Annotated in this window: 46 protein-coding genes (2 of these 46 running past the window's edge); 15 read left to right on the forward strand and 31 right to left on the reverse strand. The window is 68.0% G+C overall.

Annotated elements, in window-relative coordinates:
- The 5 genes in view from MXC99_RS15805 to MXC99_RS15825 are tightly spaced (each overlapping or abutting the next) and all read right to left on the reverse strand, a layout consistent with a single transcriptional unit that may run on beyond the window.
- Positions 1-249 carry the 5' portion of a K+/H+ antiporter subunit F gene (locus tag MXC99_RS15805; RefSeq protein ID WP_247726376.1) on the reverse strand. 21 nt of this gene lie to the left of the window's left edge, so 249 of the gene's 270 nt are visible here — the first part of the coding sequence; the start codon lies at positions 247-249; its stop codon lies off the left edge, out of view.
- Positions 246-773 (reverse strand): Na+/H+ antiporter subunit E, encoded by a 528-nt coding sequence (locus tag MXC99_RS15810; RefSeq protein WP_247726377.1) that lies wholly within the window; start codon positions 771-773, stop codon positions 246-248. The genes MXC99_RS15805 and MXC99_RS15810 overlap by 4 nt, the downstream gene beginning before the upstream one ends.
- Positions 773-2,293, reverse strand: a complete 1,521-nt coding sequence (locus MXC99_RS15815) for a monovalent cation/H+ antiporter subunit D (RefSeq protein ID WP_247726378.1) — start codon at positions 2,291-2,293, stop codon at positions 773-775. The genes MXC99_RS15810 and MXC99_RS15815 overlap by 1 nt, the downstream gene beginning before the upstream one ends.
- Positions 2,290-2,685 (reverse strand): Na+/H+ antiporter subunit C, encoded by a 396-nt coding sequence (locus MXC99_RS15820; protein ID WP_247726379.1) that lies wholly within the window; start codon positions 2,683-2,685, stop codon positions 2,290-2,292. The genes MXC99_RS15815 and MXC99_RS15820 overlap by 4 nt, the downstream gene beginning before the upstream one ends.
- Complete coding sequence (locus MXC99_RS15825; protein WP_247726380.1) at positions 2,686-5,547, reverse strand: monovalent cation/H+ antiporter subunit A; 2,862 nt, start codon at positions 5,545-5,547, stop codon at positions 2,686-2,688.
- 288 nt (positions 5,548-5,835) lie between these two features.
- Here MXC99_RS15825 and MXC99_RS15830 point away from each other — a divergent pair, with 288 nt between their 5' ends.
- The gene (locus MXC99_RS15830) at positions 5,836-6,567 is read left to right on the forward strand and encodes an IclR family transcriptional regulator (protein WP_247726565.1); all 732 of its coding nucleotides are present in this window, start codon (positions 5,836-5,838) and stop codon (positions 6,565-6,567) included.
- 53 nt (positions 6,568-6,620) lie between these two features.
- Here MXC99_RS15830 and MXC99_RS15835 read toward each other — a convergent pair whose 3' ends face one another.
- The 3 genes from MXC99_RS15835 to pbpG form a co-directional block, all read right to left on the reverse strand.
- The gene (locus MXC99_RS15835; protein WP_247726381.1) at positions 6,621-7,226 is read right to left on the reverse strand and encodes an indolepyruvate oxidoreductase subunit beta; all 606 of its coding nucleotides are present in this window, start codon (positions 7,224-7,226) and stop codon (positions 6,621-6,623) included.
- A gap of 10 nt (positions 7,227-7,236) precedes the next feature.
- Positions 7,237-9,105 carry a thiamine pyrophosphate-dependent enzyme gene (locus MXC99_RS15840; RefSeq protein WP_247726382.1) on the reverse strand — a complete coding sequence of 623 codons (1,869 nt, stop codon included), beginning with the start codon at positions 9,103-9,105 and terminating at the stop codon, positions 7,237-7,239.
- A 178-nt stretch (positions 9,106-9,283) separates the two neighbouring features.
- Positions 9,284-10,126 (reverse strand): D-alanyl-D-alanine endopeptidase, encoded by an 843-nt coding sequence (gene pbpG, locus MXC99_RS15845; RefSeq protein WP_348772104.1) that lies wholly within the window; start codon positions 10,124-10,126, stop codon positions 9,284-9,286.
- Here pbpG and MXC99_RS17000 point away from each other — a divergent pair.
- Complete coding sequence (locus MXC99_RS17000) at positions 10,125-10,589, forward strand: hypothetical protein (RefSeq protein ID WP_348772105.1); 465 nt, start codon at positions 10,125-10,127, stop codon at positions 10,587-10,589. The two genes, pbpG and MXC99_RS17000, sit on opposite strands and share 2 nt — an antisense overlap.
- Here the strand turns inward: MXC99_RS17000 and MXC99_RS15850 are convergent.
- Positions 10,543-12,816 carry an NADP-dependent malic enzyme gene (locus MXC99_RS15850; RefSeq protein ID WP_247726384.1) on the reverse strand — a complete coding sequence of 758 codons (2,274 nt, stop codon included), beginning with the start codon at positions 12,814-12,816 and terminating at the stop codon, positions 10,543-10,545. The two genes, MXC99_RS17000 and MXC99_RS15850, sit on opposite strands and share 47 nt — an antisense overlap.
- 401 nt (positions 12,817-13,217) lie before the next feature.
- Here MXC99_RS15850 and MXC99_RS15855 point away from each other — a divergent pair, with 401 nt between their 5' ends.
- Positions 13,218-15,065, forward strand: a complete 1,848-nt coding sequence (locus tag MXC99_RS15855; protein ID WP_247726385.1) for a phosphoenolpyruvate carboxykinase (GTP) — start codon at positions 13,218-13,220, stop codon at positions 15,063-15,065.
- A gap of 91 nt (positions 15,066-15,156) precedes the next feature.
- Here MXC99_RS15855 and MXC99_RS15860 read toward each other — a convergent pair whose 3' ends face one another.
- Positions 15,157-15,957, reverse strand: coding sequence for a lytic transglycosylase domain-containing protein (locus MXC99_RS15860; RefSeq protein ID WP_247726386.1), 801 nt, complete (start codon positions 15,955-15,957; stop codon positions 15,157-15,159).
- Positions 15,958-16,311: 354 nt separating this feature from the next.
- Positions 16,312-16,866 (reverse strand): 1,6-anhydro-N-acetylmuramyl-L-alanine amidase AmpD, encoded by a 555-nt coding sequence (gene ampD / locus MXC99_RS15865; protein ID WP_282100164.1) that lies wholly within the window; start codon positions 16,864-16,866, stop codon positions 16,312-16,314.
- Positions 16,867-17,153: 287 nt separating this feature from the next.
- On the opposite strand from ampD, the gene MXC99_RS15870 reads away from it, so the two are divergent.
- From MXC99_RS15870 to MXC99_RS15890, 5 genes are all read left to right on the forward strand, one after another.
- The gene (locus tag MXC99_RS15870) at positions 17,154-19,904 is read left to right on the forward strand and encodes a molybdopterin-dependent oxidoreductase (protein WP_247726387.1); all 2,751 of its coding nucleotides are present in this window, start codon (positions 17,154-17,156) and stop codon (positions 19,902-19,904) included.
- Between the two features lie 121 nt (positions 19,905-20,025).
- On the forward strand, positions 20,026-20,586 hold the full coding sequence (locus MXC99_RS15875; RefSeq protein WP_247726388.1) for a DUF2889 domain-containing protein: 561 nt from the start codon (positions 20,026-20,028) through the stop codon (positions 20,584-20,586).
- Between the two features lie 458 nt (positions 20,587-21,044).
- Positions 21,045-22,451, forward strand: coding sequence for an MFS transporter (locus tag MXC99_RS15880; protein WP_247726389.1), 1,407 nt, complete (start codon positions 21,045-21,047; stop codon positions 22,449-22,451).
- A gap of 69 nt (positions 22,452-22,520) precedes the next feature.
- Positions 22,521-23,042, forward strand: coding sequence for a MaoC family dehydratase (locus MXC99_RS15885; protein ID WP_247726390.1), 522 nt, complete (start codon positions 22,521-22,523; stop codon positions 23,040-23,042).
- Between the two features lie 88 nt (positions 23,043-23,130).
- Complete coding sequence (locus MXC99_RS15890; protein WP_247726391.1) at positions 23,131-23,559, forward strand: acyl-CoA thioesterase; 429 nt, start codon at positions 23,131-23,133, stop codon at positions 23,557-23,559.
- Positions 23,560-23,631: 72 nt separating this feature from the next.
- On the opposite strand, the gene MXC99_RS15895 is transcribed toward MXC99_RS15890, so the two are convergent.
- Both MXC99_RS15895 and MXC99_RS15900 read right to left on the reverse strand, forming a co-directional pair.
- On the reverse strand, positions 23,632-24,747 hold the full coding sequence (locus MXC99_RS15895; RefSeq protein WP_348772106.1) for an S-(hydroxymethyl)glutathione dehydrogenase/class III alcohol dehydrogenase: 1,116 nt from the start codon (positions 24,745-24,747) through the stop codon (positions 23,632-23,634).
- Between the two features lie 157 nt (positions 24,748-24,904).
- Positions 24,905-25,579, reverse strand: coding sequence for an SDR family oxidoreductase (locus MXC99_RS15900; protein ID WP_247726392.1), 675 nt, complete (start codon positions 25,577-25,579; stop codon positions 24,905-24,907).
- A 172-nt stretch (positions 25,580-25,751) separates the two neighbouring features.
- On the opposite strand from MXC99_RS15900, the gene fdhE reads away from it, so the two are divergent.
- Positions 25,752-26,660, forward strand: coding sequence for a formate dehydrogenase accessory protein FdhE (gene fdhE, locus MXC99_RS15905; protein ID WP_247726393.1), 909 nt, complete (start codon positions 25,752-25,754; stop codon positions 26,658-26,660).
- Between the two features lie 57 nt (positions 26,661-26,717).
- Here fdhE and MXC99_RS15910 read toward each other — a convergent pair whose 3' ends face one another.
- From MXC99_RS15910 to glmU, 3 genes are all read right to left on the reverse strand, one after another.
- Positions 26,718-28,232 carry a bifunctional diguanylate cyclase/phosphodiesterase gene (locus MXC99_RS15910; RefSeq protein ID WP_247726394.1) on the reverse strand — a complete coding sequence of 505 codons (1,515 nt, stop codon included), beginning with the start codon at positions 28,230-28,232 and terminating at the stop codon, positions 26,718-26,720.
- 96 nt (positions 28,233-28,328) lie between these two features.
- A complete protein-coding gene (glmS, locus tag MXC99_RS15915) occupies positions 28,329-30,167 on the reverse strand; it encodes a glutamine--fructose-6-phosphate transaminase (isomerizing) (RefSeq protein WP_247726395.1) in 1,839 nt (612 codons plus the stop codon).
- A gap of 103 nt (positions 30,168-30,270) precedes the next feature.
- On the reverse strand, positions 30,271-31,632 hold the full coding sequence (gene glmU / locus MXC99_RS15920; protein ID WP_247726396.1) for a bifunctional UDP-N-acetylglucosamine diphosphorylase/glucosamine-1-phosphate N-acetyltransferase GlmU: 1,362 nt from the start codon (positions 31,630-31,632) through the stop codon (positions 30,271-30,273).
- Between the two features lie 369 nt (positions 31,633-32,001).
- Here glmU and MXC99_RS15925 point away from each other — a divergent pair, with 369 nt between their 5' ends.
- Positions 32,002-32,451, forward strand: a complete 450-nt coding sequence (locus MXC99_RS15925; RefSeq protein ID WP_247726397.1) for a MaoC family dehydratase — start codon at positions 32,002-32,004, stop codon at positions 32,449-32,451.
- Between the two features lie 39 nt (positions 32,452-32,490).
- Here the strand turns inward: MXC99_RS15925 and MXC99_RS15930 are convergent, their stop codons facing one another.
- Both MXC99_RS15930 and fabI read right to left on the reverse strand, forming a co-directional pair.
- The gene (locus tag MXC99_RS15930; protein WP_247726398.1) at positions 32,491-33,087 is read right to left on the reverse strand and encodes a hypothetical protein; all 597 of its coding nucleotides are present in this window, start codon (positions 33,085-33,087) and stop codon (positions 32,491-32,493) included.
- A gap of 8 nt (positions 33,088-33,095) precedes the next feature.
- Entirely contained in the window at positions 33,096-33,875 is a 780-nt protein-coding gene (gene fabI, locus MXC99_RS15935; RefSeq protein ID WP_247726399.1) for an enoyl-ACP reductase FabI, read from the reverse strand.
- Between the two features lie 181 nt (positions 33,876-34,056).
- Here fabI and MXC99_RS15940 point away from each other — a divergent pair, with 181 nt between their 5' ends.
- The 4 genes from MXC99_RS15940 to ggt all read left to right on the forward strand — a co-directional run bounded on the left by MXC99_RS15940 (position 34,057) and on the right by ggt (position 39,083).
- On the forward strand, positions 34,057-34,563 hold the full coding sequence (locus MXC99_RS15940) for an HAD domain-containing protein (RefSeq protein ID WP_247726400.1): 507 nt from the start codon (positions 34,057-34,059) through the stop codon (positions 34,561-34,563).
- Positions 34,564-34,617: 54 nt separating this feature from the next.
- Positions 34,618-36,036 (forward strand): bifunctional enoyl-CoA hydratase/phosphate acetyltransferase, encoded by a 1,419-nt coding sequence (locus MXC99_RS15945; RefSeq protein WP_432654260.1) that lies wholly within the window; start codon positions 34,618-34,620, stop codon positions 36,034-36,036.
- Positions 36,033-37,238 carry an acetate/propionate family kinase gene (locus MXC99_RS15950; RefSeq protein WP_247726401.1) on the forward strand — a complete coding sequence of 402 codons (1,206 nt, stop codon included), beginning with the start codon at positions 36,033-36,035 and terminating at the stop codon, positions 37,236-37,238. Before MXC99_RS15945 ends, MXC99_RS15950 begins: the two co-directional genes overlap by 4 nt.
- Positions 37,239-37,343: 105 nt before the next feature.
- Positions 37,344-39,083, forward strand: coding sequence for a gamma-glutamyltransferase (ggt, locus tag MXC99_RS15955; RefSeq protein ID WP_247726402.1), 1,740 nt, complete (start codon positions 37,344-37,346; stop codon positions 39,081-39,083).
- A gap of 61 nt (positions 39,084-39,144) precedes the next feature.
- Here the strand turns inward: ggt and MXC99_RS15960 are convergent, their stop codons facing one another.
- The 13 genes from MXC99_RS15960 to MXC99_RS16020 all read right to left on the reverse strand — a co-directional run bounded on the left by MXC99_RS15960 (position 39,145) and on the right by MXC99_RS16020 (position 57,410).
- Positions 39,145-41,085 (reverse strand): LTA synthase family protein, encoded by a 1,941-nt coding sequence (locus MXC99_RS15960; RefSeq protein WP_247726403.1) that lies wholly within the window; start codon positions 41,083-41,085, stop codon positions 39,145-39,147.
- Between the two features lie 144 nt (positions 41,086-41,229).
- On the reverse strand, positions 41,230-41,667 hold the full coding sequence (aroQ, locus tag MXC99_RS15965; RefSeq protein ID WP_247726404.1) for a type II 3-dehydroquinate dehydratase: 438 nt from the start codon (positions 41,665-41,667) through the stop codon (positions 41,230-41,232).
- 77 nt (positions 41,668-41,744) lie between these two features.
- Complete coding sequence (locus MXC99_RS15970) at positions 41,745-42,707, reverse strand: AEC family transporter (protein ID WP_247726405.1); 963 nt, start codon at positions 42,705-42,707, stop codon at positions 41,745-41,747.
- A 207-nt stretch (positions 42,708-42,914) separates the two neighbouring features.
- Positions 42,915-44,378: a glutamate synthase subunit beta gene (locus tag MXC99_RS15975; protein ID WP_247726406.1), complete on the reverse strand. Its 1,464-nt coding sequence runs from the start codon at positions 44,376-44,378 to the stop codon at positions 42,915-42,917.
- The gene (locus MXC99_RS15980; protein ID WP_247726407.1) at positions 44,379-49,076 is read right to left on the reverse strand and encodes a glutamate synthase-related protein; all 4,698 of its coding nucleotides are present in this window, start codon (positions 49,074-49,076) and stop codon (positions 44,379-44,381) included. It abuts the gene before it with no gap.
- 361 nt (positions 49,077-49,437) lie between these two features.
- On the reverse strand, positions 49,438-50,562 hold the full coding sequence (locus tag MXC99_RS15985; RefSeq protein ID WP_247726408.1) for a deoxyguanosinetriphosphate triphosphohydrolase: 1,125 nt from the start codon (positions 50,560-50,562) through the stop codon (positions 49,438-49,440).
- A 106-nt stretch (positions 50,563-50,668) separates the two neighbouring features.
- On the reverse strand, positions 50,669-51,751 hold the full coding sequence (gene aroB, locus MXC99_RS15990) for a 3-dehydroquinate synthase (protein ID WP_247726409.1): 1,083 nt from the start codon (positions 51,749-51,751) through the stop codon (positions 50,669-50,671).
- Entirely contained in the window at positions 51,739-52,269 is a 531-nt protein-coding gene (locus tag MXC99_RS15995; RefSeq protein WP_247726410.1) for a shikimate kinase, read from the reverse strand. Before MXC99_RS15995 ends, aroB begins: the two co-directional genes overlap by 13 nt.
- Before the next feature lie 84 nt (positions 52,270-52,353).
- Positions 52,354-54,522 carry a type IV pilus secretin PilQ family protein gene (pilQ, locus tag MXC99_RS16000; protein ID WP_247726411.1) on the reverse strand — a complete coding sequence of 723 codons (2,169 nt, stop codon included), beginning with the start codon at positions 54,520-54,522 and terminating at the stop codon, positions 52,354-52,356.
- Complete coding sequence (locus MXC99_RS16005; RefSeq protein ID WP_247726412.1) at positions 54,519-55,037, reverse strand: pilus assembly protein PilP; 519 nt, start codon at positions 55,035-55,037, stop codon at positions 54,519-54,521. Before MXC99_RS16005 ends, pilQ begins: the two co-directional genes overlap by 4 nt.
- Entirely contained in the window at positions 55,034-55,750 is a 717-nt protein-coding gene (locus MXC99_RS16010; RefSeq protein WP_247726413.1) for a type 4a pilus biogenesis protein PilO, read from the reverse strand. The genes MXC99_RS16005 and MXC99_RS16010 overlap by 4 nt, the downstream gene beginning before the upstream one ends.
- Entirely contained in the window at positions 55,747-56,337 is a 591-nt protein-coding gene (locus MXC99_RS16015) for a PilN domain-containing protein (protein WP_247726414.1), read from the reverse strand. Before MXC99_RS16015 ends, MXC99_RS16010 begins: the two co-directional genes overlap by 4 nt.
- The gene (locus MXC99_RS16020) at positions 56,334-57,410 is read right to left on the reverse strand and encodes a pilus assembly protein PilM (protein WP_247726415.1); all 1,077 of its coding nucleotides are present in this window, start codon (positions 57,408-57,410) and stop codon (positions 56,334-56,336) included. Before MXC99_RS16020 ends, MXC99_RS16015 begins: the two co-directional genes overlap by 4 nt.
- A gap of 177 nt (positions 57,411-57,587) precedes the next feature.
- On the opposite strand from MXC99_RS16020, the gene MXC99_RS16025 reads away from it, so the two are divergent.
- Positions 57,588-57,671: the beginning of a penicillin-binding protein 1A gene (locus MXC99_RS16025; protein ID WP_247726416.1), read on the forward strand. It continues 2,355 nt past the right edge of the window; the window shows 84 of its 2,439 coding nt (coding positions 1-84); it begins with the start codon at positions 57,588-57,590; the stop codon falls past the right edge of the window.

Here is a 57,671-nt window from a genome sequence, read left to right on the forward strand (position 1 = left end):
CAGGATGAAGCGGCAGTAGGCGACGGTGGAAATGAAGCCGAACATCGCGAACAGCAGCGCGGCCTCGAAGAACATCGTGGTGCGCTGCTCGATGCCGAACAGGATGATCAGGGCGATGGCGTTGATCACCATGGTGTCGACCGCCAGCACCCGATCCATCACCGAGGGGCCACGCAGCAGGCGCCACAGGTTCAGCAGCAGGGCCAGCGAGACGGCGAAGAAGCCGAAGTCGAGGGCAGGCTCGATCATGGGAAAATCTCCTTCAGGCGGGCCTCGTAGCGCTCTTTCATCTGGCGCACCGCGTCCTCCGCGTCGGGCGCGTCGAGGCAGTGCACGAGCAGGCTGCGGCCATCGGCGGAAAGGTCGCAGGACACCGTGCCCGGCGTCATCGTGATCGTTCCGGCGAGCATCGTGATCGCCTCGGGCGAGCGCAGTTCCAGCGGCAGCGTCACCCAGCGCACGCGCAGCCGGTCGTTGCGGCGGAACAGGATCAGGCGCGCAACCTGGAGGTTGGCGACGATCACGTCCCACAGCACCAGCGCGGAGTAGGACAGCACCTTGCGGTAGGCGCGCACCGGCGGGCGCCCGGGCCAGAAGTCGCTGGTGGCGATCGGGATCAGCAGGCCCAGGCCGAGGCCCACCAGCAGCCCGCCGACGCTGAAACTATTCAGCAGCAGCATCCACAGCACCACCAGCACCAGCGTCAGCAGCGGGTGCGGCAGCCAGCGCGTAGTCAGGCTGCGCCGGCCCCCGGCGGCAGGGTTGCGGGCCATCAGTGCGTTCCTCCCGCGGTGCCGAGCACCGCCTCGATATAGCCCGCCGGAGCGTAGAGCTGCGCCGCGGTGAGCTCCAGCCAGCGATGCAGCGGGCCGGCGAACACGGTCAGCGCCACCAGCCCGGCGAGCAGGCCGCCGACCGCGACGAAGGGCAGCGCCGGCGCCGCGCGGTAGGCCGGCGCCGGCGCCTCGAGCGCGCTGCACTTCCAGAACAGCAGGCTGCCGGCGCGCGAAAAGCCGACGATGGCGATCAGCGAGGTGCCCAGGATCAGGCTCCAGAACCAGCCCGCCTGGGCGGCGGCGCGCGCACCGTCGAGGATCAGCAGCTTGCCGATGAAGCCCGACAGCGGCGGCATTCCGGTGATGCCGATGGCGGCGACGAAGAACAGGCCGGCGAGCAGCCCCCCCTGCGCCAGCCGCGGGGCGAGGTCGAAGCGGTCGCGGTGCACGCCGCGGCGCTCGGCGACGAGGTCGGCGATCAGGAACAGGGCCGCGGCGGCGAGGGTGGAATGGAGCAGGTAGTAGAGCGCCGCGGCGGTCGCCTGCACGGTGAACAGCGCCACCGTCGCCAGCAGCATGCCCATCGAGGCGATCACCGCGAAGCTCGCCATCTGCCCCAGGCTGCGCGCCGCGAGCACGCCGAGCATGCCCAGCACCAGGGTCAGCAGCCCGGCCGGCAGCAGCCAGGGGGCGGCCAGCCAGGCCGCGCCGCCGGCCTCGGCGCCGAAGGCGAGGATGTACAGGCGCAGGATCGAATAGGCGCCGACCTTGGTCATGATCGCGAACAGCGCCGCCACCGGTCCCGGCGCGTTGGCATAGGTGCCGGGGAGCCAGAAGTGCAGCGGCACCAGCGCCGCCTTGAGCGCGAACACCAGCAGCAGCAGCACCGCCCCGGTGTGGAGCAAGGCCTGGTCGGCGGCGGCGACCTGCGGCACCTTGCGCGCCAGGTCGGCCATGTTGAGGGTGCCGGTGACGCTGTAGATGAGGCCGACGGCGATCAGGAACACCGAGGAACCGATCAGGTTCACCACCACGTACTGCACCCCGGCCTTCACCCGCAGCCCGCCGCCGCCATGCACCATCAGGCCGTAGGAGGCGATCAGCAGGACTTCGAAGAACACGAACAGGTTGAAGAAGTCGCCGGTCAGGAAGGCGCCGTTGAGGCCCATCAGCTGGAACTGGAGCAGCGGATGGAAGTGCCGCCCGCGCTCGTCCCAGCCATTGACCGCGTACACCAGCACCGCCAGCCCGAGCACCGCGGTCAGCACCAGCATCAGCGCCGCCAGGCGATCGAGCGCGAGCACGATGCCGAACGGCGCCGGCCAGGCGCCGAGTGCATAGACGCGCACTTCGCCATCGGCCGACATCGCCAGCAGGACGAGGCCGACCGCGAGCAGCAGCACGCCCGAGGCGAGGGCGAAGATGCGCGCCAGCAGCACGTCGTGGCGGACGGCGATGACGAGCACGGCGCCGACCACCGCCGGCAGCAGGGTGGGCAGGATCAGCCAGTGGTTCATCGCCGCTCTCCGCCCGCGGCCCGGCGCGGGCGCTGCTTCCAGTCGTCGACGCGGGCTTCGGGGTCGGCGTCGCCGGGCAGATCGACGTGGTCGTTGCCGGTTTCGAGGTAGGCGCGCAGCGCCATCACCACGATCACCGCGGTCATGCCGAAGGAGATCACGATCGCGGTCAGCACCAGCGCCTGCGGCAGCGGGTCGACGTAGGCGGTCGCCGCGGCGCCGATCACCGGCGGCCGATTGACCGCCAGCCGGCCGGTGGCGAAGAGGAAGAGGTTGACCGCGTAGGTCAGCAGCGACAGGCCGAGCACCACCGGGAAGGTGCGCGCGCGCAGCACCAGGTAGAGGCCGGCGGCGGTCATCGCGCCGATCGCGGTGGCGACGAGAAATTCCATTCAGTTCTGCTCCTGGGGCGGGACCGCGCTCGGGTCGATGTCCATCGGCGCCTTGTTCACCGGCAGGTGGCCGGCGCGCCGGCCCATCCGCGACAGGTTGGCGAGGGCGAGCATGACCGCCCCGACCACGGTCAGGAACACCCCGGTATCGAAGGCCATCGCGCTCGCGAGCTCGAACTCGCCGACCAGCGGCAGGTGGAAATGGCCGAAGGTGGAGGTCAGGAAGGGCTGGTCGAGCACCATCGCGCCGATGCCGGTGAGGGCGGCGATCAGCACCCCGGCGCCGATCAGGGCGTGGTAATCGACCTTGACCCGCTGCGCCGCCCAGCCGAAGCCGCTCGCCATGTACTGCATGATCAGCGCGATCGACACCACGAGCGCGGCGATGAAGCCGCCGCCGGGCTGGTTGTGGCCGCGCAGGAAGATGTAAGCCCCGACCAGCAGCGCCAGCGGCAGCATCACCCGGGTCGCCACCACCATGATCATCGGGTGGCGGTCGACCGACACCGGCAGATCCGGCGTCCACGCGCTCAGCCGGCGCCCGACGCGGCCGTGCAGGGCGCCGTCGAGGAGCGCGTAGATGGCGAGCGCGGCGATGCCGAGGACGGTGATCTCGCCGAAGGTGTCGAAGCCGCGGAAGTCGACCAGGATCACGTTCACGACGTTGGTGCCGCCTCCGCCCGAAACCGCGTTCTCCAGGTAATAGCCGGACAGCGAGCTGCCGTCGCGGGTCAGCATCGCCCAGCTCGCCAGCGCCATCCCCAGGCCGGCGGCACCGGCCAGCACGCCGTCGCGCAGATGGCGCAGCGGCTGGCGCTGGGCGCTGGAGCTGAGCGGCCCTTCCTTGGGCAGGAAATACAGCGCGAGCAGGATCAGGATCACGGTGGCGACTTCGACCGAAATCTGGGTCAGGGCGAGATCGGGCGCGGACAGGTAGAGGAAGGCGACGCAGACGATGAGGCCGACCGCCCCCACCGCCACCACCGCGAGCAGGCGCTTGCGATAGAGCAGGAGGGCGAGCGCGCAGCCGCCCAGCAGCAGCACCCAGGCGACCACCGCGACCGGCACCGCGGGCAGCAGCGCGCGCGTGCCGGCGCCATGGGGCGCGGCGGAAAAGGCGGCAAAGCCGGCGGCGGTCACCGCCCCGACCAGGAAGGCCACCGAGCGCTGCTGGGAACCGTTATGGACGCCGTGGATCAGCCGCCGGCAGCCCGCCACCGCGGCGGCGAGCACGCCATCGAAGATCGCCTTGGCCTCGGGATGGGCCCCCGCCTGCCACCGCGCGCGCAGCCGCGGATAGGCGGCGAGGGCACCGCCGCCGACGGCCAGCGCGATCGCCGACAGGCCCAGTGCCGGGGTGAAGCCGTGCCACAGCGCGAGCCGGTAGTCGGGCGCCGCGCCGCCGGTCACCGCGCCCGACACCACCGCCACCAGCGGTCCGGCGAGGGTCTCGGGGAACAGCCCGATCAGCACCACCAGCACCACCAGCAGCGCCGGCGGCAGCCACATCCCGACCGGGGGGTCGTGCGGCGGGTGCGGGTAGTCGTCGCGCCGGGGGCCGAAGAAGACGTGCACGATGTAGCGCAAGGAATAGGCCACCGAGAAGCAGGCCGCGAGCGTGGCCAGCGCCGCCACCACCCAGCCGTTGCCCAGCCACGCGGTCGCGGCCGCCTCGTGCAGCATCATTTCCTTGGAGAGGAAGCCGTTCAGCGGCGGCAGGCCGGCCATCGACGCCGCCGCCACCAGCGCCAGCGTCGCGCTCACCGGCATCAGCTGGAGCAGGCCGCCGAGGCGCCGGATGTCGCGGGTGCCGGTCTCGTGGTCGACGATCCCCGCGTTCATGAACAGCGCGGCCTTGAAGGTGGCGTGGTTGAGGATGTGGAACACCCCGGCGACCGCCGCGAGCGGCGTGCCGAAGCCGAACAGCATCGTCACCAGGCCGAGATGGCTGACCGTGGAGTAGGCCAGCAGCCCCTTCAGGTCGTCCTTGAACAAGGCGATGAAGGCGCCGATCAGCATGGTCAGCAGGCCGGTGGTGGCGACGAGGTAGAACCATTCCGCGGTGCCGGCGAGCACCGGCCACATCCGCGCGAGCAGGAACAGGCCGGCCTTCACCATGGTCGCTGAATGGAGGTAGGCCGACACCGGGGTGGGCGCCGCCATCGCGTGCGGCAGCCAGAAATGGAAAGGGAACTGGGCGCTCTTGGTGAAGCAGCCGCCGAGGATCAGGAGCAGCGCCGGCAGGTACAGTGGCGAAGCCTGGATCGCCTCCTTCTGCTGCAGGATGTCGGTGAGGTCATAGGAGCCGGCGATCTCACCCAGCAGCAGCATTCCAGCGATCATCGCCAGGCCGCCGGCGCCGGTCACGGTCAGCGCCATGCGCGCGCCCTGGCGGCCTTCGGGGAGGTGCTTCCAGTAGCCGATCAGGAGAAAGGACGACAGGCTGGTGAGCTCCCAGAACACCAGCAGCAGCAGGATGTTGTCCGACAGCACGATCCCCACCATCGCCCCCTGGAACAACAGCAGGTAGCTGTAGAACGTCCCCATCGGGTCGTCCTTGGCGAGGTAGAAGCGGGCATAGACGATGATCAGCAGGCCGATGCCCAGGATCAGCCCGGCGAAGAAGAAGCCCAGCCCGTCGAGGAAGAAGTTCGCCTGCAGGCCGAGCGCGGGCAGCCAGTTCCAGCCCGCACGCACGACTTCGCCGCGGAACACCGCCGGCGCGTGCGAGAGCAGCAGGGCGAAGGCGAGCAAGCTGAACGTGAATGCGGAGAGCACGCAGGCGTTGCGCCCGGCACGGATCATCAGCGCCGGGAGCAGCGCGCCGATCAGGGGCAACAGCACGATCAGGACAAGGCTCATCGATCAGTCCGCCGGCGCCGGGCGGCGCCGATAGGTTGGATGGCGGGCGACGGCCACGCCCGCCCGGGCGAAAAGGACAGACTGCGGCCGCGAAGATTCGGCAGAGTATATCGTCGTCAGCGCCGCACTCACTACACGGCAATGCATTTCACTAGGCGAAATCGACCCGGGCGGTTACCATCCTGGTTCACCACCACCCGAGTCAGCGCCACCGCCGTGCCCACGCCGAAGAACGATCCCGCCCCGCCTGCCAGCGAAGCCAAGAACCCGATCCAGGTCATCGACCGGATGATGAAGCTGCTCGAGGTGCTGGCCCAGCATGCCGACCCCGTGCCCTTGAAGCAGCTCGCGCTCGAGACCGGGCTGCATCCTTCCACCGCGCACCGCATCCTGGGGGCGATGACCCAGAGCGGCTTCGTCGAGCGTTCGGACGCCGGAGTCTATCGGCTCGGCATCCGCCTGCTCGAACTGGGCAGCCTGGTGAAGTCGCGCATTTCGCTGCGCGAGACGGCGATGCCGCTGATGCTCAGGCTGCACGCGGCGACCGGCGAGAGCGTCAACCTGGGGATCCGCGACGGCGACGAGATCGTCTATGTCGAGCGCACCTCGAGCGGACGCTCTTCGGTGCGCGTGGTGCACATCGTCGGCGCGCGCGCACCGCTGCACACCACCGCCACCGGCAAGCTGTTCCTGGTCGAGGACGGGCTCGAGCGCATCCGCGACTATGCCCGCCGCACCGGCCTGCCCGCGTCCACGGCGGCCTCGATCACATCCCTGCCCGCGCTGGAAAAGGAGCTCGACCGCGTCCGCCGCCATGGCGTCGCCTTCGACCTTGATGAAGTGGAACCGGGAGTGCGCTGCATCGGCGCCGGCATCCACGACGATTCCGGCGCGCTGGTCGCCGGCCTGTCGCTGTCGACCCCGTCGGAGCGCTTCAACCCGGAGTGGGCGCCCCTCGTGCGCGAGACTGCGGACGAGATTTCCCGCGCCCTGGGCTACGTACCGCCGCGCGCCGGCTGAGCCGGCGCCGCGGCGCGGGCGGAGAGGCGGCTTCGCGCGCCGGAGCTGCGGCCTCAGGCGGCGGCGCCGATCCCGGCAACCGCGGCGCGGCCGAGCTCGAAGGCCTGGCGGTTGAGGTCGACGAGCGCCGGCTTGCGCACGCCGAAGCGCGCCAGCACCGCGTTGCGCAGCACGTCGGCGGGAAAGGGCAGGCGGTCGGACATCGCCCCCAGCATCACGGTGTTGCCCAGGCGGATGTTGCCCAGCTGGAACGCGAGCGCGCTGGCATCGAAGTCGTACACTTCGACTCCCAGAGCGCGCATTTCGGCGATCGGATCAGCCGGGTAGTCGTAGAGGCCGATGGTGACGACCGGCGGCACGAACCGCCCCTGGTTGACCAGGGCGACGCCGCCCGGCTTCAACATGTGGGACCAGCGCAAGGCTTCGGCGGCCTCGAAGCCGACCAGCAGGTCGGCCTCTCCGGGCACGATCTGCGGCGACAGCACCTGCGGGCCGAAGCGCAGGTGCGAAGTCACCACGCCGCCGCGCTGGCTCATGCCCGCGACTTCGGTCTTCTTGACGTCGAAACCGAGCGACAGCGCCGCCTCGGCGAGGATTTCGGTGGCGGTCATCACGCCCTGGCCGCCGATGCCGCAAACCGCGATGTTGGTGATGGTCATGGTCGGTTCCTCAGATCTTCGCGTGCAGGAATTTCACCGGATGCTCGGGCGCGGCATGGACGATCGCCTCCGGCGCGCAGGGCTGCACGCACAGGCCGCAACCGGTACATGCCGAAGTCTCGATGCGGGTGAAGGCGAGTTCGACTTCCTTGCCGGAGGGCTTCACTTCCTTCGCCCGGCGGGTGACGTGGATCGCCGGACAGCCGACGTCGAGGCAGTTGCCGCAGCCGGTGCACTGGTCAGCGATGACCTTGTAGGGCTGGGCCGGCTGGTAGTCGTCGATGAGCACGCACGGGCGGTTGGTGATGATCACCGAGGGCTCGCGGACCTTGGTCTCCTCGCGCAGCGTCTTGAACAGCACCGGCAGCTGGTAGGGGTCGAGCACATGGATGCGCTCCTTGTTCACCCCCAGGGCTTCGCACAGCTTGGCGAAGTCGATGCGCGGCACCGTCTCGCCGTGGATGTCGCGGCCGGTGCCCGGGTTGTCCTGGCCGCCGGTCATGCCGACCGCGCGGTTGTCGAGCAGCAGGACGGTGACGTTGCCCCGGTTCCAGGTGATGTCGAGCAGGCCCTGCATGCCCATGTGCATGAAGGTCGAGTCGCCGATCACGGCGACCACGGACTTCTTCGCGTCGGCTTCGCCGCGGCCCTTGTCCATGCCCAACGCCACCCCCATCGACGCTCCCATCGAGATGCAGGTGTCGAGCGCATTCCAGGGCTGGCCGGCCCCCAGGGTGTAGCAGCCGATGTCGCCCGAGATGGTGATGTTGCGCAGCTGGGCGAGGGTGTAGTAGATGCCCAGGTGCGGACAGGCGACGCACATCGTCGGCGGGCGCGGGAACACCTGCTGCGGCGCCAGGTGTGCCTTCGCCGGCACGGGTTCGCCGAGCAGGCGGGCGACCGCCGGTTTGAGCACGTCGGGCGAAAGTTCGCCGACCCGGGGCAGCGTGTCCTTGCCGGAACAGGCGATGCCCGCGGCGCGCAGCTCGTTTTCGACCAGCGCCTCGGTCTCTTCGACGACGAGGAGCTGGTCCACGCCGGCGGCCAGTTCGCGCACGCGCTCGAGCGGCAGCGGATAGGACTGGCCGAGCTTGAACACCGGTGCGGCGGGGAAGGCTTCGCGCACGTGCATGAACGCCGGCCCGGAAACGACGAAGCCGATGCGGTGGTCCTCACCCGGCAGCAGCGCGTTGAACGCGCTCTCCATGCTCGCGGCACGCAGCGCCTCTTCGCGCTCATGCATCCGCGCCACGCGCGGCTTGGCGTTGCCGGGCACCATCACCCAGCGCTGGGGGTCCTTGACGAAGCCGCCCGGTTCGTGGGTTTCGCGCTCGCCCGGCATCACCCGCCCCTTGACGTGGCAGATGCGGGTGGTCAGGCGCAGGATCGCGGGGCAGCGAAAGCGCTCCGACACCGCGAACGCCGCGCGCGTCATGTCGTACGACTCCTGCGCATCGGCCGGCTCGAACAGCGGCAGATGGGCGAAACGCGCCCAGAAGCGCGAATCCTGCTCGTTCTGCGACGAGGACATGCCGACGTCGTCGGCCACGGCAATCACCAGGCCACCTTCGGTGCCGGTGACGGTCATCGTCATCAGCGCATCGGCGGCGACGTTGAGACCGACGTGCTTCATCGCGCAGAACGCGCGCGCACCCACCATGGAGGCGCCGAGCGCCACTTCGAGCGAGACCTTCTCGTTGATCGACCACTCAGTGTACAGGTCCGGATAGCGCGCGAGCACTTCCAGGATCTCAGTCGACGGCGTCCCCGGATAGGCGGCGGCGACGCGGCAGCCGGCGTCGCGCACGGCGAGCGCGACGGCGTCGTTACCGGACAGGAACAAGCGGCTCGGAGCCGGTTCGGGGAGGGCTGCACCCATGGAAGCTTCCTCTCGTCAGTCGTTTCGTAAATCGAGCCCGCGAGTCTAGTCGGCACGTCCGTGCCCCCGATTGATCTTGGTCAACCGGGGGCACGGACGTGCCGGCTGGCGGGGTCCCTGAAGCGAGGAGGAAGTGGCGGGCCGCAGCCCCGGCGCCCGTCCTGCGCGCCGGCACGGGCTAGCCGCCGGAGACGTGTGGCGCCGACGCCAGGCGCTGGGGCAGCATGTGCTCGAGCCACTTGCGCACACGCTTGGCATCGGCGGTGCGGGTATAGCGCCCGGCCGAGTCCATCAGCACCATCACCACCGGCTGCTGGTGCAGCCAGGTCTGCATGACCAGGCAGCGGCCGGCCTCGGAAATGTAGCCGGTCTTCGAGACGCTGATCGCCCATTCCGGGCTCTTCACCAGCGCGTTCGTATTGCCGAAGCGCATCGAATGCCCGCGCACGTCGACGTAGCGCTCGGGGGCGGTGGAAAACTCGCGGATCAGGGCGTAGGACGAAGCCGCGGACACCAGCCGGGCAAGGTCGCGCGGACTGGAGACGTTGGCCGGGTTGAGTCCGGTGCTGTCGCTGAAGCGGGTGCTCCACAGCCCGAGCAGGCGGGCCTTGACGTTCATCGCTTCGATGAAGGCGCGCTCACCACCCGGGTAGTTGCGTGCCAGCGCGGACGCGGCGCGGTTTTCCGACGACATCAGCGCCAGGTTCAGCATTTCCTCGCGCGTCAGCGCGGTGCCGAGCGACAGTCGCGAGCCGGTGCCCTTCAGGTGGTCGATGTCCTCGGCGGTAACGGTCAGACGCTCGGACAGGCTCTGCCCGGCATCGAGCACCACCATCGCGGTCATCAGCTTGGTGATCGAGGCGATCGGCAACACGGCGCCGGCATTGCGCTCGAGCAGCACCTCGCCGGTGTTCTGGTTGACGACGTAGAAGGCGCTCGAGCCCAGTGCCGGCAGCGCGTCGGTTGCGTCGCCGGCAGCGCTTTCCGGATCCACGGCCGCAGCCGCCGGAGCCGCGATCATGGTTTTCTTCGCTGCGACCCGCACGGCCGCGGACTTCGTCGCCGCGGATTTCGTCGCCTTCGCCCTGGACTTCTTCTTGGTCACGGCGCGCTTCGGCGCCGGCTTGGCCGCATTCGATTTGGCGCTTTTTTTTGCAACAACCTGCTTGCTCGTCGGCGCACTGCTGGCGCCGGTCGATGCGGCATCGACCGCCCCGGTCTGGAGCGCGAACAGCGCTGCGAACGCAGCGCCGAGAATTCTGAGCCTCATGGTCGGCAGCCCGGTGAAGGATTGCGAAATGTTTGTATTTAAAAATAAGCAGATACAAATTTATTTTCAAGTATTTTCGAAATCTGCCGGGAAATTCTCCCACATTCCGCTCCACCCTGCTCCGGCGCACATCGAAAATACTTCGATATGCGCCGGGCGCAGAGGGCTCAGCCGGCCTGCCCGGCCTCCACCACCGTCAATGCGGTCATGTTGATGATGCGGCGCACCGTGGCCGAGGGCGTGAGGATATGCACCGGCTTCGACGCCCCGAGCAGGATCGGACCGACCGTCATGCCCTCGCCGGCGGCGTTCTTGAGCAGGTTGAAGGCGATATTGGCCGCATCGAGCGTGGGGAAGATCAGCAGATTGGCGTCCTCGCGCATCTTCGCGTTGGGGAAAATCTGCAGCCGGTGCTTTGCGTCCAGCGCCGCATCGCCCTGCATTTCGCCTTCCACCGGCAGATCGGGGTGCTCGGCATGCAGGATGCGCAACGCCGCCCGCATCTTCTCCGCGGTGGGCGAGTCGGCCGCGCCGAAGGACGAGTGCGACAGCAGCGCCACCCGCGGCTCGATGCCGAAGCGTTTCATTTCCTCGGCTGCGAGCTGGGTCATCTCGGCGATCTGCGCCGGCGTCGGATCGTAGTTCACGTAAGTGTCGGCGAGGAACAGGGTGCGCTCGGGCAGGTTCAGCAGATTCACCGTGTACAGGTGATTCACCCCCTCGCGGCGGCCGAGCACGGTCTCGACGAATTCGCGGTGCAGCCGGTGCATGCCGTAGGTGCCGCAGATCAGGCCGTCGCCGTAGCCGAACTTGAGCAGCAGCGTGCCGATCAGCGTGGTGCGCCGGCGCACTTCCTTCTTGGCATATTCGACCGACACCCCGCGGCGCTCCATCAGGCCGTGGTAGTGCTGCCAGAGTTCGTTGAAACGCGGGTCCGAATCGGGGTTGACGAGTTCGAAATCGCGCTCGACGGCGATGCGCAGGCCGAAGCGTTCGATGTTGTGCATCACCACGTCCGGACGGCCGATCAGGATCGGGCGGGCGAGACCTTCGTCCACCACCTGCTGCACCGCGCGCAGCACCTTCTCCGATTCGCCCTCGGAGAAGATGATGCGCTTCGGGTTCATGCGCGCGGCGGCAAACACCGGCTTCATGATCAGGCCGGAATGCCAGACGAAGTTGTTGAGCTGGCTGCGGTAGGCGTCCCAGTCGCCGAGCGGGCGCGTGGCCACGCCCGAGGCGACCGCCGCGGCGGCAACCGCGGGCGCGATCTTGACGATCAGGCGCGGGTCGAAGGGGCGCGGAATGATGTACTCGGGGCCGAAGCCGCCCACTTTCTCGCCGTAGGCGGCGGCGACGATGTCGCTCTGCTCGACGCGCGCCAGTTCGGCGATCGCCTTCACCGCGGCGAGCTGCATCTCGTCGGTGATCGTGGTCGCACCGACATCCAGCGCGCCGCGGAAGATGAAGGGAAAGCACAGCACGTTGTTGACCTGGTTCGGGTAGTCCGAACGGCCGGTGGCGATGATCGCGTCGCCGCGCACTGCCTTGACCTCGTCGGGAAGGATCTCCGGGGTCGGGTTGGCGAGCGCGAGGATCAGCGGCTTGGCCGCCATCTTCGCCACCATCTCGCCCTTCACCACGCCGCCGGCCGACAGGCCGAGGAAGACGTCGGCCCCCTCGATGACTTCGGCGAGCTTCCTGGCGTCGGTCTTCTTGGCGTAGCGCGCCTTGATCGGGTCCATCAGCGCGGTGCGGCCCTCATAGACCACGCCCTCGATGTCGGTGACCCAGATGTTGTCGACCGGCACCCCGAGCTTGACCAGCAGGCCCAGGCAGGCGAGCGCCGCGGCGCCGGCGCCGGAGGTCACCAGCTTGACCTTCTTCAGATCCTTGCCCTGCAGGTGGAGGCCGTTCAGGACCGCGGCGCCGACCACGATCGCGGTGCCGTGCTGGTCGTCGTGGAAGACCGGAATCTTCATGCGCTCGCGCAGCTTCTGCTCGATGTAGAAGCACTCCGGCGCCTTGATGTCCTCGAGGTTGATGCCGCCGAAGGTGGGCTCGAGCGCGGCGATCATGTCGATCAGCTTGTCGGCGTCGGGCTCGTCGATCTCGAGGTCGAAGACGTCGATGCCGGCAAACTTCTTGAACAGCACCCCCTTCCCTTCCATTACCGGCTTGGCCGCGAGCGGGCCGATGTTGCCCAGGCCGAGCACCGCGGTGCCGTTGGTGACGACGCCGATCAGGTTCGAACGCGCGGTGAGCTCGGCGGCCTGCGCCGGGTCCTCGACGATCGCGTCGCAGGCCGCGGCCACGCCCGGCGAATAGGCCAGCGACAAGTCGCGCTGGTTGGACAGCACCTTCGTCGGCGTCACCGAGATCTTGCCCGGGCGCGGGTAGCGGTGATAGTCGAGGGCTGCGGTGCGAAGCAGTTCATCCATGAGTGTCCTCCCGTCTCGTCGTTGGAGTGCGGCACGCCGGAAGTGGAAGCTGCCGCGCCGGCGGAGGCGCAGTCCGGATCCCGGTTGCGCCAGGCTGCAAAGGATAACGCGGATCCGGTCTCTTCCGCATTACGAAAAACAAAATTGCGATGTGAAAACAACCCGTTTCAGTTTCATACAGAATCTGATCGACGATCGTCGCCCCGCCATTCATCGAAGCCTTCCGGTCATGGCATAATGTCGGGCTTTCGCCGATTGCGGTTTACCCTCGGGGCCGCCGCGGTCGCGTAAACGGGCGCCGCCGCGCCCGTGCAGCCCGCCGGCCAGGCGGCCTCCTCCTGCAGCGCTGGCCGACCGACGGGGATGGTTTTGCACCACAGCACACGGGAGAGCTGTAAATCATGACTCAAAGCCACGCCACGGCGGCCATTGCCGCCGCACCCGACTATGTTCGCCACGAAGGCCTCAAGAAGTGGGTCGGCGAAATCGCCGCGCTCACCGAGCCCGACCGTGTCGTCTGGTGCGACGGTTCCCAGGAAGAATACGACCGCCTGTGCGCTGAGATGGTCGCCTCCGGCATGCTGATCAGGCTCAACCCGGAAAAGCGCAAGAATTCCTACCTCGCCTGCTCCGATCCCTCTGACGTCGCCCGCGTCGAAGACCGCACCTTCATCTGCTCGCAGAACCAGGCCGACGCCGGCCCCACCAACAACTGGGAAGACCCGACGGTCATGCGCGGAACCCTGAACGACCTGTTCAAGGGCTCGATGCGCGGGCGCACGATGTACGTGGTGCCGTTCTCGATGGGGCCGCTCGGCAGCCCGATCGCCCACATCGGCATCGAAATTTCCGACAGCCCCTACGTCGCCACCAACATGCGCACGATGACGCGCATGGGCCGCGGCGCGATCGAAGTGCTCGGTGCCGACGGCGAGTTCGTCCCCTGCGTGCACTCGGTGGGCGCCCCGCTCGCCCACGGCGAGAAGGACAGCCGCTGGCCGTGCAACCCGACCACCAAGTACATCGTGCACTTTCCCGAGACGCGCGAGATTTGGTCCTACGGCTCGGGCTACGGCGGCAACGCCCTGCTCGGCAAGAAATGCTTCGCCCTGCGCATCGCCTCCACCATGGCGCGCGACGAAGGCTGGCTCGCCGAGCACATGCTGATCCTCGGCGTGGAAAGCCCCGAAGGCGAGAAGACCTACGTCGCCGCCGCCTTCCCCTCGGCCTGCGGCAAGACCAACTTCGCCATGCTGATCCCGCCGAAATCCTTCGACGGCTGGAAGATCACCACCGTCGGCGACGATATCGCCTGGATCAAGCCGGGCAAGGACGGCAAGTTCTACGCCATCAACCCCGAAGCCGGCTTCTTCGGCGTCGCTCCGGGGACGTCGGAAAAGACCAACTACAACGCGATGGCGACGCTGAAGGAAAACATCATCTTCACCAACGTCGCCCTGACCGACGACGGCGACGTGTGGTGGGAAGGCATGTCCAAGGAAGCCCCGGCGCACCTGATCGACTGGCAGGGCAAGGACTGGACGCCGGAAATCGCCAAGGAAACCGGACGCAAGGCGGCCCACCCGAACTCGCGCTTCACTGCGCCGGCCGGCCAGTGCCCGTCGATCGACCCGGCCTGGGAAGACCCCGCCGGCGTGCCGATCTCGGCCTTCATCTTCGGCGGCCGCCGCGCCACCACCGTGCCGCTGGTGTACCAGGCCTTCAACTGGAACTACGGCGTCTACATGGCCGCCACCCTGGGTTCGGAAACCACCGCCGCCGCCTTCGGCGCGCAGGGTGTGGTCCGGCGCGACCCGTTCGCGATGCTGCCGTTCTGCGGTTACCACATGGGCGACTACTTCAACCACTGGCTGAAGATGGGCCACGTGGTCGAGAACACGCCGAAGATCTTCTGCGTGAACTGGTTCCGCATGAACGAGAAGGGCGAATTCATGTGGCCCGGCTTCGGCGAGAACATGCGCGTGCTGAAGTGGATCGTCGACCGCTGCAAGGGCCGCATCTCCGCCAAGGAAACCGCGCTCGGCTGGATGCCGCGCTTCGAGGATCTGGACTGGAGCGGAGCGGACGTCACCCGCGAAGAGTTCGACGCCCTGACCCAGGTCGATGCGAAGGCGTGGAAGAGCGAGCTCAACCTGCACAAGGAATGGTTCGACAAACTGCAGGACCGCCTGCCGCGCCAGCTGGTCCTGAAGCGCGAACTGTTCGAACTGGCGCTGAACGCGGACTGATCCGCACCCGCAGCGCAACCACCGAAAAAGCGCCGCATGCGGCGCTTTTTCAATTCCGCGCGAGGCGGCAGACGGCACTACGCCAGCAGAATCAGCTCGCCTGCCCGGCCTCGCCGCGTGCTCCGGCGCTGCGCCCGGCGATCGTCATCAAACGCTTTTTCAGCGCCATGACCTTGCGCGTGTAGCGCGCATTCGGGTCCTTGAGGGCGCCGTTGTAGTACTGCAGCGCGCGCTGCATGCTGCCGTAGCGCTGCAAGCCCTCATGCAGCACGAGGGTACCGACGCGCACATTCACTTTCGGGTCGAACAAGGCGTTCTTGCCGCGCTGCGGGCCGATCTTGTCCTGATGGTAGCGCGGGATCACCTGCATCAGCCCCTGCGCCCCCATGTTGCTGACCGCGCGCGGATCGAAGCTCGATTCAACCGCCATGATCGCGACGATCAGCAAGGGATCGAAGCCGAGTTCCTGCGCCGAGGTCTCGGCTGCGACCAGCGCGGGCACGAGGGCGGTTTCGGAAACCCGGTAGGTGTCGGTGATCCAGTCGCGGACCCTGGCCATTTCGGCCGAAAGATCATCGGCTTCGCGCGCGAAGGGATCGGCCGCCAGCGCATCGAGCCCCCGCACCCGGATCAACGAGCGCTCCGCGCCTGCCGCCTGGACCGGAGCGACCGCCAGCGGGCCGACGGCGCTCATCGGCGCCGCGCGCTCGGCTCGCACCGGCGCCGCCTCCGCAAAGGCCACGGGGAATTGTACGCGCGCCGCGGCATCGTCCCAGCTAGTCACCTGCGCCATGCCCAGCAGGCCGAAAGAAAGAACTGCGGCGTGCGCCATGCCGAGCATGGCGCTGCCCGTTTCACGGGCGAGCGTATCGAATCGAGTTGCGTGTTTCATGGTGTCCTCCATGCTGTGGCCGGAGCCGCCGCCTGAGGAGCCTCCCGTATCGGGGGATCCGGATCGCCCTGCGCGGTAGGCAGGGCAAGCGCCCTGCGGCGGATGGGCCGCAGTGGCGGGCAGACATGCTCGGTCGCCAGTAGGTGTTCAAGTCGATCGCCGCAACCAGACGATGGACCCCGCGGTGCGTGCGTCCATGAAACTGCGTCTCCCCCTGCGGGAAAGGCGCCGCACCGTAAAGAATGAAAAGGCCGGAATAAAAATGCTGCATAGCAGCAGGAGGCGGATTTTATTTTCCTCCAACCATTTTGTCAAAACATATCGCACGCCAACAAACATATCGCACGCCGCCGGCTAGCGCCGCCGCAGCGTCCGCCCGAGCCTCGCCCAGTCGAAGCAAGGGCCGGGGTCGCTCTTGCGGCCAGGCGCGATGTCCGAATGCCCGACCACCGCCTCGACCGGGTAGCGCCGGCACAGTATCCGGAGCAGATCGGCCAGGCGCCGGTACTGCGCCGGCTCGAAAGGCCGGGTATCGCAGCCTTCGAGTTCGATGCCGACGGAAAAATCGTTGCAGCGCTCACGCCCTGCCCAGCACGACACGCCCGCATGCCAGGCACGCAGGTCGGGATCGACGAACTCGATCAGGCCGCCGTCACGACGGATGAAGTAATGCGCCGACACTCGCAGATCGTGGATCGCGGCGTAATAAGGATGGGCACCGGGGTCGAGCGTATTGGTAAACAGCTGCTCGACTCCGGGGCCGCCGAACTCGTCGGGCGGCAGGCTGATCGCGTGGATCACGATCAGGCGGACGGTTTCGCCCTCGGGGCGCGCATCGCGGTTGGGCGAATCGATCCGGCGCCACCCGCGGGCGGCGTCGCGGCGAGGCCCCGGATCATGCCCGGGCAGAGGCAGCGGGACCCGCGAGCGCACCCCGCCGAGCGGTTTTTCGATCACGGCACAAGACCTCCGGCAACGCCCTGAATGAGGCCGACAGCCTATGCGGAGCGCGCCGCCAAGCGCAAGCGCCGGCGGCGCGCTCCGCAACCCGCAGCACGCGCGCCCGTCCTCGCACGCCAGAACGCGCGCCTTGACTTTTCCCCCTTGCTCACAAAGAATGACTGAACGGTCATTCATATTTGCTGCCTGCCGATCCCGCTCCTTCGCAACGGATACGGCGGCCGAAGGGAGATCTCATGGAAACCGCATCGAGCACCAAATCGCCGGCAGTCAAGCGGGTCGCCGGCTACTGCTACCAGTGCGTGGCCGGCCCGGATCTGTTCAAGGTTCGGGTCGAAGACGGTGTGGCGACCGCAATCGAGCCCAACTTCGACGCCGAAGGCGTGCACCCAGCCGACGGCCGGGTGTGCGTGAAGGCCTTCGGCCTGGTGCAGAAGACCTACAATCCGAACCGCGTGCTCACGCCGATGAAGCGCACCAACCCGAAGAAGGGGCGCGACGAGAACCCCGGTTTCGTGCCGATCTCGTGGGACGAGGCCCTCGATCTGATCGCCGCCAAGCTCAACACGGTACGCGCGAGCGGGCTGCTCGACGCTTCCGGCTACCCGCGCGTGGCGGCAAGCTTCGGCGGCGGCGGCACCCCGACCGCCTACATGGGCACCTTCCCCGCTTTTCTCTCCGCCTGGGGGCCGGTCGACCTGAGCTTCGGCAGCGGTCAGGGGGTCAAGTGCACCCACTCCGAGCACCTCTACGGCGAGCTCTGGCACCGCGCCTTCACCGTCTGCCCGGACACGCCGCGCACCAAGTACATCGTTTCCTTCGGCAGCAACATCGAAGCTTCCGGCGGCGTGTGTGGGGTCTGGCGCCACGCCGAAGCGCGCGTCGAACAGGGCGTCAAGCGCGTCCAGGTCGAGCCCCACCTGTCGGTTACCGGCGGCTGCTCGGCCGAATGGGTGCCGATCAAGCCCAAGACCGACCCCGCGTTCATGCACGCGATGATCCACGTCATGCTGTTCGAGAACGCCCGCACGCGGCTGGACATCGACTTCCTCAAGCACATGACCGCCTCGCCCTACCTGGTCGCGCCCAACGGCTACTATCTGCGCGACCCGGACACGCGCAAGCCGCTGGTGTGGGACCTCAAGCGCACCGCCGCAGTGCCGTTCGACACGCCGGACACCGATCCCGCCCTCGAAGGCTGTTTCACTGCCGACGGCCTCGAACTCGGGGCCGACGGCGAGTACTTCGAGCACACCGCCGCCAGCGTCAGCACCGCCTTCGGCAAACTCCTCGAACACGAACGGGAGTTCACCCCGGAGTGGGCAGCGAACGTCTGCGACGTCCCCGCCGACACCATCCGTCGCGTCGCCAACGAATACCTCGACCACGCCCAGATCGGCGCCACCATCGAGATCGAAGGCCGCACCCTGCCCTTGCGCCCGGTGGCGATCACCCTGGGCAAGACCGTCAACAACGGCTGGGGCGGCTACGACTGCTGCTGGGCCCGCACCCTGATGGCCTGCCTGGTCGGCGCCCTCGACGTCCCCGGCGGCACGCTGGGCACCGCGGTGCGCCTGAACCGCCCGGCCAACGACCGCCAGAGCAGCGCCAAGCTCGGCGCCGACGGCTTCATGGACTACCCCTGGAACCCCACCGACAAGGACAACTGGGTCTCCCGCCCGCAGATCCGCAACGCCAACCGCACCCTCGTGCCGCTGGTGGCGAACTCGGCCTGGAGCGCCGCCCTCGGTCCCACCCACCTCGCCTGGATGCAGCAGGTGCAGGGCTTCGACCACTTCCCCGAGCCGACCCAGCCCGAGGTCTGGTTCTTCTACCGCACCAACCCGGTGATCTCGTTCTGGGACACGCCCCAGGTGGCGAAAACGCTGGCGCGCTTTCCGTTCGTGGTCGCCTTCACCTACACCCGCGACGAGACCAACCACTTCGCCGACGTCCTGCTGCCCGACTGCACCGACATCGAGGGCCTGCAGCTGATGCGCATCGGCGGCACCAAGTACGTCGAGCAATTCTGGGACCAGCAGGGCTTCGCCCTGCGCCAGCCAGCCGTTGCACCGCAGGGCGAGGCGCGCGACTTCACCTGGATCACCACCGAGCTGGCGCGGCGCACCGGCGTGCTCAAAAACTACAACAAGGCGATCAACAAGGGCGCCGCCGGGGTGCCGCTGAAAGGGGCGAACTACGATTTCTCCCTCGATCTCGAGCAGGCCCACAGCGTGGAGGCGATCTGGGACGCGAGCTGCCGCGCCGCCAGTGCCGAACTCACCGGCGGCACCGAGGAGCACGGCCTCGACTGGTGGCGCGAGCACGGCTTTCGCACCATCGACTACCCGCGCCTGCAGTGGTACCTCTACCCCCACCTCGTCGACAACGGAATGCGCTTCGAGATGCCCTACCAGGAGCGCATCCTGCGCGTCGGCACCGAACTCGGCCGCCGTCTCCACGAAGCCGGCATCGACTGGTGGGACCGCCAGCTCGGCGAATACCGTGCGCTGCCCGAATTCCACGATTTCTCGCAGCTGATCAAGGACGCGGTGATCTCCAACCTCGGCGGGCACGAGGAAGACTTCCCGTTCTGGCTGCTGACTTCACGCAGCATGCAGTACGCCTGGGGCGGCAACGTCAGCCTGCAGATGGTGCGCGAAGTCGCCGCCAACGTCGCCGGCCATCGCGGCGTGATCATGAACCCCGCCTCCGCGCGCCGGCTCGGGATCGAGGACGGCGACCTGATCGAAGTGCGTTCGCCGCTGCGCGAAACCCGCGGCCGCGTGGTGCTGCGCCAGGGCATCCGCCCCGACACCTTGCTGATGATCGGCCAGTTCGACCACTGGATCACGCCGACCGCGAAGGACTTCGGCGTCACGAGCATGAACAGCCTGGTGCCGATGCTGCTCGACCTCACCGACGCCACCGGCTCGGCCGGCGACATCGTGCCGGTCGGGGTGAAGCGGGTCGGCGGCGGGCAATGACCGCCGGCACGCGGATTCACCGCACCGGCGGTTCGCGTCTCCTCCTCCACTCCCCTTATCATGCGACCTTTGCCATTGCGGCGGCAAAGCCCGCCGCCGCTCCGTAAAGGAACCTGGAACAATGTTTGGAGAAAGCGAGCGCGAGCTGATGCACACGCGCCGGATCACCTGCCGCGCGTATCGGCGCAAGGACGGCCTGTGGGAAATCGAAGCCACGGTCACCGACGAAAAAGCCCATGAGATGGTGTTCCGCTCGCGCGAGTCGGTGCAGCCGGGCAAGAACCTTCACGACCTGACGATCGCCTTCCTGATCGACGGCGAGTTCACCATCCGCGACGTCGAGGCCCGGATGCAGACCGCCCCCTGGCCCACCTGCCCGGACAGCCTGGCCGCCTACCGCCGCCTGATCGGCCTGCAGATCGGAGCGGGCTTCATGCGCCAGGTGCGCGAGCGCGTCGGCGGCGAGGAAGGCTGCGTGCACCTGACCGACCTCATCACCCAGGTCGGCAACACCTACACCCAGGCCTCCTGGCCGGACCGGATCGCCCGCCAGCTCGCGGCCGAACCCGATCCCCGGCGCTGGACCGACCCGCGCGTGACCGCCTTCGTCGGCGAGTGCAAAGCCTGGCGCCACGGCGGCGACACCGTGCGCCGCGAATATCCGGAATTGCTCGACCGCTGAACGGCCGCTCGCCCGCTCCCGCAGCGGAAGCCCGCGGGTAGCCGCCCCCTCCCGGCCGGCCTTCCCCGGCCGGACCGTCCCTTTTACACCACGCCCCCCTGCCATCGCCGGCCACGAAGCACGGCGGCGGCGCCCGCCGGGCCGCGCTTCCCTTGACTGCCGCCTGAGCAGGGCGGGGCGCGGGTCCGCGCCATCCTGCGCCTTCGCCCCGGCAACGTGATACAAAAATTTGTTGCCCATCAATCAGAATGGTATCGTCTCGCCCGCTGAAATTCGCGCCCGGACGTGCAACGCCGTCGCAGCGCCCGTTCCGGGCGGAAACGGCTCGTCAGGCCCACTGCGCCGGTCGTGCCGGAAACGTGCAATCGCGCATCATCGATCCGGCCGTGAAACAGCCCCCGTATTCCGCGCGCGCGCAGGCGAAGCGCATCGAAAAAACGACCGGAAATCGATTCACCGTGCACAAACCTTCCTCCACGTCCGTCGACATCGGCGGCGTGCTCGACCACGGCCCATTCACTTCCATGCAGCGGATCGTCGTCATGCTCGCTGCGCTCGCGATCGTGACCGACGGCTTCGACGGACAACTGATCGGCTTCGCGATTCCGATGCTGATCCAGGAATGGGGCATCACCAAGGCTGCATTCGCACCGGCAGTCGCTGCCGGACTGGTGGGCATGGCCGTGGGCAGTGCCTGCGCGGGCGTCATCGCCGACCGCATCGGCCGGCGCCTGGTCCTTGCGGCGAGCGTGTTCCTGTTCGGCGCAGCGACCATCGCCATCGGCTTTGCCCCCGACGTGCTCGCGATCACGGTGCTGCGCTTCATCGCCGGCCTGGGCATCGGCGGCGCCCTGCCGAGCGCGTCGACGATGACTGCGGAATTCACCCCGGCGCGCAGCCGGACGCTGGCAGTGACCGCAACGATCGTCTGCTACCCGCTCGGCGGCATGCTCGCCGGGCTGTTCGCCGGCGTGATCCTGCCGGTGCTCGGCTGGCGCGGCCTGTTCTGGGTCGGCGGCGCCCTGCCGGTGGCCTACAGCCTGGTGCTGCTCGCAACCCTGCCCGAATCGCCCCGCTACCTCGTGCGCCAGCGTGCGCGCTGGGCCGAGCTGCGGGCGCTGCTCGCACGCATGGCCCGCCCGACCCCTGCCGACACCGTGTTCGTCGATGCCGCCGAGCGCGCCAGCGAACAACGCGCCGGCTTCGCTTCGCTGTTCGAGACCGGGCGCGCGCGCGATACGCTGGCGATCTGGATCGGCTTCTTCATGGTCATGCTCGCCACCTACAGCGCCTTCAGCTGGCTGCCGACGATGCTCGCCGCCGAAGGCCTGCCCACCACGCTGGCCGGCTCCGGCCTGACCGCCTACAACCTCGGCGGCGTGGTCGGCTCGCTGGGCTGCGCGCTCGCGATCACGCGCTACGGCTCGCGCATTCCCCTCGTCCTGTGCAGCATCGGCGCGGCGGCAAGCGCCTTCCTGCTGAAAAGCGTCGACATCTCCGGAAACACGACCTGGCTGATGCTCGGCCTCGGCCTCCACGGCATGTTCGTCCTCGCCGTCCAGTCCACCATGTACGCACTGTGCGCCTATGTCTATCCGACGATCGTCCGCGCCACCGGCACGGCGGCAGCGCTGTCCTTCGGCCGCCTGGGTGCGATCCTGAGCTCGTTCGCAGGCGCTGCAGTGATCACCTCGGGTGGCGCCTCGGCCTATCTGTCCCTGCTCGGTTTCTCGATGGTCCTGACCCTGGCCGCCCTCACCCTCGTGAAGAACCACATCCCGAGCGCCAAGAGGCAGCGTGCCGCGGCCACCGCGGCAGGCCAGCCGGCCTCCGGCAATGCGGAACTGGTCCGGGCAACACGCTGAACGGCACCACGCTCCGGCACCGGCGGTGTGATCGGCTATCATTGCGCAAACCACCACACCGCCACGATCATGACTGAAGAATACGACCCGGCCTCCCCGCACGCGCCCCGCGCGGGCGCATTCGCCACCCCGATCGACGACCGCTATTTCGAGGACTACCTCCCCGGCGCCGTCCACCGCTTCGGCGAAATGCGGGTGAGCGAACGGGAAATCATCGAATTCGCCCGGCGCTACGACCCGCAGGACTTCCACACCGACCCCGCCAAGGCCGCCGACACGATGTTCGGCGGACTCATCGCCAGCGGCTGGATGACCTGCGGGCTGATGATGCGGATGTACGCCGAGCATTACCTGAGCGCCAATGCCAGCCTGTCCTCCCCCGGGCTCGACGAGCTGCGCTGGCTCGTGCCGGTGCGCCCGGACGACGTGCTCAGCACCCGGGTCACGGTGATCGAGGCGCGGCGCTCGGCGTCGAAGCCGGACCGGGGGATCGTGCGCTCGAAAATCGAAGTGCTCAACCAGCGCGGCGAAGTCGTGCTGAGCATGCTCGCGATCAACCTGGTCGGCTGCCGGACCGCCCCCGAGGCATAACCATTCGCAGGCCGGGGCCGTCTGCCTCGATCTCTTCCCGATGCCGGCCGGAGCTCCGGAACCGCCCCCGCCACGAAAAGGACCCCGCGTGCTCTCCAACACCCGAACCCTGCAGGTCGAATTCGGTCACTGCGATCCGTCCGGGATCGTCTTCAACCCGCATTACTTCGTCTGGTTCGATTTCTCCGTGCATGCCCTGCTCGGGCGCGCCGGGCTGACGCTGAAATCGATGATCGACGAGTTCGGCATCGACGGCATCCCCCTCGTCGACAACCAAGCCCGGTTCAAGGCGCCGTCCCGCTGGGGCGACGACATCGTCATCGAATCGAGCGTTGCCGCGGTGCATCGCAGCGCGTTCGAGATCCGCCACCTCGTCCACAACGGCGGCACGATCGCGGTCGAATGCACCGAAACCCGGGTCTGGACCGCCTTCGACCCCGAACAGGGGCGGATCCGGGCGAAGCCGCTGCCGCCGCGGGTCGTCGCGCTGCTCTCGGGCGAGGCCTCCGGCGCCTGAAACGCCCCGGTCGCACGCCCCCAGCCGCGTCCCTGCCCCCCGCGCCGACACCCGCGGCGCCTGCGCGGGTGATCAGAAATGGATCACGCTGCGGATGCTCCTGCCTTCGTGCATCAGCTCGAAGGCGCGGTTGATGTCCTCCAGCGCCATCGTGTGGGTGATGAAGTCGTCGAGCGGGATCTCGCCTCTTTGCGCCTTCTGCACGTAGGCCGGCAGCTCGGTGCGGCCGCGCACGCCGCCGAACGCGCTGCCGCGCCAGACCCGGCCGGTGACGAGCTGGAACGGCCGGGTGCTGATCTCCTGCCCGGCGCCGGCGACGCCGATGATGGTCGATTCGCCCCAGCCCTTGTGGCAGCACTCGAGCGCGGCGCGCATCAGCCTGACGTTGCCGACGCATTCGAAGGAGTAGTCCACGCCGCCGTCGGTCAGGTCGACGATCACGTCCTGGATCGGCTTGTCGTGGTCGTTCGGGTTGACGAAATCGGTCGCCCCCAGCTTCTTCGCGATCTCGAACTTGCCCGGATTGATGTCCACCGCGATGATCCGCGCGGCCTTCGCCATGGTCGCGCCGATGATCGCCGCCAGGCCGATGCCGCCGAGACCGAAGATCGCCACCGTGGCCCCGGCTTCGACCTTGGCGGTGTTGAGCACCGCGCCGATGCCGGTGGTGACGCCGCAGCCGAGCAGGCACACTTTCTCCAGCGGCGCGTCCTCGGGGATCTTCGCCAGCGCGATCTCGGGCACCACGGTGTATTCGGAAAAGGTCGACGTCCCCATGTAGTGGTAGATCGGCCGTCCCTGGTAGGAAAAGCGGGTGGTGCCGTCGGGCATCAGGCCCTTGCCCTGGGTCGCGCGCACCGCCTGGCACAGGTTGGTCTTGCCCGACTTGCAGAACTTGCATTCACGGCACTCGGCGGTGTACAGCGGAATCACGTGGTCGCCCACCGCCAGCGAAGTCACGCCTTCGCCGAGCGCCTCGACGATGCCGCCGCCCTCGTGACCGAGGATCGCCGGGAACACCCCTTCGGGGTCATCGCCGGACAAGGTGTAGGCGTCGGTGTGGCAGACGCCGCTGGCGACGATGCGCACCAGCACTTCGCCGGCCTTCGGCGGCTCGACATCCACTTCGACGATCTGCAAGGGTTGGTTGGCCGCGAAGGCGACGGCTGCGCGCGATTTGATGGTCATGGCTGTCAACGGGGCGGAGGGAGCGGTCGGGGCCGATGGCGCGATCCGGGATCGCAGGGTCGGTTCGTGCGCCGAATATAGCAGAGCGCCGGCGGCAGGCCCCCGGCGGCACGAAAACGGAAACCGTCCCCGCGCGCGCGGGGGCTTGCACCCGGTCTCACCAGGGCAAAGCCTGCCCCCGGTAGTCGATGAAGTGCACTCCACCCCGGCCGGAAGCCTCCGCCAGCACACGGCACACGCCTTCCGTGCTCGTCGCCACGTCCAGCGGCGCCTCGGCGCCGCCCATGTCGGTCTGCACCCAGCCCGGATGGAGGCAGAGCAGGGTCAGGCCGGTTTCGCCCAGACCGGCCCACAGGCTGTGCACGAGGTGGTTGAGCGCCGCCTTGCTCGCGCCGTAGAGGCGGTGCTGGGCCTGGGCCAGCTCCACGCTGCCCATCACCGAGCTCATGAAACCGAGCACGCCGTCCGGCGCGAGTCGCGCGAGCAGCCGTTCGGCCATCTGCACCGGAGCGATGGCGTTGGTCAGGAACAGCGTGCCGGCCTCCTCCGCGGTCGCCGGCGCGACCTGGCGGTGCGCCGGCCCCGGAATCCCGGCATTGACGAACACGAGATCGAAGCTCCGGCCTTCCAGGCGCCCGGCCAGCGCCTCGCGGCTGGTGCGATCGCAGATGTCCACGCGCTCGATCTGCACCCCGTCGACCGCGCCCAGCGCCTGCGCCCCCCGCTCATCGCGACAGGTCGCGACCACGTCCCAGCGCTGCTCGCGAAAGCGCCGCACGAGGCCCAGGCCGAGCCCCCGGGAAGCGCCGATGATCAGGGCGGTCTTGGTCATTACAGCTCCTTCGGTCAACAAAGGTCCGAGAATAGCGCGATCGTCAACGCCTGTTAACGGGGCGCTGGGGAACGACGCCGGTGCGTGGGGCCGCATCTTTTTTTGCCGTTTACCTTGCGTTCGGCAGAACACAGCACCGATCATTGCGCACGCTTTCCATTGTTGAGAAACCATGAACACCCCAGCCACCGAATTGCCGTCGCCGGGCCAGGCCCCGGCGATCCTCCTTCCCGATCCGGACACTGTTTTCCTTACGCGTGCCGAGCGTTTCGAGGCGCTGGCGCTGCACCACGGCCTTGGCGAATGGCTCGGCTTCCTCGGCCGCCTCTCGCGTGCCCAGCACAAGGCCCTGGCGGCGGCCGGGCACGACCTGGCACCGCCCGCAGCGGACGCGCTGGAGCGGGCGCGCAAGCACCGCATGCCCCCGATCAGCGTTGCCTCGTTCGAACGCCCCGCCGTCTGGCGCGACATCCTGCGCGACATCGTCGGCGACCTCCTCGAGGACGCCCCGGTCGGCGCCCGCGACACGCTCGATGCGCTTCTCATCACCAGCGCCGAGGAACTCGACAAACTGGCGGGGAAGCTCCTCGACGGCGAACCCGATCCCGCCGACATGCCCCGCCTGCCCTACGTTGCGGCCGCGATCCAGGTGGTGCTCACCTCGATCGCCAGCCAGCTCGATGCCGCCGAACTGCCGCTGATGGAAGCCCACAGCACCTGCCCGGTGTGCGGCAGCCTGCCGGTCGTGAGCGTGATCCGCAACGAGGGCCCGGTCGCCGGCCTGCGCTACGTCCACTGCACCCTGTGCAACACCGAATGGCACGTGCCGCACGCCACCTGCGTGACCTGCGGCGACAGCGAGAAGGTCACCCTCCACGAGATCGACGGCGACGACGGCATCGCCCGCGCCGAATCCTGCGGCGCCTGCGACAGCTACACCAAGCTCATCGTCCAGGGCAGGAACGTCCGCATCGACCCCATCGCCGACGACCTCGCCTCGGTCGCACTGGACATGCTGGTCGATGACGCCGGTTTCGTGCGCAGCGGCCCGAACTACCTGCTCATCGGCGCGCCGGAGTGAGCCCTTGCCGCGTACCGGGTCAGCGAGGCGCTGAAGTTCGACCGGTGCGCTGCGCCCTCATTCTCCCGCCCCGGGCTGGAGCGCCTCCGGCTGCGGCCCGCGGGCGGAGGCGGGCCACGGCTTGCCCACCCCCTTTGCCCGGTACATCGCCGCATCGGCCTCTTCGAGCAGCCTCTCGCTGGTCGTCCGGCCGTCGGCGCTGGCGGCGATGCCGATGCTCACCGTGATCCGGATTTCCGCCCCGGCGACCGCGTAAGGCTCGGAAAGGGTTTCCGCCAGCTTCTTTGCCGCAGCGTCGGCCGCAGCGCCCCCTGCCGCGAACATCGCAACGACAAATTCGTCGCCGCCCAGTCGCACCGCGAGGTCGGAGCGGCGTATTCCCGCGCAGATGCGGTCGGCCACCGCACGCAGCAATTCGTCGCCCGCGGCATGGCCGAAGCGGTCATTCACCGGCTTGAACTCATCCAGATCGATGTAGAGCAGGGCCAGCTCCCCGCCCTGCCTGCGCGACAGGGCGAGCTGTCGATCGACGACTTCCTTCAGCAGCACCCGATTGCCGAGACCGGTGAGGGCATCGTGATGGGCATCGTGGCGCGCCTCGAGCAACATCCTGGAAGCCTCCATCAAAGCCCGGCCGACGGCATCGGCCTCCCGCAGCGCGAAAGAAGGAATCGTCACAACCTGACCACCTCCCAAGCGCAGCGCGTGCTCGGACAGCCCGTGAAAGGCCCCGGCAATCCGCCCGCCGAAGCGCCATGCAAGCACGAGGCTGCCACCGAGCAGCACGACCGTGCCCACGATCAGCCAGATGAGCGGTTGTTCGAGCCGGGCGGTGAAGGCCTCCCGGGGAACGCTGATGGCCACCGTCCATGCGGACACGGCGGATCGACTGAACGCGGTGATCACCGGAATGCCTTCGGCGCTGAGGGTCTCGACCGCCCCTGCTGTGCGCTCCCGCAGCCCCTGTTCCTGCGACAGTGCCGCCCGTTGTCCGACGAAGCGCTCCGGCTGGTGGGTGCGCGCGACGATGTTTCCCCCGCCGTCGAACAATTCGCCGATCCAGCCCGGCGGAAGGCGCTGCTCCTCCAGGATCGCAGACAGGCGATCGGGGAAAAACCCCATGCTCAGGTTGTAATGGACGCGGCCGTCACGAAAAACCGGGACCGAAACGCTGAGCGCGGGACGCTGCATGAGCGGACCGGTGAACAGGTCGGACACCACCGGGCGTCCGGAATCGAGCACTTTGCGCAGCTGGGGCATGTCTTTTTGCGGCAAGGGCGCGCCGAAACTGCGGAACGTATTGACCCGCTGCCGTCCGGCGGCATCGGTCAGGACGACATTGTCGGCCGCGTGGTTGGACAGCGCCTCCCTCGCCTGGGCGTCAAAAGCGGCAAGGTCGTCCGACTTCAGATGGGGGGAGGTCGCGAGCACCTGCAGTGCCGATTCCACTGCGGCCAATTCGCGATCGACCACCGAACTCAGGGCACGGGCCATGGCGACCGTGTCGCGCACGCGCTGGGCGCTCTCGCGCTGATAGCTGTAGACGAGCAGCACCGCCGCCATCAAGGCCATGGGCACAATGCATGCCGCGACCAGCCATGCCAGGCGGGAACAAACGGTGGCAGCCTTTCCTTGATCCATATGCGAAGACCGGACCTCCCTCCGGACTCACTCCACGGTGACACTCTTCGCCAGATTGCGCGGCTTGTCCACGTCCGTGCCCTTCACCAGCGCGGCGTGGTAGGACAGCAGCTGCAGCGGGACCACGTGCAGCACCGGCGACAGCATGCCGTAGTGCTCGGGCATGTGGAGGATGTGCACGCCTTCGGACTCGGCGATCTCGCTGCCGGCGTCGGCGAACACGTAGAGCTCGCCGCCGCGGGCGCGCACTTCCTGCAGGTTGGACTTGAGCTTTTCCAGCAGCTCGTCGGCGGGCGCCACCGCGATCACCGGCATGTCCCTGTCCACCAGCGCGAGCGGGCCGTGCTTGAGTTCGCCGGCGGCGTAGGCTTCGGCGTGGATGTAGGAGATTTCCTTGAGCTTGAGCGCACCTTCCATCGCGATCGGCCAGTGGCGGCCACGGCCGAGGAACAGCGCGTGCTCCTTGGCGGCGAAGCGCTGCGCCCACTGTTCGATTTCGGGTTCGAGTTCGAGTACCTTCTGCACCGCCACCGGCAGGTGGCGCAGGGCGCCGAGGTGGCGGGCTTCGTCGGCTTCGCTGAGGCGGCCGGCGAGCTTGGCGAGCGCCAGCGTCAGCAGCGCGAAGGCGGCGAGCTGGGTGGTGAACGCCTTGGTCGAGGCGACGCCGATCTCGGGACCGGCGCGGGTGACGAAGCGCAGCGCGGTCTCGCGCACGATGGCCGATTCGGGGACGTTACAGATCGCCAGCGTGCGCGTCATGCCGAGCGCCTTGGCGTGCTTGAGCGCGGCGAGGGTGTCGGCGGTCTCGCCCGACTGCGAGATGACCACGACCAGGGTGTCGGGATCGGGAACGGATTCGCGGTAGCGGTATTCGCTGGCGATCTCGACCGTGACCGGAATCTGCGCCATCGACTCGATCCAGTAACGCGCCACCAGGCCGGCGTGGTAGCTGGTGCCGCAGGCCAGCACCAGCACCCGGCGCACGCCGCCGAACACCTCCGCGGCGTGCGCGCCGAAGTGCTGCGCACTGATCCCGCCGCCGCCGGCGATCAGCTCGAGGGTGTTGGCAAGCGCCTGGGGCTGCTCGAAGATTTCCTTCTGCATGTAGTGGCGGTACTTGCCCAGTTCGACGGCATCGGCCGACAGGCTCGACAGGTGCTCGGCGCGTTCGACCGGGCTGCCGTCGGCACGCACGATACGGTAAGCGTCACGGCGCAGCTCGGCGAGATCGCCGTCTTCCAGATAGACGATGCGGCGCGTGACCTGCAGCAGCGCAGCAGTGTCGGAGGCGGCATACATGCCGTCCACGGCGCCATCGCCACCGATGCCGAGGAGCAGCGGCGAGCCGCGGCGGGCGACGATGGCGCGCTCCGGCGCGGCCTCGGCGATCACGCCGATGGCGTAGGCGCCGACGAGTTCGGCGGTGGCCAGGCGCACCGCCTCGAACAGATCGGTGCCGCCTTGCAGCTTGCAGTGGATGAGGTGGGCGATGGCCTCGGTGTCGGTCTCGGACTCGAACACGTAGCCTTCGCCCTGCAGGCGGGTCTTGATCGCCTCGAAGTTCTCGATGATGCCGTTGTGCACCACCGCGAGTCCGCCCGAGAGGTGCGGGTGGGCGTTGCGCTCGGAGGGCACGCCGTGGGTCGCCCAGCGCGTGTGGGCGATGCCGACGTGAGCGGAAAGCCGGTGCGCATCGGCGAGCGCGGCGAGTTCGGCGACGCGCCCGGCCGAACGCAGGCGGGTGAGCGTGCCGGCGAGCACGGCGAGGCCGGCCGAGTCGTAGCCGCGGTATTCGAGCTTGCGCAGGCCCTCGAGGAGCACGGGGACGACGTTGTCGGGAGCGATGGCGGTGACGATGCCACACATGGCGGAGCTTCCTTGTTCGGTTGTCGGATCGTGCCGGCTGGCGCGGCGCGGCGCGGGCGAAGATCATCGCCCGTGATGCACCCTGCCGCCATGCCGGCGGGGTTCAGCGCGGCTGCTTGAGCGGTTTCTTCCAGTTCGCGATCGACATCTGCTTCGCCCGCGACACGGTGAGCTGATCGGGCGGCGCGTCCTTGGTCAGCGTGGTGCCCGCGCCCAGGGTGGCGCCGCGGCCGACGCGCACCGGGGCGACGAGCTGGGAGTCGGAGCCGATGAAGACCTCGTCCTCGATCACGGTGCGGTGCTTGTTGGCACCGTCGTAGTTGCAGGTGATGGTGCCAGCGCCGATGTTGACCCGGCGGCCGACGTCGGCGTCGCCGATGTAGGCGAGGTGGTTGGCCTTCGAGTGGTCGGCGATCGCGCTGTTCTTGACCTCGACGAAGTTGCCCAGGTGGACGTCGTCGCCCAGCGTGGTGCCGGGGCGGGTGCGGGCGTAGGGGCCGATGACGCAGTCGCGCCCCATCGCGGTGCCGTCGAGGTGGCTGAACGGGGCGATGCGGGTGCCGGCGCCGAGACGGGCGTTGCGGATCACGCAATGGGCGCCGATGTGCACGCCGTCGCCGAGTTCGACCTCGCCTTCGAACACGCAATTGACGTCGATCTCGACGTCACGCCCGCAGCGGAGCGCGCCGCGCACGTCGAGGCGCGCGGGGTCGATCAGGGTGACGCCCTCGTCGAGCAGGCGGCGGGCGATGCCGGCCTGGTAGACGCGCTCGAGCTCGGCGAGCTGGGCCTTGCTGTTGACGCCGAGGGTTTCGGCGACGGTATCCGGCTGCACGGTGGCGACTTCGACGCCGTCGGCGACCGCCAGCCCGATGATGTCGGTCAGGTAGTACTCGCCCTGGGCGTTGTCGTTGCCGATGCGCCCGAGCCAGTCGCGCAACCGGGCCACCGGGGCGACCAGGATGCCGGTGTTGACTTCCTTCACCGTGCGCTCCTCGGCGCGGGCGTCCTTCTCCTCGACGATGCGGACGACGCGGCCGGCGGCGTCGCGCAGGATGCGGCCGTAGCCGGTGGGGTCCTCCATCGCCACGGTCAGCAGCGCGAGGCGCCCATTGCCGGCCGCGCTCGCCAGCCGGCGCAGCGTGGGCACGCCGATCAGCGGCACGTCGCCGTACAGCACCAGCGCCGGCTCGCCGTCGGTGAGGTGCGCCAGCGCCTGCTGCACCGCGTGGCCGGTGCCCAGCTGCGGTTCCTGCCGCGCCCAGGCGAGGTCCGGCGCATCCAGCCGCGTGCGCACCGCTTCGCCGCCATGGCCATGCACCACGCAGATGCGCCGCGCCTCGAGCGCGCGCGCGGCCGCCAGCACATGGGCCAGCATCGGCTGGCCGGCGAGCGGCTGGAGGACCTTGGGCAGGACCGAGCGCATGCGCTTGCCCTGACCGGCGGCGAGAACGACGACTTCCATGAGGTTTCCAGCGGGGTGGCGAGGAGTGGCGCGGAGTTTAGCACGCACGCCCCCAGGCGCCCCGCACGCGGGCACACTTGCCCCTCCCGGGGCCCCGCGCCGGCGAGTGCGCCGACGCCATCCCCGGATCATCCGGCCGGAACCTGCAACGGCGATCCAGGCTGGCCGGAAGACCACAGATGGCATATCCTCGTATTCGTGATGAATGCAAGCAACGGCACTGCCTGCGCTCCTGGCTTGCTAAATCACCGTGCAGACAGGCACTCTCCGCACATCCACTCCATGCAAATGCGATGGACCCGTCCGCAGCACGCAAGGGCAACCCGCTGCGGTCACCACGATCAGCTTTCCGGACGCGAGGTGGACCACATGACTGATGTGAGCAGGAATTTCCACGAATTCTACGGTTACCGCTTCGAGGATCTCGAAGTGGGAATGACAGCGGCGCTGGCGCGCACCATCACCGACGCCGATATCCTGATGTTCGCCGGCGTGTCCGGCGACACCAATCCGATGCACCTCAACCAGGACCTGGCCCAGGCCTCGATATTCGAAGGGCGCATCGCCCATGGCATGCTGTCGGCAAGCTACCTGTCCACCGTGTTCGGCACCCGCCTGCCCGGCCCCGGCAGCATCTATCTCTCCCAGTCGCTGCGCTTCAAGGCGCCGGTGCGCCCCGGCGACACCGTAATCGCACGCGTCACCCTCACCGCGCTGAATCCGGAACGCCGGCGCGCGAGTTTCGACACCGTGTGCACGGTGGACGATAGGGTCGTGCTCGAAGGCCAGGCCGAGCTGATGGTCCCGGCCCACGACTGACCCCTCGCCCGCCGCCCTGCTTGCGGGGTGGCGGGCAAGTCAGGCGATGAACACCGGATCGGAAAACACCAGCGTGCCGTCCTTGCGCATCATCAGGTTGTCCGCATGCAGCAAGTCGGGCAGCACCTGATAGCCCTCGACGAACTCGTCCAGCGCACGCAAGGCCTCATGCATCGACCCCTGGAATTCGGTCGGCCCGGTGGCGATCTGGTGCAGGGCGATGCGGCCCATGTCCGCCCCCAGGCGGCTCCATTGCCGGCAGGCTTCCCAGTACAGCGCCGCCAGGCGCAAGGCCAGTGCCGCGGAGGAGGACTGCGGGGCCAGCGGATACAGCTTTTCCATCTCGAGCAGGTGGAACAGGTAGCCCGACTGCGCCCGCCCGATGACCCCGTGATCGACATGAACGATGGGGAAATGCCGTCCCTGCGGACGGTCGTCAGCGGTCAGCAGGAAATAATCGGCCGGTGAACTCACCACCTTGTAGACACGTTCGCCATCTCCCTTGTCGAAGACGATGCTGTATTCGCCCCGCCCGATCTCGGCCTTGCCTTCGAGCAGCGGGTGGGAGGGAACCGGATCGGGCAGCACGATTCCCCGCACCAGGGCCTCGGGGCCGGCTTCTTCGAAAGCGTCCATGGCCGTGCTCAAGCCATGATGTTGTAGCCGGCATCGAGGAAGTGCACGCCCCCCGTCACCAGCCGCCCCGCATCCGAGACGAGGAAGGCGGTCAGCGCACCGATGTCTTCCGGCGTGACCAGCCGGTGCATGGGCGCACGGTCCACCGCCGCCGCCATGAGGCCGTCGAAACCGGCGATACCCGAGGCCGCGCGCGTCATCAGCGGCCCCGGCGACACCGCATTGACGCGGATGTTGCGCGGGCCGAGCTCTGCCGCCAGGTAGCGCGTCGCGGCTTCCAGCGCGGCCTTGCACAGCCCCATCATGCCGTAGTTCGGAATGACCTTTTCACTGCCCAGATAGGTCATCGTCACCAACGATCCGCCACCGGCCAGTTCCATCAGCGGCTCGCACATGCGCGCCAGGCGGATGAAGGAATGGGTGGACACATCCATCGCCAGGGCAAAGCCGTCGGCCGAAGTATCGACAACCCGCCCGTGCAGGTCGTCGCGCTTGGCAAAGGCCATGCTGTGCACGGCGAAATCGAGCTTGCCGAAGCGCGCACGGATGCGCTCGAACACCTCCTGCTGGGTATCCGGCCGGGTCGCATCGAGCAGGTAGACATCCTCGACCCCCAGGCGATGGACCACCGGCTCGATGAAGGCGCGGGTGCGCTCGTTCTGGTAGGTGATCACCAATTTGGCCCCGGCTTGGGCACAGGCTTCCGCCACCCCGGTGGAGATGGATTTCTCGTTTGCGATGCCGGTGATCAGCCCGACCTTGCCCTGAAGATCAACAATGGGTTGCACGGATTATTCTCCTGCGGAATCAAGCGCTGAAAATGCGGCACGCCCGGGCACAAGCTCGTCGGGCAACCGCCGCCGCATATGAAGTGAATACCGAAATCCACAATGCAGTATGATTCAAGTATATTGCGCATTGCAACATCCAAATTCCCCCGGCCCTCCGCCCGCCCCTTGAACTCCGATCATGACGGCACAGAAAACCTACATTTTCATGGACTTCGACGGCGTCACCCACCCCCTGGGCGGAGTCGAGGATTTTCGCAGCCTGCCGCTGATCGAAGGCGTCCTGCGCGACCACGACGAAGCGCACATCGTCATCTCTTCGGACTGGCGCATGCTGTATTCGCTCTCCCGCCTGAGCGGCCGCTTTTCACCCGACATCCGCCCGCGCGTGCTCGACACCACGCCACAGCTGTTCGCCCACCAGGGGGCAGAGCTGTACGGCTTGCGCGAACGCGAAGCGATGCTGTGGCTGTCGCAACGCAACCTGGATGCAGCGGCCACCGCCTGGTGCGCGATCGACGATGCGCCCGGCAACTGGCCGACGCGTTCCCGGCTGCTGTTGACCGATTTCAAGCGCGGCTTCGGCGAGGAAGACGCAACTGCACTGCGGTGCATGCTCGAAGCGCTCCGCCAGGGGACCCGTCCCCGGGCCCGGCCGCAGCAGGAAGGTTTCATCCGCTGCGCCTGAAGTGACTCCGCCTTCCCCGGCAACGTCTAGAATCGCATGCTGCAACCGCACATCATGAAGAGACCCGTAATGGAACATGCCACGCCGCCGCTCATCCAGAACCGCACCTTCGACGAGATCCAGGTCGGCGACTTCGCTCAGCTCGTGCGCACCCTGCGCCCCGAGGACATCCACCTGTTCGCGGCGATGTCGGGCGACGTCAACCCCACCCACGTCGATCTCGAATACGCCCGCTCCGGGCAGTTCCGCGAGGTGGTCGGCCACAGCATGTGGGGCAGCACGCTGATCTCCACCATTCTCGGCACCGAGTTTCCCGGCCCCGGCACGGTGTACGTGTCGCAGGGCCTGCACTTCTGGCGCCCGATCACGATCGGCGACACGCTGACGATCACCGTCACCTGCCGCGAAAAATTCGAGCACAACCACCACATCATGCTCGACTGCCTGGCGCTGAACCAGGACGGGCTGAAAGTCATCGACGGCGTCGCCGAAGTGCTGGCGCCGACCGAGAAGGTCAGCCGCCCGCGCGTCGTGCTCCCCGAAGTCACGATCTCCGACCGCGAGCTGCGCTACCGCCACCTGCTGTCGATCTCGTCCGGGCTGGCGCCGATCCCGATCGCGGTCGCCCACCCGTGCGACCGCGAGTCCCTGCTCGGCCCGGTGCAGGCCGCCCGCGCCGGGCTGGTCGAGCCGATCCTGGTCGGCCCCGAAGCGCGCATCCGCGGTGTCGCCGAAGAACACGACATCGACCTGACCGGACTGCGCATCGTCGACACCGAGCACAGTCACGCCTCGGCCGAAGCCGCGGTCGCGCTGTGCCGCGACGGCGGCGCCGAAGCGCTGATGAAAGGCTCGCTGCACACCGACGAGATGATGAGCGAGGTCATCCGCCACCTGCGCACCGGGCGTCGCATCAGCCACGTCTTTCTCGCCGACGTGCCGAGCTACCCCCATCCGCTGATGATCACCGACGCCGCAATCATCATCGAGCCGACCCTGATGGACAAGGTCGACATCATCCAGAATGCGATCGACCTCGCCCACGTCCTCGGCCTGCCCGACCCCAAGGTCGCGATCCTGTCGGCGGTGGAAACGGTGACGCCCAAGATCCGCTCCACCATCGACGCCGCCGCGCTGTGCAAGATGGCCGACCGCGGCCAGATCCGGGGCGGGCTGCTCGACGGCCCACTCGCCTTCGACAACGCCGTGTCGCTCGTCGCGGCCAAGACCAAGGGCATCCGCTCGGCGGTCGCCGGCAACGCCGATATCCTGGTGGTGCCCGATCTCGAATCCGGCAACATGGTCGCCAAGCAGCTCGAATACCTCGCCAACGCGCTGATGGCCGGGGTGGTGCTGGGCGCGCGCGTGCCGATCGTGCTCACCAGCCGCGCCGACACCGCCGAGACGCGCACTGCCTCCTGCGCCGTGGTGCAGCTGATGGCGCACCGGAAACGCGAGGCACAGAAGGCATGAGAGCCGTCCTCGTCCTCAATGCCGGCTCGTCGAGCCTGAAGTTCGCGCTCTATCCGATCGACGGCACGGCCGGCACGCGGGTCGCCGCGGCGCCGGCGGTCTGCGGCCAGGTCGAAGGCATCGGCGCCACGCCGGAAGTCACGCTCGTGACCGCGGCCGGCGAGCGCGCCCGCGAAACGGTCGCCACCACCGGCAGCCAGGGCGAACAACATCGCGCCGCGCTCGAACACGCCTTCGGTCTGCTCGTCCGCCACAACCCGGCGCTCGACATCGCCGCCGCCGGCCACCGCATCGTGCACGGCGGCGACCACTTCAGCGCGCCCACCCGGCTCGACGAAGCGGTGCTGCGCACGCTCGACACCTTCGTCCCGCTCGCTCCCCTGCACCAGCCGCACAACCTCCGCGCGGTGCGCGCGGTGGCGGCGCTGATGCCGGACGTGCCGCAGGTCGGCTGTTTCGACACCGCCTTCCACCGCACCCAGCCCGCACTCGCACAGGCTTTTGCCCTCCCGCGCCGGCTGTCGGCCGAAGGCATCAAGCGTTACGGTTTTCACGGCCTGTCCTACGATTACGTCGCCCGCCAGTTGCCGGAGGTGATCGGCGAGCGCGCCAAGGGTGCGGTGGTGATCGCCCACCTCGGCAACGGCGCCTCGATGTGCGCGCTGCGCGAGGGCAAAAGCGTCGCCTCGACGATGGGCTTCACCGCGCTCGAAGGCCTGATGATGGGCACCCGCAGCGGCAGCCTCGACCCCGGCGTGATGCTCTACCTGATGGAGCAGAAGGGGCTCGACACGAAAGCCCTCACCAGGCTGCTCTACAAGGAGTCCGGCCTCCTCGGCGTCTCCGGCATCAGCCAGGACATGCGCACCCTGCTCGCCTCGGAAGCGCCCGAGGCGAAGGAAGCGGTGGACCTGTTCTGCTACCGCATCGCGCGCGAACTCGGCTCGCTCGCCGCCGCCGCCGGCGGGCTCGATGCGCTGGTGTTCACCGGCGGCATCGGCGAGCACGCCGCCCCGGTGCGCGAGAAAGTCGCCGCGTGGTCGGCCTGGCTCGGCATCGCGATCGACCCCGCCGCCAACGCCACCCCCGCCGGCCACGCCCGCCGCCTCGACACCGCAGTCAGCCGGGTCGCGGTCGCCGTGGTGCCGACCGACGAGGAGCGCATGATCGCGCGGTATACCGCCGAGACCCTCGGGCTGTAACGTCCTGCCGCGACGCCCCCGCGCCGATCAAGCCGGGTATTCCCGCCTTGGGCGCGGCCTCCGTCCGGTGCTACCGTCATCCTCCCCGGGATGACGGAGCCCCCCGTGAAAAGACAGACTCTCCTCGCCGTTGCGGTCATGATCGCCGCTTTCGGCGCCCTGGCGAAGCAGCCGCTCGCCACCGGCCGCGGCGGCGCCGTCGCCACCGTTTCCGACGAAGCCAGCCGGGCTGCGATCGAGATCCTCGACGGCGGCGGCAATGCGGTCGATGCCGCAGTCGCCGCGGCGGCCACGCTTGGCGTCACCGACCCCTTCAGCTGCGGCATCGGCGGGGGCGGCTTCATGCTGATTTATGCCGCCAGGGACAGGCGCGTGATCGCCATCGACCACCGCGAGGCGGCCCCGGCAAGCGCTCATCCGGACATGTTCCGGAACGCCGACGGCAGCGAGATGGCGTGGAAGGCCGCCGTGGCCAGCGGCCTCTCGGTCGGGGTGCCCGGCACCGTGCGCGGCTGGCACGAGGCGCTGGCGCGCTACGGCACGATGGGCCTGGCGCAGGTGCTGGCGCCGGCAATCCGGGTCGCCGAGGAAGGCTTCACCGTCGGCCCCGATTTCCACCGCATCAACACCGCCAACGAGGCCAAGTTCGCACGCTTTTCCAGCGCATCCGCGCTCTACCTGCGGGACGGCAAGGCGCTTCCGCCGGGCACGCACTTCCGCAACCCGGATCTGGCACGAACCTATCGCGACATCGCGCGCGGCGGGGTCAAGGCCTTTTACGAGGGGCCGATCGCAGCGAGCATGGTGGCGGCGGTGAATCACCCGCCGCTCAATCCCGGAACGAGCGTGATCTCCGGCGGCCTGACCATGGCCGACCTCAAGGACTACGAAGCGCGCATCCGCCAACCGATCCGCTCGACCTACCGCGGCTACGAGATTTACGGCATGCCCGCCCCCTCGAGCGGGGGGATCGCGATCGCCCAGGCGCTCAACCTGCTCGAGAGCTTCGAGCTCGCCGGCCGGCCGCGCGCCGAGATCGAGCACCTCTACCTCGAAGCTTCGCGCCTGGCCTTCGCCGACCGCAACGCCTACCTCGCCGACGAGGAATTCGTCGATGTGCCCAAGGACGGTCTGCTGTCGAAGGCCTACGCCCGCGAGCGCGCGCAGCGCATCGGCGCCACCGCCGCGGCGGGCAAGGTCGCGGCGGGCGATCCCTACGCCTTCGAGGACGACCGCTCGGTGCCGCTACGCCCGCAGCCGAGCCCGCTCGCGCAGGAGTCGATGCACACCACCCACCTCGCGGTGTCCGACCGCGAAGGCAACGTCGTCGCCTACACTTTCACCATCGAGGACTGGGGCGGCAGCGGCATCGTCGTCCCCGGGCGCGGCTTCCTGCTCAACAACGAGCTCACCGACTTCGACTTCCGTGGCCCGCATCCCAACGTAGCCGAGGCCTACAAGCGCCCGCGCTCGAGCATGAGCCCGACCATCGTGCTCAAGGACGGTGCGCCCGCATTCACGATCGGTTCGCCGGGCGGCTCGACGATCATCACCACGGTGCTGCAGACCCTCGTCAATCACATCGACCTCGGCATGAGCCTGGCCGATGCCGTGGCTGCGCCGCGCATGAGCCAGCGCAACGGTGACACCACCCTGGTCGAGACCCTGCTGAACTTCCCCGGCAGCGCGCAAGCCAGAGCGCTCGAAGCCAAAGGCCACACATGGCGCGAAACCGAGCAAATCGGTGCCGCCAACGGCATCCGCTTCAATGCCGACGGCACGGTCACCGCAGTCAGCGAGCCCCTGCGCCACGGCGGCGGCAGCGCGATCGTGCAGCGGCCGTAGGCTCGGGCACCCCTCGTGGGGGTGCGCGGGCGGGCAGAAAAGCAGGCCGGCTGCGAAACCTTCAGGCTTCGGGCTGGGGATCTCCCCCCCCCGCTTCGAGGGCGGATTCGGGCGCGATCTCGGCGGCCTCCAGTTCCACCGTCTGCAGCGCACGCAGGCGCGCGGGCGCCTGTAGCGCATGCTGGGCACCGCTGAACAGGTCGCGCTCGAGGACATCCACCGCCTCGACCCAGGCCGCGGACGATTCGCAGCCGGGCAGGCGCTCACCGCCGCGGCACACCGTCAGCCGCCGGCCCTCGACGGCGAAATGCATCCCCGGCAGCGGGCGCACGCGCACCACGTCATTGCTGCGGGCGGTAAAACGGAGCATGGTGTCGCGCCCGTCACCGAGCAGCTCGAGGATCAGCGCAGGCAGCGCGTAGATCGGCAGATCACCGGTGCGCAGCGGCCCGCGCCGGCCGTCGATCACCACCAGCGGGGTCGCCACCAGGGTACGGAACATTTCATCGTCGAACTCGGCGCGGTCGGGCGCGAGCAGGCCGGACTCGACATACCCGCCATGGTTCCAGCCCAGCGACGGCAGGTGATCGCCGAACAGCACCACGATCGCATCGGGGTCGCGGCGGCGTAGTTCGCCGAGAAAGGCCATCAGCTCGCGCGATTTGTAATGGACCGTATTGGCATAGGCGCGGACCAGGGGATTGTCGTCCGTGGTCGTGATGCGTTCGGGACGGCGCTCGTTGAGCGGATAGTCGAGATGGCCGAAATAGGTCAGCACATAGTTGAACACCGGTTGCGCGCCGTCGAGCTGCGGCCCGATGCGCTCGAGCACCTGGCGGTAGAGCGAAGCGTCGCCGAGGAACTCGCCGTTCATGTCGTCGAGGACGAAGTCGCGGGCGGACCAGTACTGCTCGAAACCGACCCGGTGGTAGGCGTTGATGCGGTTCCAGAACGGTGCCGCGTTCGGATGCGAGGCGACGCTGCGATAGCCCGCCTCGCCGAGATGGCGCGGCAGACAGGGCACGTCGCGGCGCAGCCGGCCCTCGAAGAACACCGCGTCGGTCTTCACCGGGAAGCCGCACAAGGCCTCGAATTCGGCGTTCGCGGTGTAGCCGCCGAACACCGGTGACAGCGCGCGGGCATGGCCGGCGGCCTTCCACAGGCGGCGGAAGGCCGGGTCGAAGGGGTCGGCCGACAGCTTCGCGGCGGTCAGCGCCGTCGGGTCCCAGAACGATTCGAGCACGATCATGTGGACGTTGCGCCCAGCGCGCGGCGCCGCCCCCGCGGCGGCCTTCAGGAAGGGATCGGGCTGCCCACTGCCGAGCAGCGCCAGCGCATCGTCGACGTCGCTGGCCGCCGGCGCTGTGCCACGGCGGGCGAGATTGCGCGCGGACTCCTGCACCAGGTGCAGGGGCAGGCCACGCATCTCGTAGTTGCCGCGCTGGTTCCACACCCAATCGCCGAAGCGGGCATCGAGCCAGGCGCTGACCGACGCCGGCTGCCCCACCAAGGCCGAAAGCGTGACGAGCACCAGGGCGAGCGCGGCCCACGCCTGCGGCCGGCGCCAGGCGAACATCCAGGCGAGGAAGGCCGGCGGCAGCACGAGCATGGCCACGCTGGCCCACAGCTGCCAGCCTTCCAGCAGCAGGAACAGGTTTCTTGCCGCGACGAAGTCGTCCGGCATCACCGGCCCGCCGAGCACGGCGAGTTTGATCGCGTTGCCGAGAGTGATCGCGGAAAACAGCACACCCATCGCCACCGCAAAGCGCGCCAGGCTGCGCGCCATCGCGAACATCACGGCGCCGATCAGCAGATGCGCGGCGAGATCCCGCGCCCAGGCTCCGGAGCCTGGTCCGACGCCGAAGAAAACGTGGATCCCCCACTGCGCGACGACATACCAGGCCGCGACCAGCGCCAGTGCCCAGCCCCATTCACGCACCACCGGCCGGTGCCGGGGGGCGGGAACGACAGCCGGGGCGGAGCGGGATTCGAAGTCGGGCATCGCGGAGGCGGAGACGGAGGCGGGAGGCCGCATCATAATTCCGTAACCTCGCCGGGGGGCGGATTCCGCGCCGTTCCGGTGGCGGAAATTGCGACAAGGTTTTGCCATCCCTCGCGCCGGGGCGGCTCCGCCCGCTCGCCCCGTTCAGTGCAACCTGCTGGCGATGTACTGCAGGGCGAGGCCGTAGCCCGGCGTGCCGAAGCCGGCCATCACCGCCTCGGCGATGTCCGACAGGTAGGAGTGGTGGCGGAAGGGCTCGCGCTTGTGCACGTTGGAGATGTGCAGTTCGACGAAGGGGATCGCCACCCCAGCGAAGGCGTCACGGATCGCCACGCTGGTGTGGGTGTAGGCGCCCGGATTGATCAGCACGAACGCAACCCCTTCGCCGCGGGCCTGGTGGATGCGCTCGACGATGGCCCCTTCGTGGTTGCTCTGGAAGCAGGACACGTCGAGGCCGAGCGCCTTGCCCTGCGCAACCAGGCCGTTCTCGACGTCGGCCAGCGTTGTCGCGCCGTAGATGTGGGGCTCGCGCGTGCCGAGCAGATTGAGGTTGGGGCCGTTGATGACGAGAACCTTGCTCATGAAGATCACTCCTGGTGAATGAAGGATGGAACGGCCCGCGGGCGCACGCGCGGAACATGCCCCCTTGGCCGGGTTGCCTAACCCAGGCCGGCCCCGACCAGCAGGCCCGCCCTGCCGAGCGCCCAGATCCACAGCGTGATGCTGGCGAAAGAAACCACCGTGGTCACCACCAGCGCCGCCGAACACAGGTTTTCCTGGCCGTACTGCTGGCCGAAGATCGGATAGATGCTCATCATCGGCACGCAGGCGATCAGCACCGCCACCGCCTGGTAGGCGGGTTCGATCCCGGGCACGAACAGCAGCGCCAGCACCACCGCTGCAGGATGGAGCACGAGCTTGGCGAAGACGATCAGGCCGACGTCGCCGAGCATGCCGCCAACCGGCGCCCGGGCGAGATTGCCGCCGACGACGAACAGCGCCACCCCGGCCGAGGTCACCGACAGCAGGTCGATCGCCTTGACCGCCGGCGCGGGAATCGTCAGTTCGAGCAGCGAAGCGAGAAACCCCGCGCTGATCGCGATCACCAGCGGATTCTTCAGCAGTCGCTCGAAGATCCGCAGCAGCGCGGGGAGCAGGCCTGCGCCCGGCTTGCCCAGACTTTCCGCCGCGGCCAGCAGCAGCGGCAGCATCATCAGGTTCTCCACCATCACCACCAGGGCGACGATCACCGACGCCACCGGCCCGACCACCTGCAGTGCGATCGGCAGGCCGAGGAAGAGGCTGTTCGACATCGAGCCGCCCATGCCGATGAGGACCGCCGTCAGCGGCGCACGCCTTGCCGCGTAGCGGGCGAACAGCGCCACTGCGGCACAGGCCAGCAGCGAGCCGAGCAGATAGGCGAGGAGGAAACGCAGGTTCATGATCTCGCCGATGCTGCGCTGCGACAAGGTCTTGAACAGCATTGCCGGCAGGGCGAACTGGATCACGAAGCGCCCCATCGCGCGAATGTCGGCGCTGGAGAACAGGCCGGCGCGTACCGCGCCGAAGCCGGCCCCGATCAGGATGAAAACGGGCGTGGTGATGGCGAGAATATCCAGCATCCGCGTGCGAACCCCATGCAATGAAAAGGCGGTCCGCAGACCGCCTCGAAGAATGCCTATGGTAACCCGCTTCAGCGCGCCGCTCACCGGGGAAGGAGACTTTCCCCATCAGGAACGCATCGACCGCACGCGCGCATTGGCGGCCTTCGCCTTGCGGGCCAGCCGGCCCGCAATCGTCCCCTCGCCCCGCGTAGGGCGATGAGCCGTTCACCGGGGAAGGAGGCTCTCGCCCATCAGGAACTCATCGACCGCACGCGCGCATTGGCGGCCTTCGCGAATCGCCCACACCACCAGCGACTGTCCGCGGCGCATGTCGCCGGCGGCGAACACCTTGGGTGCGCTGGTGGCGTAGTAACCCTCGCCATCGGTCGTCGCCTTGGCGTTGCCGCGCGGGTCCTTGTCGACGCCGAAGGCTTCGAGCACGCCGCCCACCGGCTGGGTGAAGCCCATCGCGAACAGCACCAGGTCGGCCTTGATCTCGAACTCCGAGCCCGGGACCTCGGACATCTTGCCGTCCTTCCACTCCAGACGGCAGGCCTTGAGCGCCTTGACCTTGCCGTTCTTGCCGATGAACTCCTTGGTGGCGACGGCGAAGTCGCGCTCGCAGCCTTCCTCGTGCGAGGACGAGGTGCGCAGCTTGACCGGCCAGTACGGCCAGGTCAGCTCCTTGTTCTCGCGCTCGGGCGGCATCGGCATCAGCTCGAACTGGGTCACGCTGGCCGCGCCGTGGCGGTTCGAGGTGCCGACGCAGTCGGAACCGGTGTCGCCGCCACCGATCACCACCACGTGCTTGCCTTTGGCCGAGATCGGATTGGGCTTGTCGCCGGCGACCTGCTTGTTTTGCGGGATCAGGAACTCGAGCGCGAAATGCACGCCGCCGAGTTCGCGGCCCGGCACCGGCAGGTCGCGCGGGACTTCCGCACCGCCGGCGAGCACGACGGCGTCGAAGTCCCGCTGCAGCTGTTCGGCGCTGACCACCTCCCTGGCGTCATTGACGATGCCGGCCGGCAGGTTCTGGGCGCCGACCAGCACGCCGGTGTGGAAGACCACGCCTTCGGCCTGCATCTGTTCGACACGGCGGTCGATCAAGCCCTTTTCCATCTTGAAGTCGGGAATGCCATAGCGCAGCAGGCCGCCGATCCGGTCGTTCTTCTCGAACACGGTGACGTCGTGACCGGCGCGCACGAGCTGCTGGGCCGCCGCCAGACCGGCGGGGCCGGAGCCGACCACGGCGACCTTCCTGCCGGTCTTTGTCTCCGGCGGCTGCGGGATCACCCAGCCTTCTTCCCAGGCCTTGTCGATGATCGCGTGCTCGATCGACTTGATCCCCACCGCATCGGTGTTGATGTTCAGCGTACACGCGGCCTCGCACGGCGCCGGGCAGATGCGGCCGGTGAACTCGGGGAAGTTGTTGGTCGAGTGCAGCACCTCGATTGCCTCGCGCCAGTGGCCGCGATATACGAGATCGTTCCAGTCCGGGATGATGTTGTTGACCGGACAGCCGTTGTTGCAGAACGGAATGCCGCAGTCCATGCAGCGCGCGCCCTGGATCGAGGCCTGCTCATCGGTCAGGCGGGCGACGAACTCCTTGTAGGTCTTCAGACGCTTGTCGATCGGCTCGTAGGCCGCGGACAGGCGCTGATACTCGATGAAACCCGTGGGCTTGCCCATTTATACGGCCTCCTTGTCTTCTTCGCGCTGCTGGGCCCTCGATTCGGCCATTTCGGCGAGCGCACGGCGGTACTCGTGCGGGAACACCTTGACGAACTTCTTGCGCCAGGTGGCCCAGTTGTTCAGGATCTCGCGCGCGCGCACGCTGCCGGCGAAGCGGACGTGGCGCTCGATCAGGCCCTTGAGGATGAGCTCGTCGCCCATCGTCAGGTGGTCGATGTCGACGCGGCCGTGGGATTCGAGGTCGTCCCCCGACTCCGAGCCCTTGCGCGCGGCGATCTCGTCGGGCAGCGGCTCCAGGGCCACCTGCGCCATGTTGCAGCGCTGCTCGAAGCTGCCGTCCTCGTCGAGCACGTAGGCCACGCCGCCCGACATGCCGGCGGCGAAGTTGCGCCCGGTCTGGCCGAGCACCACCACCGTGCCGCCGGTCATGTATTCGCAGCCGTGGTCGCCCACGCCTTCCACCACCGCCGTGGCGCCCGAGTTGCGCACCGCGAAACGCTCGCCGGCGACGCCGGCGAAATACACCTCGCCCTCGATCGCGCCGTACAGCACGGTGTTGCCGACGATGATGTTGTCGCCGGTTGCACCGCGGAACTCGGCCTTCGGGCGCACGATGATGCGCCCGCCCGACAGGCCCTTGCCGACGTAGTCGTTGCCCTCGCCGACCAGCTCGAGGGTGATGCCGCGCGCGAGGAAGGCGCCGAAGCTCTGCCCCGCGGTGCCGCTGAGGCGGATGTGGATGGTGTCGCTGGGCAGCCCGGGGTGGCCGTACCTGGCCGCCACCTGGCCGGACAGCATCGCCCCGACGGTACGGTTGATGTTGCGCACCGGCAGGTCGATGTTGACCTTCTCGCCCTTCTCCAGCGCCGGTTTGGCGAGCGTGATGAGCTGGTTGTCGAGCGCGCCCTGGAGTCCGTGGTCCTGGGTATCGACGTGCAGCCGCGGCACGTCGGCGGGCACCGGCGGCAGGTAGAAGATGCGCGAGTAGTCGAGCCCCTGCGCCTTCCAGTGGGCGATGCCCTTCTTCATGTCGAGCAGGTCGGCACGGCCGATCAGCTCGTCGAACTTGCGAACGCCGAGCTGGGCCATCAGTTCGCGCACTTCCTCGGCGACGAAGAAGAAGTAGTTCACCACGTGCTCGGGCTGGCCGGAGAAGCGCGCACGCAGCACCGGGTCCTGGGTGGCGACGCCGACCGGGCAGGTGTTGAGGTGGCACTTGCGCATCATGATGCAGCCTTCGACGACCAGCGGCGCGGTGGCGAAGCCGAACTCGTCGGCGCCGAGCAGGGCGCCGATGACGACGTCGCGGCCGGTCTTGATCTGGCCGTCGACCTGCAGGCGCACGCGTCCACGCAGGCGGTTCAGGACCAGGGTCTGCTGGGTCTCGGCCAGCCCCAGCTCCCACGGCGAGCCGGCGTGCTTGATCGAGCTCCAGGGGCTCGCCCCGGTGCCGCCGTCATGGCCGGCGACGACGATGTGGTCGGCCTTGGCCTTGGCCACGCCGGCCGCCACCGTGCCGATGCCGATCTCGGACACCAGCTTGACCGAGATGCTCGCCACCGGGTTGGTGTTCTTGAGGTCGTGGATCAGCTGTGCCAGGTCTTCGATGGAATAGATGTCGTGATGCGGCGGCGGCGAGATCAGGCCGACGCCCGGCACCGAGTGGCGCAGGAAGCCGATGTACTCCGAAACCTTGTGGCCGGGCAGCTGCCCCCCCTCGCCGGGCTTGGCGCCCTGCGCCATCTTGATCTGGATCTGGTCGGCGTTGGCCAGGTACTCGGCGGTGACGCCGAAACGGCCCGAAGCCACCTGCTTGATCGCCGAACGCAGCGAATCGCCGGCGTTCAGTTCGAGGTCGCGGGCGATGCGGTTCTCACCGATCACCTGCGACAGCTTGATCGCCTCGGTGAGCGGCTTGAAGCGCATCGGGTCCTCGCCGCCCTCGCCGGTGTTCGACTTGCCGCCGATGCGGTTCATCGCCACCGCCAGCGTGGTGTGGGCCTCGGTCGAGATCGAGCCGAGCGACATCGCCCCGGTGGCGAAGCGCTTGACGATCTCCTTCGCCGGCTCGACTTCATCGAGCGCAACCGGCGTCGCCGACGCCTTGAGCTCGAACAGGCCGCGCAGGGTCATGTGCCGGCGGCTCTGGTCGTTGATGATGTGGGCGTATTCCTTGTAGGTATCCGACCTGCCCGAGCGGGTGGCGTGCTGGAGCTTGGCGATCGCATCCGGCGTCCACATGTGCTCTTCGCCGCGGGTGCGGAAGGCGTACTCGCCGCCGGCATCGAGCATGTCGTGGAGCACCGGATCGGCGCTGAAGGCGGCCTTGTGCAGGCGGATCGCCTCTTCCATGACCTCGAACACGCCGATGCCCTCGACCTGGCTGGTGGTGCCGGTGAAGTACTTGTCGAGCAGCGCCTGCTTGAGACCAACGGCTTCGAAGATCTGCGCCCCGGTGTAGGACATGTAGGTCGAGATGCCCATCTTCGACATGACCTTCATCAGGCCCTTGCCGATCGCCTTGACGAAGTGCTTGACGTACCTCGCCGCGGTCTCGGTATCGTCGGCCATGTGCTGCAGCGTCTCGAGCGCGAGGTAGGGGTGGACGGCTTCGGCACCGTAGCCGGCGAGCACGGCGAAGTGGTGCACTTCGCGCGCGCTGCCGGTCTCCACCACCAGGCCGGCGCGGGTGCGCAGACCCTTCGCCACCAGGTGCTGGTGGATCGCGGAGAGCGCCAGCAGGGCGGGAATCGCGATGCGTTCGGCCGACAGCTTGCGGTCGGACACGATCAGGATGTTGTAACCGCCCAGCACCGCGTTCTCGGCGTCCGCGCACAGCGAGGCCAGGCGCGCCTCGACGCCTTCCTTGCCCCACTCGGCCGGATAGCAGATGTCGAGCTCGGCGGAACGGAACTTGTTCTGGGTGTAGCGCGCGATGTTGCGGATCTTGGCCATGCCGGCGAAGTCGAGCACCGGCTGGCTGACCTCGAGGCGGAACGGCGGGTTGATCTCGTTGATCTCGAGCAGGTTCGGCTTGGGCCCGATGAAGGACACCAGCGACATCACCATCTGCTCGCGGATCGGGTCGATCGGCGGGTTGGTGACCTGGGCGAAGAGTTGGCGGAAGTAGTTGAAGAGCGGCTTGTTCTTGCTCGACAGCACTGCCAGCGGCGAGTCGTTGCCCATCGAGCCGGTGCCTTCCTCGCCGCTCTTGCCCATCGGCTCGAGGATGAACTTGATGTCCTCCTGGGTGTAGCCGAAGGCCTGCTGGCGGTCGAGCAGCGGCGCGACACGCTCGCCGCGGGCGGCGGCGGTGTCGGCCACGGCGGGCACTTCCAGGGTGTCGAGCTTGATGTTGATCCGGCGCAGCCAGTCGGCGTAGGGGCGGGCGTTGGCGAGCGACTCCTTGATCTCCTTGTCGCCGATGATGCGCCCCTGCTCCATGTCGATCAGGAACATCTTGCCCGGCTGCAGGCGCCATTTCTTGACGATCTTGCTGTCGGCGATGGGCAGCACGCCGGACTCCGAGGCCATGACGACGAGATCGTCGTCGGTGACGAGGTAGCGCGCCGGGCGCAGGCCGTTGCGATCGAGCGTGGCACCGATCTGGCGGCCGTCGGTGAACGCCACCGCGGCGGGGCCGTCCCACGGCTCCATCATCGCTGCGTGGTACTCATAGAAGGCGCGGCGCTTCTCGTCCATCTGCGCATGCGATTCCCAGGCCTCCGGGATCATCATCATCATCGCGTGGGCGAGCGAATAACCGCTCATCACCAGCAGCTCGAGCGCGTTGTCGAAGGAGGCGGAGTCGGACTGGCCGGGGTAGATCAGCGGCCAGATCTTCTGCAGGTCGTCGCCGAGCAGCGGCGAATGCACGCCCTTCTCGCGCGCGCGCATCCAGTTGTAGTTGCCGCGCAGGGTGTTGATCTCGCCGTTGTGGGCGATGTAGCGGAACGGGTGCGCCAGATCCCATTTCGGGAAGGTGTTGGTCGAGAAGCGCTGGTGAACGAGCGCCAGCGCCGACACCGCGCGCGCATCGACGAGGTCGGGATAGTACTCGCCGACCTGGTTTGCCAGCAGCAGGCCCTTGTAGTTCACCGTGCGTGCCGACATCGACACCATGTAGAACTCCTTGCCGTGCTTGAGCTGCAGCGCGGCAATCGCGTTCGCCGAGCGGCGGCGGACGACGTAGAGCTTGCGCTCGAGCGCCTCGGTGACCATGACGTCGGCGCCGCGGCCGATGAAGATCTGGCGGATCACCGGCTCCTTGGCCTTCACCGTCGGCGACATCGGCATCGCGCGGTTGACCGGCACGTCGCGCCAGCCGAGCACGACCTGGCCCTCGGCCACGACCGCGCGCTCGATCTCTTCCTCGCAGGCGAGGCGGGACGCGGCCTCCTTGGGCATGAACACCATGCCGACGCCGTACTCGCCGGGCAGCGGCAGGGCGACGCCCTGCTTCGCCATTTCCTCGCGGTAGAACTGATCCGGGATCTGGATCAGGATGCCCGCACCGTCCCCTTGCAGCGGATCGGCACCGACCGCGCCCCGGTGATCGAGGTTTTTCAGGATTTCGAGGCCCTGCAGGATGATGTCATGACGTTTCTCGCCCTTGATGTGGGCGATGAAACCCACGCCACAGGCATCGTGTTCATTGGCGGGGTCGTAAAGACCCTGCTTTTGGGGCTGATCCATCTTCTATTCCTCAAACGACACGCAAGATCACGCGCATGGGGGCCGACAAAGGCCTTTCAAACCGGAAGGCCTGATAAACCGAACGCGCACAAAAAAGCCGGGCGCGCGCGCACCGGCTTTGTGATTTGCACCAGACTGGTGCAAAAACAACTGTTTGATGACCAGGACTGCAGGAGCGGGGGCTCCGCATGCACCATTTTGGACACCGCCACCAGCCTCGCTGTTGACAAAAAAACTATACGCCCGAGCACTCCAGGGTTCAAGGAGTTTTTGCACTGCGGCACGCCAGTGTCCCGCAGCTTGCGCCAGGCGTGCGCCCTCCTTCCGCCCTGCACCGCCGGTCGCATCCGGCAATGCCGCGTCAGTGGATCTCACCCACCGCGAACAACCGGCGGTGCTCCTTCATCGCGTAGCGGTCGGTCATCCCGGCGATGTAGTCGGCGATCGCGCGCGGCGTGCCCGCGCGTGCCATCGCCTGGTACTGCGGCGGCAGGATGTGGGGGTCGGCCATGAAGGCATCGAACAGCTCGGTAACGATGCGCCGCGCCTTGTTGGTCATGCGCAGCACCTGGTAATGGCGGTACAGCTTCTGGTGGAGGAAAGTCTTCAGTTCGCGCAGGCGCGGCAGCAAACCATCGGAGTAGGCCACCAGGCGGCCGGCGGCGCGCACATCGGCGAGGGTCCGTACGCCGCTGGCGGCGAGGTTGGCACGGGTCTGGGCGATGAGATCGAGCACCATCAGCTGGATCATCCGGCGCACCGTCTCGTTGATCAGCTTGCGCCCCGACAGACCCGGCCAGCGCGCCTCGACTTCGCGGCGCTGAGTGGCGAACAGGTTCACGTCCTCGAGCTGCTCGAGCGTGATCAGCCCCGAACGCAGACCGTCATCGACATCGTGGTTGTTGTAGGCGATCTCGTCGGCGAGGTTGGCGAGCTGGGCTTCGAGCGAAGGCTGGGTGCCGTCGAGGAAGCGCTCGCCGAGCTCGCCGAGGCGCACCGCATTGGCGTGCGAGCAGTGCTTGAGGATGCCTTCGCGGGTCTCGAACATCAGGTTCAGGCCGTCGAATGCGGCGTAGCGGTCTTCGAGCAGATCGACGGTGCGCAGCGACTGCAGGTTGTGCTCGAAGCCGCCGTACTCCTTCATGCAGGCGTTCAACGCTTCCTGGCCGGCGTGGCCGAACGGGGTATGACCGAGGTCGTGGGCGAGGGCGACGGCTTCGGCAAGGTCCTCGTTGAGGCCGAGCTGGCGGGCGATGCCGCGGGTGATCTGGACGACCTCGATGCTGTGGGTAAGGCGGGTGCGGAACAGGTCGCCCTCGTGGTTCACGAACACCTGGGTCTTGTATTCGAGGCGGCGGAAGGCAGTGGAATGGACGATGCGGTCGCGGTCGCGCTGGAACTGGCCGCGCGCGAGCGGAGCCGGCTCATCGTGTTGGCGGCCGCGGGAAGCGGCCTCGGTGACGGCATACGGTGCGAGCTGAAGCATGCGGTTTTCCTCCGGGCCGAAGTCGATCACGGTTCCCGTCGTTTGTGCAGGAGGCCTCCCCGGCGGCGTTTCGCTGCAGGAACCGTGCTCCCGCAGCGGCCCGGACTCAGCGGCAGCGTGCCTCGATCGCCGCGGCGATCTCGCTCAGCGCCGCCTCGCCATGCACTCGCGCACGTCCGAGGGCGTGCAGCAGCACGAGGCGCAGGCGCCCGGCCTCGACCTTCTTGTCGTGTGCCATCAGCGCGAGGTAGCGCGCCGCGCCCAGCTTCGGTCCCCACACCGGCAGCTTCGCGCGCAGCAGCAGCGCCTCGATCCGATCGACATCGCCCGCGGCGAGCCAGCCGAGGCGGCGCGACAGTTCGGCGGCCATCATCGTGCCCGCGGCCACCGCCTCGCCATGCAGCCATTCGCCGTAGCCGAGGCCGGTCTCGATGGCGTGGCCGAAGGTGTGGCCGAGGTTGAGCAGGGCGCGCTCGCCCTGCTCGGTCTCGTCGGCCGCCACCACTTCGGCCTTGTTGCGGCAGGAGCGCTCGATCGCGTACACCAGCGCGTCCGGGTCGCGGGCGAGCAGGCGTTCGAGGTTTGCTTCCAGCCAGGCAAGGAAGTCGGGATCGCGGATCAGGCCGTACTTGATCACTTCGGCGAGACCGGCAGCCAGTTCGCGATCGGGCAGCGTCGCCAGGGTGTCGATGTCGGCCAGCACCAGCCTGGGCTGGTAGAAGGCGCCGATCATGTTCTTGCCCAGCGGATGGTTGATCGCGGTCTTGCCGCCGACCGAGGAGTCGACCTGCGCGAGCAGGGTCGTCGGAATCTGGATGAAAGGCATCCCGCGCTGGTAGCAGGCGGCGGCAAAGCCGCCCATGTCGCCGACCACCCCGCCGCCGAGCGCGACCAGCGTAGTGGAACGTTCGCAGCGCTCGGTGAGCAGCATGTCGAAGATGCGATTCAGCGTTTCCCAGGTTTTGTACGCCTCGCCGTCGGGCAGGCTCACCACGCTCACGCTCACGCCCGCCTGCTCCAGCGCGGCGCGCAGTCCGCCCAGGTAGAGCGGGCCGACGGTGTCGTTGGTGACGATCGCCACCCGCGGCGTCTTCAGCCGCGCCAGGACGAGGTCGGCACGGCCGAGCAGGCCGCGGCCGATGTGGATCGGGTAGGCGCGATCGCCGAGGGCAACGTTCAGGGTTTGCATGGGCTCTTGTGGAAAGTCTGCAGGGCGGTTTCGACCAGCCGCACCATGGTGCCGGGGTTGCCGCGCCCGCCGTCGACGACGAGATCGGCCACTTCGCGGTACAGGGGGTCGCGCTGATGGTACAGCTCGATGATGCGCTGGCGCGGGTCATCCACCTGAAGCAGTGGGCGGTTACGGTCGTGACGGGTGCGTTCGTAGAGGATCTGCGGCGGCACGTTGAGGTAGATGACGGTGCCACGCTCGCGCATCAGCGCGCGGTTGGCCGGGGTCGTCACCACGCCGCCGCCGGTGGCGATGACGATGTCGGATTCGCGGGTGAGCTCGTCGATCATCTGCGTCTCGCGCCTGCGGAAACCGGCTTCGCCCTCGATCTCGAAGATCGTCGGGATGCTCACTCCGGTGCGGGCGACGATCTCGTGGTCGCAGTCGGCGAAGCGCGCCTTACGCCGCCGCGCCAGTTCCTTGCCGACCGTGGTCTTGCCGGCGCCCATCATGCCGATCAGTATCAGACAGCTCACACGCGATTCGCCGGAAGTCGAGAAAAAAAGGGCGGGCCCCTCTCGGGAGGCCCGCCCGGGCATTGTATCAGCAGAGCGGAGGGCTTACCGCAGGGTCAGCGCGTCGGCGACGATGCGCGGAGTGATGAACACGAGCAGCTCCTTGCGGTTGGATACGGTGGTCCGCGACTTGAACAGGTTGCCCACGACCGGGATATCGCCCAGCAGCGGCACCTGGTCGACGCCGCTGGCTTCCTCTTCCTCGTAAATCCCGCCGATGACGACGGTGCCGCCGTTCTCGATCAGCACCTCGCTCTTGACGTTCTTGGTTTCGATCGGCGGCACGCCGAGCAGCATGTTCTCGTACAGCGGCCGGTCCTTGTTGACCTCGATCGCCAGCTGCAGCCGGCCGTCGGGAGTGATCTGCGGCTTCACCTTCAACGACAGCACGGCCTTCTTGAACTCGACATTGGTCGCACCCGAGCTGGTCGCTTCCTGATAGGGAATCTCCGTGCCCTGCTCGATCGAGGCCTCGACCTGGTTGGCGGTCAGCACCCGCGGGCTGGACACGATCCGGCCCCGGCCGTCGGATTCGAGCGCCTGCAGCTCGAGGTTGAGGAAGCGGGTCAGGCCTTTGTTGAACAGCGTCAGGTTCAGCGCACCGTAACCCTTCGGCATAAAATCGCCGCCACCAACCTTCACCGACTCACCGACCATCTGCATCATGTCGGTGATCGGGTAGTCGCCCGTGCGGTCGATCTTCACCCCCCCCGTTTCTTCGTCGGGAACCAGGGAAACGAACTCCGAGTTGCCGAAACCGATCTTCGCCCCGTTGCCGAGCGAAGCGTATCCACGGCTGCCGAAACCCAGGCGCACTCCCAGGTCACGGGCGAAGGTCTTGTTCGCCTCGACGATCCGCGCCTCGATCAGCACCTGGCGCGGCGCGACGTCGATCTCCTGCACCAGCCGGCGCAGCGCCTGCAGGCGCGAGCCGACGTCGGTGACGAAGACCTTGTTGCTGCGCTCGTCGACGACGACCGTGCCGCGCTTGGAGAGCATGGTCTGGTCCTTGCTCTTGAGGAAATCGAAGATCTCCTTGGCCTTGTGGTAGTTGATCTGGAAGCTTTCGGTCTGCAGCGGTTCGAGGTCGCTGATCTGCGCCTTCGCTTCCAGCTGCTGCTTCTCGCGCGCGGCGAGCTCTTCGCCCGGAGCGATCCAGATCACGTTGCCGTTCTTGCGCATGTCCAGGCCCTTGGCCTGGAGGATGATGTCCAGCGCCTGGTCCCAGGGCACGTCCTTCAGGCGCAGGGTGAGGCTGCCCTGGACGGAGTCGGAGGTGATGATGTTGAAGTCGGTGAAGTCGGCGATCACCTGCAGCACCGAGCGCACATCCACGTCCTGAAAGTTCAGCGACAGCTTTTCGCCCTGGAACTGGCCGCGCGAACCCTGCACCAGCTTGTTCGGGTCCTCCACGACCCGCCTGACCTCGAGCACGAAGCGCGTATCGCTCTGGTAGGCGTTGTGCTCCCACAGGCCGTTCGGCGTTACGGTCAGGCGCACGCGATCACCGAGCTGCTGCGTGCTCATCGAAGTCACCGGCGTGGCGAAATCGGTGACGTCGGCACGCCGGCGCAGGTGCTCGGGCAGCGCCGCCTGGAGAAAATCGACCACCAGGCCGCCGCCTTGCTGGCGGATGTCGATCCCGGCGTCGGCGCTCGACAAGTCGACCACCACCCGCCCTTCGCCTTCGCTGCCGCGGCGGAAGCTGACGTCGCGCACGGCGACCCCCGCCGCCGCGGAAGGCTCGGCGAAGTTGCCCTCGGGCGCCGGAAGCGTGCTCGCCTGCGCCGCCGGGAGGCGCGGTGGCGAGATCGCGATCACCAGGTCGCGCCCCTCGATGCGCGCCTCGTAGGGGCTGATCTTGACCAGGTTCAGCACCAGGCGGGTGCGGTCGCCGACCTGCACGATGTCGGCACTGCGCAGATCGCCCTGCTCGACGCGCTGCACGCTGCGCCCGAGGGCATTCACGGTGGCGGCGAAGTCGAAAGCGATGCGCGCCGGCTCGGCTACGCTGAAGCTGGGCGGCAGGTCGGTGAGCGCCTCCTTCAGGCTCACCCGGACATAAAGCGCGCCGCCCTGCTCGGCGACTTCCAGCCCTTCGATGCGGTTGCCCGACGGCCGGACCTGCTCCGCCTCCTGCGCGCGCACGGCGGCCGCAGGCGCAAGGCCTGCGCAAGCGGCCACCAGCAGCAGCACTCCGATACGGTGTTTCATTTTCCGGCCTCCTGCCGCTCCTGCAGTATCAGCGAACGGGTGCGCTCGACCCAGTCGCCATAAACGTCCTCGACCAGCTCGCGCAACGTCACCTCGTTTTCCGTGACCCGGATGACGACGCCGAAATCCTGCCCCATGTAATTGCCCGGCCGCACCTGGTGGAGCGCGTTGCCGGCGCGGATCAGCGCATGCGTGACCCCGTCCCGGGTCAGCACCCCGACCATCTGCAGCGTCTCCAGTGCATGGCCTTCGAGCGGCTCGCGGCGGCGGTTCATGTCCGGCCCCGCGCTGCTGCCCGACACCCGCTGCGGCGCCATGCGCGCGCTGCGAAACGGATCGTCGCCCTGTTCGCCGGCATACCCCACCACCGGGAAGGGCCGCAGCTCGGGCAGCGGACGCACGGCGCCGCGCATGCCGCGCACCTGCGCCTCCATCCAGGGCTGGAGATCGTCCTGTTCTCCGCCCGCGCAGCCGGCCAGCACCAGGCAGGCGGCGAGCACTCCCGCCTTGTTCATTTCTTCTTCCCTCGCGCGGCCTGTTCAGCCTGTGCCGCCTGGCGCTGCTGCGCCAGCTCCTCTTCGTCGAGGTAGCGGTACGTCACCGCCTTCGCCTCGAACTCGAGCCGACCGTCCTTGCCCGCCTTCAGCGCGATGTCGTTGAGCGTGACGATCCGGGGCAGGCGCGCGATGTCGCTGACGAATTCACCCAGCTCGTGATAGCCGCCGGTGACGCGGATATCGATCGGCATTTCGGCATAGAACTCCTTGACCAGGTCCGCCCCCGGCTTGAACAGCTCGAATTGCAGGCCGCGCCCCAGGCCGGCCTGATTGAGGTCGGACAGCAGGGAATCCATCTCCGCCCGGTTCGGCAACTGCTTGAGCAGCGCGCCGAACTGGCGGTCGATCTCGGCCAGCTGGCGGCGATGCTCGTCCAGATTGACCGCCTGGCGCTTCTTCGCCACCCAGTTTTCACGCAGCTGCAGCTCTTCGGCCACGCTGCGCTCGAGGCGCTCGGCCTGGCTCCGCCAGTCGAACCACCAGAAAGCGGCGACCGTGGCGAGCAGCACCGCGAGCGCCGCCGCCAGCCGCGGCGCGAGCGGCCACAGGCCGGGGTCGTTCGGATCAAGGTCCTTGAAGTCCTGCGCCAGGCGCTGCAAGTCGGCGCGGGTGAGGCGCTTGCGTGCGACCGGGGCGGGCGCAGAGGCCTTACGCGACAGCAGGCGCTTCATTTCGCCCCCCCCTTGCCGCCGCGGGGCGGTTCGGGTGTTTCGGCCTGCGGCGGCACGATGCCGATACCGAGGGTGAATGCGCTGACCCGGCGGCTCTCTTCGGTGGCGGCCTTGGTCTCGATCAGGACCGGCTGCTCGAGAAAGGCCGAAGCATCGAGGTTGCGCATCAGGTGCGACACGCGCGCGTTGGACTGGGCGAAGCCGGCCAGGGTGACACGCCGGCCGCTCTGCTTGACCGATTTCAGATACACCCCCTCGGGAAGGCTCAGCGCCAGTTCGTTGAACAGATGCACGGTTTCGGCACGCGTACTCTGCAAGGCTTCGATCACCTGCTTGCGCGCGAGCATGGCGTCGATCTGCTCGCGCAGGCGGCGGATTTCGGCGATGTCCTGGTCGAGGCGGGCGATCTCGGTCTTGAGAAAAGCGTTGCGCGCGTCCTGGCGCTCGACCCTGAGATCGTACAGGACATGGACGAGCAGGCCGATCAACACACCGAGCACGGCCATCGCCCCCGCCAGCAGATAGAACTGCTGGCGGCGCTGGCGGCGCTTTTCGATGCGATGCGGCAGCAGGTTGATGCGGATCATGCGTCGAACCTCCGCAGCGCGAGGCCGCAGGCCACCATCAGCGAAGGCGCATCGGCGAGCAGGTTGCGCGGGCGCACCCGCTCGCCCGGCGTCATGCCCGCGAACGGATTGGCGACCTCGGTGGGAACCTGGGTGCGCGCCGCCACCACTTCAACCAGCCCCGGCATCCCCGCGCAGCCGCCGGCGAGGATGACGTGATCGACCCGGTTGAACTGGGTGGAAGTGAAGAAGAACTGCAGTGCGCGCGACACTTCGAGCGCGAGGCTGTCCATGAACGGGCGCATCAGCTCGCGCGGATAGGTCTCGGGCAGCGACCCGGCGCGCTTGCCGGCTTCGGCCTCGTCCAGGCCGACGCCGTAGTGGCGAGCGATGTCCTGGGTGAGCTGGAAACCGCCGAAAGCCTGCTCGCGCGTGTACACCGACTGACGGTTGCGGAACATGGTGACGTTCATCACGTTCGCACCGACATCGACGAGGGCGATCACCCGATCCTCGCCGCCGCCCGGCAGCCGCCGGCACACGAGTTCGAGCGCGGATTCGATGGCAAGCGACTCGACATCGACGATCACGGCCCTGAGCCCGGCGGCCTGGGCCGCGGCGACGCGGTCTTCGACCTTGTCCTTGCGCGAAGCCGCGATCATCACTTCGACCTCTCCCGGAGCGCCGGGCGCCGGGCCGATCACCTGGAAATCGAGATTGACTTCGTCGAGGGCGAACGGAATGTACTGGTTGGCCTCGGCCTCGACGGCGAACTCCATTTCGGCTTCGCGCAGACCTTCGGGGAGGACGATCTTCTTGGTGATGACCGACGAGGACGGCAACGCCACGGCGACATTGCGTATGCCGGGACCAAAGCGGCGCAACGCGCGCTTGAGCGCTTCGCCGAGCGGTTCGAGCTTGACGATGTTGCCATCGGCGACGGTGTCGCGCGGCAGCGGCTCGATCACGTAACGCTCGACTTTGTAAGCGTCCTTGTCGGTCCCGGACAGCTCGACCAGCTTTACCGATGAAGACGAAATATCGAGTCCGGCAAGCTGGCGTGTCGCCGAGCTGAAGAACGGGAGGTCAATCACAAAGAAAACCCTTGAATTTCTTCATGTTACGATCAACACCTTGACCGGGTCCAAGGATGCTAGCAACAAGCCGGGGGCAGTGTAAAGCGAAGTCCGCCGCGGATAATGTCCGCTCACAGCTGCGCCCGGATGCATCCTTTATAATGCTCGCCCGTTCCACACCCCCCTGGATTGCCCATGCGCTGGGTCCTGTATCCGGTCGGAGCGCTGTTCGCGCTGATCATTCTCGGCCTTGCCACGCTGACAGCGATGGCGCTGTTC

Origin of the sequence: Thauera aromatica, from assembly GCF_023093595.1 — a bacterium.
Lineage (GTDB): Bacteria > Pseudomonadota > Gammaproteobacteria > Burkholderiales > Rhodocyclaceae > Thauera > Thauera aromatica_A.

What these genes read in the sequence shown, in the direction of transcription:
- MXC99_RS15950 (WP_247726401.1), top strand. Translation starts at nt 36,033, where the DNA reads ATGAGAGCCGTCCTCGTCCTCAATGCCGGCTCGTCGAGCCTGAAGTTC.
- MXC99_RS15960 (WP_247726403.1), bottom strand. Translation starts at nt 41,085, where the DNA reads ATGCCCGACTTCGAATCCCGCTCCGCCCCGGCTGTCGTTCCCGCCCCC.
- MXC99_RS15825 (WP_247726380.1), bottom strand. Translation starts at nt 5,547, where the DNA reads ATGAGCCTTGTCCTGATCGTGCTGTTGCCCCTGATCGGCGCGCTGCTC.
- MXC99_RS15970 (WP_247726405.1), bottom strand. Translation starts at nt 42,707, where the DNA reads ATGCTGGATATTCTCGCCATCACCACGCCCGTTTTCATCCTGATCGGG.
- MXC99_RS16010 (WP_247726413.1), bottom strand. Translation starts at nt 55,750, where the DNA reads ATGAAGCGCCTGCTGTCGCGTAAGGCCTCTGCGCCCGCCCCGGTCGCA.
- MXC99_RS16015 (WP_247726414.1), bottom strand. Translation starts at nt 56,337, where the DNA reads ATGATCCGCATCAACCTGCTGCCGCATCGCATCGAAAAGCGCCGCCAG.
- MXC99_RS15980 (WP_247726407.1), bottom strand. Translation starts at nt 49,076, where the DNA reads ATGGATCAGCCCCAAAAGCAGGGTCTTTACGACCCCGCCAATGAACAC.
- MXC99_RS15985 (WP_247726408.1), bottom strand. Translation starts at nt 50,562, where the DNA reads ATGCTTCAGCTCGCACCGTATGCCGTCACCGAGGCCGCTTCCCGCGGC.
- MXC99_RS15910 (WP_247726394.1), bottom strand. Translation starts at nt 28,232, where the DNA reads ATGGCCTTGATGGCGGCGGTGCTGCTCGTCTACAGCTATCAGCGCGAG.
- MXC99_RS15840 (WP_247726382.1), bottom strand. Translation starts at nt 9,105, where the DNA reads ATGGGTGCAGCCCTCCCCGAACCGGCTCCGAGCCGCTTGTTCCTGTCC.
- MXC99_RS15820 (WP_247726379.1), bottom strand. Translation starts at nt 2,685, where the DNA reads ATGGAATTTCTCGTCGCCACCGCGATCGGCGCGATGACCGCCGCCGGC.
- MXC99_RS15870 (WP_247726387.1), top strand. Translation starts at nt 17,154, where the DNA reads ATGGAAACCGCATCGAGCACCAAATCGCCGGCAGTCAAGCGGGTCGCC.
- fdhE (WP_247726393.1), top strand. Translation starts at nt 25,752, where the DNA reads ATGAACACCCCAGCCACCGAATTGCCGTCGCCGGGCCAGGCCCCGGCG.
- MXC99_RS15855 (WP_247726385.1), top strand. Translation starts at nt 13,218, where the DNA reads ATGACTCAAAGCCACGCCACGGCGGCCATTGCCGCCGCACCCGACTAT.
- MXC99_RS15945 (WP_432654260.1), top strand. Translation starts at nt 34,618, where the DNA reads ATGAAGAGACCCGTAATGGAACATGCCACGCCGCCGCTCATCCAGAAC.
- MXC99_RS15810 (WP_247726377.1), bottom strand. Translation starts at nt 773, where the DNA reads ATGGCCCGCAACCCTGCCGCCGGGGGCCGGCGCAGCCTGACTACGCGC.
- aroB (WP_247726409.1), bottom strand. Translation starts at nt 51,751, where the DNA reads ATGCAAACCCTGAACGTTGCCCTCGGCGATCGCGCCTACCCGATCCAC.
- MXC99_RS15875 (WP_247726388.1), top strand. Translation starts at nt 20,026, where the DNA reads ATGTTTGGAGAAAGCGAGCGCGAGCTGATGCACACGCGCCGGATCACC.
- MXC99_RS15885 (WP_247726390.1), top strand. Translation starts at nt 22,521, where the DNA reads ATGACTGAAGAATACGACCCGGCCTCCCCGCACGCGCCCCGCGCGGGC.
- MXC99_RS17000 (WP_348772105.1), top strand. Translation starts at nt 10,125, where the DNA reads ATGGTTTTCTTCGCTGCGACCCGCACGGCCGCGGACTTCGTCGCCGCG.
- glmS (WP_247726395.1), bottom strand. Translation starts at nt 30,167, where the DNA reads ATGTGTGGCATCGTCACCGCCATCGCTCCCGACAACGTCGTCCCCGTG.
- MXC99_RS15900 (WP_247726392.1), bottom strand. Translation starts at nt 25,579, where the DNA reads ATGACCAAGACCGCCCTGATCATCGGCGCTTCCCGGGGGCTCGGCCTG.
- MXC99_RS15940 (WP_247726400.1), top strand. Translation starts at nt 34,057, where the DNA reads ATGACGGCACAGAAAACCTACATTTTCATGGACTTCGACGGCGTCACC.
- pbpG (WP_348772104.1), bottom strand. Translation starts at nt 10,126, where the DNA reads ATGATCGCGGCTCCGGCGGCTGCGGCCGTGGATCCGGAAAGCGCTGCC.
- MXC99_RS15860 (WP_247726386.1), bottom strand. Translation starts at nt 15,957, where the DNA reads ATGAAACACGCAACTCGATTCGATACGCTCGCCCGTGAAACGGGCAGC.
- MXC99_RS15835 (WP_247726381.1), bottom strand. Translation starts at nt 7,226, where the DNA reads ATGACCATCACCAACATCGCGGTTTGCGGCATCGGCGGCCAGGGCGTG.
- MXC99_RS15830 (WP_247726565.1), top strand. Translation starts at nt 5,836, where the DNA reads ATGATGAAGCTGCTCGAGGTGCTGGCCCAGCATGCCGACCCCGTGCCC.
- MXC99_RS15930 (WP_247726398.1), bottom strand. Translation starts at nt 33,087, where the DNA reads ATGGACGCTTTCGAAGAAGCCGGCCCCGAGGCCCTGGTGCGGGGAATC.
- MXC99_RS15850 (WP_247726384.1), bottom strand. Translation starts at nt 12,816, where the DNA reads ATGGATGAACTGCTTCGCACCGCAGCCCTCGACTATCACCGCTACCCG.
- MXC99_RS15925 (WP_247726397.1), top strand. Translation starts at nt 32,002, where the DNA reads ATGACTGATGTGAGCAGGAATTTCCACGAATTCTACGGTTACCGCTTC.
- pilQ (WP_247726411.1), bottom strand. Translation starts at nt 54,522, where the DNA reads ATGAAACACCGTATCGGAGTGCTGCTGCTGGTGGCCGCTTGCGCAGGC.
- MXC99_RS16005 (WP_247726412.1), bottom strand. Translation starts at nt 55,037, where the DNA reads ATGAACAAGGCGGGAGTGCTCGCCGCCTGCCTGGTGCTGGCCGGCTGC.
- MXC99_RS15815 (WP_247726378.1), bottom strand. Translation starts at nt 2,293, where the DNA reads ATGAACCACTGGCTGATCCTGCCCACCCTGCTGCCGGCGGTGGTCGGC.
- MXC99_RS15895 (WP_348772106.1), bottom strand. Translation starts at nt 24,747, where the DNA reads ATGACCATCAAATCGCGCGCAGCCGTCGCCTTCGCGGCCAACCAACCC.
- aroQ (WP_247726404.1), bottom strand. Translation starts at nt 41,667, where the DNA reads ATGAGCAAGGTTCTCGTCATCAACGGCCCCAACCTCAATCTGCTCGGC.
- MXC99_RS15975 (WP_247726406.1), bottom strand. Translation starts at nt 44,378, where the DNA reads ATGGGCAAGCCCACGGGTTTCATCGAGTATCAGCGCCTGTCCGCGGCC.
- glmU (WP_247726396.1), bottom strand. Translation starts at nt 31,632, where the DNA reads ATGGAAGTCGTCGTTCTCGCCGCCGGTCAGGGCAAGCGCATGCGCTCG.